This is a genomic window from Paenibacillus cineris, from assembly GCF_018333335.1.
Classification (GTDB): domain Bacteria; phylum Bacillota; class Bacilli; order Paenibacillales; family Paenibacillaceae; genus Paenibacillus_AQ; species Paenibacillus_AQ favisporus.
The window spans coordinates 517,888-569,954 of sequence record NZ_BORU01000003.1; the positions used below are offsets into that span (position 1 = coordinate 517,888).

The 52,067-nt window shown below is 55.2% G+C and carries 49 protein-coding genes, 2 rRNA genes and 1 riboswitch (1 of these 52 running past the window's edge); of the genes, 12 read left to right on the top strand and 39 right to left on the bottom strand.

Annotated features, from left to right (window positions below):
- The 3 genes from KI379_RS26580 to KI379_RS26590 all read right to left on the bottom strand — a co-directional run.
- Nucleotides 1–971, bottom strand: the 5' portion of a protein-coding gene (locus tag KI379_RS26580) for an inorganic phosphate transporter (protein WP_076176784.1). Its footprint begins 19 nt before the window's first position; only the first 971 of its 990 coding nucleotides appear in the window; it begins with the start codon at nucleotides 969–971; the stop codon falls past the left edge of the window.
- Between the two features lie 16 nt (nucleotides 972–987).
- A complete protein-coding gene (locus tag KI379_RS26585; protein WP_076176785.1) occupies nucleotides 988–1,602 on the bottom strand; it encodes a DUF47 domain-containing protein in 615 nt (204 codons plus the stop codon).
- Nucleotides 1,603–1,831: 229 nt separating this feature from the next.
- Complete coding sequence (locus tag KI379_RS26590; protein WP_212985484.1) at nucleotides 1,832–2,944, bottom strand: DUF3048 domain-containing protein; 1,113 nt, start codon at nucleotides 2,942–2,944, stop codon at nucleotides 1,832–1,834.
- Nucleotides 2,945–3,425: 481 nt separating this feature from the next.
- On the opposite strand from KI379_RS26590, the gene KI379_RS26595 reads away from it, so the two are divergent.
- A complete protein-coding gene (locus tag KI379_RS26595; protein ID WP_076176787.1) occupies nucleotides 3,426–3,971 on the top strand; it encodes a DoxX family protein in 546 nt (181 codons plus the stop codon).
- Nucleotides 3,972–4,210: 239 nt separating this feature from the next.
- Here KI379_RS26595 and KI379_RS26600 read toward each other — a convergent pair whose 3' ends face one another.
- The 3 genes from KI379_RS26600 to KI379_RS26610 all read right to left on the bottom strand — a co-directional run bounded on the left by KI379_RS26600 (nucleotide 4,211) and on the right by KI379_RS26610 (nucleotide 6,602).
- The gene (locus KI379_RS26600) at nucleotides 4,211–4,993 is read right to left on the bottom strand and encodes a DODA-type extradiol aromatic ring-opening family dioxygenase (RefSeq protein WP_212985485.1); all 783 of its coding nucleotides are present in this window, start codon (nucleotides 4,991–4,993) and stop codon (nucleotides 4,211–4,213) included.
- A gap of 180 nt (nucleotides 4,994–5,173) precedes the next feature.
- Nucleotides 5,174–6,004, bottom strand: coding sequence for an alpha/beta hydrolase (locus KI379_RS26605; protein WP_076176789.1), 831 nt, complete (start codon nucleotides 6,002–6,004; stop codon nucleotides 5,174–5,176).
- 121 nt (nucleotides 6,005–6,125) lie between these two features.
- Complete coding sequence (locus tag KI379_RS26610) at nucleotides 6,126–6,602, bottom strand: hypothetical protein (RefSeq protein ID WP_212985486.1); 477 nt, start codon at nucleotides 6,600–6,602, stop codon at nucleotides 6,126–6,128.
- Nucleotides 6,603–6,861: 259 nt separating this feature from the next.
- Between KI379_RS26610 and KI379_RS34270 the strand changes: the two genes are divergently transcribed.
- Together KI379_RS34270 and KI379_RS26615 are read left to right on the top strand one after the other, a co-directional pair.
- Nucleotides 6,862–6,984 carry a hypothetical protein gene (locus KI379_RS34270; protein ID WP_280518786.1) on the top strand — a complete coding sequence of 41 codons (123 nt, stop codon included), beginning with the start codon at nucleotides 6,862–6,864 and terminating at the stop codon, nucleotides 6,982–6,984.
- An 80-nt stretch (nucleotides 6,985–7,064) separates the two neighbouring features.
- Nucleotides 7,065–7,730 carry a DUF1129 family protein gene (locus KI379_RS26615; protein WP_076176791.1) on the top strand — a complete coding sequence of 222 codons (666 nt, stop codon included), beginning with the start codon at nucleotides 7,065–7,067 and terminating at the stop codon, nucleotides 7,728–7,730.
- Nucleotides 7,731–7,898: 168 nt separating this feature from the next.
- Here the strand turns inward: KI379_RS26615 and KI379_RS26620 are convergent, their stop codons facing one another.
- On the bottom strand, nucleotides 7,899–9,110 hold the full coding sequence (locus tag KI379_RS26620; RefSeq protein ID WP_212985487.1) for a chromate transporter: 1,212 nt from the start codon (nucleotides 9,108–9,110) through the stop codon (nucleotides 7,899–7,901).
- A gap of 280 nt (nucleotides 9,111–9,390) precedes the next feature.
- On the opposite strand from KI379_RS26620, the gene KI379_RS26625 reads away from it, so the two are divergent.
- Nucleotides 9,391–10,332 carry a hypothetical protein gene (locus KI379_RS26625; protein WP_212985488.1) on the top strand — a complete coding sequence of 314 codons (942 nt, stop codon included), beginning with the start codon at nucleotides 9,391–9,393 and terminating at the stop codon, nucleotides 10,330–10,332.
- Between the two features lie 246 nt (nucleotides 10,333–10,578).
- Here the strand turns inward: KI379_RS26625 and ilvA are convergent, their stop codons facing one another.
- The 9 genes from ilvA to KI379_RS26670 form a co-directional block, all read right to left on the bottom strand.
- Nucleotides 10,579–11,811: a threonine ammonia-lyase IlvA gene (gene ilvA / locus KI379_RS26630; RefSeq protein ID WP_234489521.1), complete on the bottom strand. Its 1,233-nt coding sequence runs from the start codon at nucleotides 11,809–11,811 to the stop codon at nucleotides 10,579–10,581.
- Nucleotides 11,812–12,243: 432 nt separating this feature from the next.
- Nucleotides 12,244–13,731, bottom strand: coding sequence for a PH domain-containing protein (locus KI379_RS26635; protein ID WP_212985489.1), 1,488 nt, complete (start codon nucleotides 13,729–13,731; stop codon nucleotides 12,244–12,246).
- Nucleotides 13,721–14,185 carry a PH domain-containing protein gene (locus KI379_RS26640; protein ID WP_212985490.1) on the bottom strand — a complete coding sequence of 155 codons (465 nt, stop codon included), beginning with the start codon at nucleotides 14,183–14,185 and terminating at the stop codon, nucleotides 13,721–13,723. The genes KI379_RS26635 and KI379_RS26640 overlap by 11 nt, the downstream gene beginning before the upstream one ends.
- Entirely contained in the window at nucleotides 14,182–14,814 is a 633-nt protein-coding gene (locus tag KI379_RS26645) for a TetR/AcrR family transcriptional regulator (protein WP_212985491.1), read from the bottom strand. The genes KI379_RS26640 and KI379_RS26645 overlap by 4 nt, the downstream gene beginning before the upstream one ends.
- A 566-nt stretch (nucleotides 14,815–15,380) precedes the next feature.
- Entirely contained in the window at nucleotides 15,381–15,938 is a 558-nt protein-coding gene (locus KI379_RS26650; protein ID WP_076176797.1) for a flavodoxin family protein, read from the bottom strand.
- 43 nt (nucleotides 15,939–15,981) lie between these two features.
- Complete coding sequence (locus KI379_RS26655; protein ID WP_212985492.1) at nucleotides 15,982–16,530, bottom strand: hypothetical protein; 549 nt, start codon at nucleotides 16,528–16,530, stop codon at nucleotides 15,982–15,984.
- 54 nt (nucleotides 16,531–16,584) lie between these two features.
- Nucleotides 16,585–17,085 carry a GerAB/ArcD/ProY family transporter gene (locus KI379_RS26660; protein WP_212985493.1) on the bottom strand — a complete coding sequence of 167 codons (501 nt, stop codon included), beginning with the start codon at nucleotides 17,083–17,085 and terminating at the stop codon, nucleotides 16,585–16,587.
- Between the two features lie 18 nt (nucleotides 17,086–17,103).
- Complete coding sequence (locus tag KI379_RS26665; protein ID WP_076176799.1) at nucleotides 17,104–18,258, bottom strand: Ger(x)C family spore germination protein; 1,155 nt, start codon at nucleotides 18,256–18,258, stop codon at nucleotides 17,104–17,106.
- A gap of 9 nt (nucleotides 18,259–18,267) precedes the next feature.
- A complete protein-coding gene (locus KI379_RS26670) occupies nucleotides 18,268–19,698 on the bottom strand; it encodes a spore germination protein (RefSeq protein WP_212985494.1) in 1,431 nt (476 codons plus the stop codon).
- 167 nt (nucleotides 19,699–19,865) lie between these two features.
- Between KI379_RS26670 and KI379_RS26675 the strand changes: the two genes are divergently transcribed.
- Nucleotides 19,866–20,291, top strand: a complete 426-nt coding sequence (locus KI379_RS26675) for a VOC family protein (RefSeq protein ID WP_076176801.1) — start codon at nucleotides 19,866–19,868, stop codon at nucleotides 20,289–20,291.
- Nucleotides 20,292–20,373: 82 nt separating this feature from the next.
- On the opposite strand, the gene KI379_RS26680 is transcribed toward KI379_RS26675, so the two are convergent.
- From KI379_RS26680 to KI379_RS26770, 19 genes are all read right to left on the bottom strand, one after another.
- Nucleotides 20,374–20,997 carry an alpha/beta hydrolase gene (locus KI379_RS26680; RefSeq protein WP_212971186.1) on the bottom strand — a complete coding sequence of 208 codons (624 nt, stop codon included), beginning with the start codon at nucleotides 20,995–20,997 and terminating at the stop codon, nucleotides 20,374–20,376.
- Nucleotides 20,997–21,941 carry a ring-cleaving dioxygenase gene (locus tag KI379_RS26685; protein WP_212985495.1) on the bottom strand — a complete coding sequence of 315 codons (945 nt, stop codon included), beginning with the start codon at nucleotides 21,939–21,941 and terminating at the stop codon, nucleotides 20,997–20,999. The genes KI379_RS26680 and KI379_RS26685 overlap by 1 nt, the downstream gene beginning before the upstream one ends.
- 307 nt (nucleotides 21,942–22,248) lie before the next feature.
- A complete protein-coding gene (gene purD / locus KI379_RS26690; RefSeq protein ID WP_212985496.1) occupies nucleotides 22,249–23,532 on the bottom strand; it encodes a phosphoribosylamine--glycine ligase in 1,284 nt (427 codons plus the stop codon).
- A 318-nt stretch (nucleotides 23,533–23,850) separates the two neighbouring features.
- Nucleotides 23,851–25,398, bottom strand: coding sequence for a bifunctional phosphoribosylaminoimidazolecarboxamide formyltransferase/IMP cyclohydrolase (purH, locus tag KI379_RS26695; protein WP_212985497.1), 1,548 nt, complete (start codon nucleotides 25,396–25,398; stop codon nucleotides 23,851–23,853).
- Nucleotides 25,399–25,910: 512 nt separating this feature from the next.
- A complete protein-coding gene (gene purN / locus KI379_RS26700) occupies nucleotides 25,911–26,528 on the bottom strand; it encodes a phosphoribosylglycinamide formyltransferase (protein WP_212985498.1) in 618 nt (205 codons plus the stop codon).
- Nucleotides 26,528–27,568, bottom strand: a complete 1,041-nt coding sequence (purM, locus tag KI379_RS26705; protein ID WP_152399220.1) for a phosphoribosylformylglycinamidine cyclo-ligase — start codon at nucleotides 27,566–27,568, stop codon at nucleotides 26,528–26,530. The genes purN and purM overlap by 1 nt, the downstream gene beginning before the upstream one ends.
- A 143-nt stretch (nucleotides 27,569–27,711) precedes the next feature.
- Nucleotides 27,712–29,193, bottom strand: a complete 1,482-nt coding sequence (purF, locus tag KI379_RS26710) for an amidophosphoribosyltransferase (protein WP_212985499.1) — start codon at nucleotides 29,191–29,193, stop codon at nucleotides 27,712–27,714.
- Nucleotides 29,178–31,421 (bottom strand): phosphoribosylformylglycinamidine synthase subunit PurL, encoded by a 2,244-nt coding sequence (gene purL, locus KI379_RS26715; protein WP_089548981.1) that lies wholly within the window; start codon nucleotides 31,419–31,421, stop codon nucleotides 29,178–29,180. The genes purF and purL overlap by 16 nt, the downstream gene beginning before the upstream one ends.
- Nucleotides 31,399–32,088, bottom strand: coding sequence for a phosphoribosylformylglycinamidine synthase subunit PurQ (gene purQ / locus KI379_RS26720; RefSeq protein ID WP_212985500.1), 690 nt, complete (start codon nucleotides 32,086–32,088; stop codon nucleotides 31,399–31,401). Before purQ ends, purL begins: the two co-directional genes overlap by 23 nt.
- Before the next feature lie 5 nt (nucleotides 32,089–32,093).
- On the bottom strand, nucleotides 32,094–32,339 hold the full coding sequence (gene purS / locus KI379_RS26725; RefSeq protein WP_076176812.1) for a phosphoribosylformylglycinamidine synthase subunit PurS: 246 nt from the start codon (nucleotides 32,337–32,339) through the stop codon (nucleotides 32,094–32,096).
- 114 nt (nucleotides 32,340–32,453) lie between these two features.
- Nucleotides 32,454–33,341 (bottom strand): phosphoribosylaminoimidazolesuccinocarboxamide synthase, encoded by an 888-nt coding sequence (locus tag KI379_RS26730; RefSeq protein ID WP_212985501.1) that lies wholly within the window; start codon nucleotides 33,339–33,341, stop codon nucleotides 32,454–32,456.
- 289 nt (nucleotides 33,342–33,630) lie between these two features.
- A complete protein-coding gene (purB, locus tag KI379_RS26735; protein ID WP_212985502.1) occupies nucleotides 33,631–34,926 on the bottom strand; it encodes an adenylosuccinate lyase in 1,296 nt (431 codons plus the stop codon).
- A gap of 3 nt (nucleotides 34,927–34,929) precedes the next feature.
- A complete protein-coding gene (purK, locus tag KI379_RS26740; RefSeq protein WP_076176815.1) occupies nucleotides 34,930–36,102 on the bottom strand; it encodes a 5-(carboxyamino)imidazole ribonucleotide synthase in 1,173 nt (390 codons plus the stop codon).
- On the bottom strand, nucleotides 36,099–36,584 hold the full coding sequence (purE, locus tag KI379_RS26745; RefSeq protein WP_076176816.1) for a 5-(carboxyamino)imidazole ribonucleotide mutase: 486 nt from the start codon (nucleotides 36,582–36,584) through the stop codon (nucleotides 36,099–36,101). Before purE ends, purK begins: the two co-directional genes overlap by 4 nt.
- 164 nt (nucleotides 36,585–36,748) lie before the next feature.
- A riboswitch (purine riboswitch) is annotated at nucleotides 36,749–36,850 on the bottom strand.
- 219 nt (nucleotides 36,851–37,069) lie between these two features.
- A complete protein-coding gene (locus tag KI379_RS26750; RefSeq protein WP_076176817.1) occupies nucleotides 37,070–37,504 on the bottom strand; it encodes a universal stress protein in 435 nt (144 codons plus the stop codon).
- Between the two features lie 99 nt (nucleotides 37,505–37,603).
- Complete coding sequence (locus tag KI379_RS26755; RefSeq protein WP_076176818.1) at nucleotides 37,604–37,867, bottom strand: DUF1294 domain-containing protein; 264 nt, start codon at nucleotides 37,865–37,867, stop codon at nucleotides 37,604–37,606.
- A 275-nt stretch (nucleotides 37,868–38,142) separates the two neighbouring features.
- Complete coding sequence (locus tag KI379_RS26760) at nucleotides 38,143–40,281, bottom strand: DNA topoisomerase III (protein WP_212985503.1); 2,139 nt, start codon at nucleotides 40,279–40,281, stop codon at nucleotides 38,143–38,145.
- A 169-nt stretch (nucleotides 40,282–40,450) separates the two neighbouring features.
- Complete coding sequence (locus KI379_RS26765) at nucleotides 40,451–40,591, bottom strand: hypothetical protein (protein WP_163880674.1); 141 nt, start codon at nucleotides 40,589–40,591, stop codon at nucleotides 40,451–40,453.
- 79 nt (nucleotides 40,592–40,670) lie between these two features.
- The gene (locus tag KI379_RS26770; RefSeq protein ID WP_076176820.1) at nucleotides 40,671–41,414 is read right to left on the bottom strand and encodes an acyl-[acyl-carrier-protein] thioesterase; all 744 of its coding nucleotides are present in this window, start codon (nucleotides 41,412–41,414) and stop codon (nucleotides 40,671–40,673) included.
- 273 nt (nucleotides 41,415–41,687) lie between these two features.
- Here KI379_RS26770 and KI379_RS26775 point away from each other — a divergent pair, with 273 nt between their 5' ends.
- The 7 genes from KI379_RS26775 (at nucleotide 41,688) to KI379_RS26805 (ending at nucleotide 48,750) form a co-directional block, all read left to right on the top strand.
- Nucleotides 41,688–42,395: a response regulator transcription factor gene (locus KI379_RS26775; RefSeq protein ID WP_105442458.1), complete on the top strand. Its 708-nt coding sequence runs from the start codon at nucleotides 41,688–41,690 to the stop codon at nucleotides 42,393–42,395.
- A gap of 6 nt (nucleotides 42,396–42,401) precedes the next feature.
- Nucleotides 42,402–43,631, top strand: a complete 1,230-nt coding sequence (locus KI379_RS26780; protein WP_212985504.1) for a sensor histidine kinase — start codon at nucleotides 42,402–42,404, stop codon at nucleotides 43,629–43,631.
- A gap of 256 nt (nucleotides 43,632–43,887) precedes the next feature.
- Nucleotides 43,888–45,162 carry an ArnT family glycosyltransferase gene (locus KI379_RS26785; RefSeq protein WP_212985505.1) on the top strand — a complete coding sequence of 425 codons (1,275 nt, stop codon included), beginning with the start codon at nucleotides 43,888–43,890 and terminating at the stop codon, nucleotides 45,160–45,162.
- Nucleotides 45,137–45,889, top strand: coding sequence for a glycosyltransferase family 2 protein (locus KI379_RS26790; protein WP_089548986.1), 753 nt, complete (start codon nucleotides 45,137–45,139; stop codon nucleotides 45,887–45,889). Before KI379_RS26785 ends, KI379_RS26790 begins: the two co-directional genes overlap by 26 nt.
- Complete coding sequence (locus KI379_RS34175) at nucleotides 45,879–46,547, top strand: DUF2304 family protein (protein WP_244879450.1); 669 nt, start codon at nucleotides 45,879–45,881, stop codon at nucleotides 46,545–46,547. Before KI379_RS26790 ends, KI379_RS34175 begins: the two co-directional genes overlap by 11 nt.
- A gap of 1 nt (nucleotide 46,548) precedes the next feature.
- Entirely contained in the window at nucleotides 46,549–46,893 is a 345-nt protein-coding gene (locus KI379_RS26800) for an EamA family transporter (protein WP_076176825.1), read from the top strand.
- A 51-nt stretch (nucleotides 46,894–46,944) separates the two neighbouring features.
- Nucleotides 46,945–48,750 carry a copper amine oxidase N-terminal domain-containing protein gene (locus KI379_RS26805; protein WP_212985506.1) on the top strand — a complete coding sequence of 602 codons (1,806 nt, stop codon included), beginning with the start codon at nucleotides 46,945–46,947 and terminating at the stop codon, nucleotides 48,748–48,750.
- A gap of 71 nt (nucleotides 48,751–48,821) precedes the next feature.
- On the opposite strand, the gene KI379_RS26810 is transcribed toward KI379_RS26805, so the two are convergent.
- The 4 genes from KI379_RS26810 to KI379_RS26825 all read right to left on the bottom strand — a co-directional run.
- Entirely contained in the window at nucleotides 48,822–50,018 is a 1,197-nt protein-coding gene (locus KI379_RS26810; RefSeq protein ID WP_244879451.1) for an MFS transporter, read from the bottom strand.
- Between the two features lie 298 nt (nucleotides 50,019–50,316).
- Nucleotides 50,317–51,414 (bottom strand): DUF3626 domain-containing protein, encoded by a 1,098-nt coding sequence (locus KI379_RS26815; RefSeq protein WP_244879452.1) that lies wholly within the window; start codon nucleotides 51,412–51,414, stop codon nucleotides 50,317–50,319.
- Between the two features lie 360 nt (nucleotides 51,415–51,774).
- Nucleotides 51,775–51,891 (bottom strand): 5S ribosomal RNA (gene rrf / locus KI379_RS26820).
- A gap of 59 nt (nucleotides 51,892–51,950) precedes the next feature.
- Nucleotides 51,951–52,067, bottom strand: a 23S ribosomal RNA gene (locus tag KI379_RS26825); the annotation flags it as partial.

Genomic DNA, 52,067 nt, shown 5'->3' on the forward strand with positions numbered 1-52,067 from the left:
ATAATGCCCGCCAGCACCGCTGAAATCGGAATGGTAATGAACCAGGTGATGACGATTCTTCCGGCCAGCGACCATTTCACTTCGGAAAAGCGCTTCGCGCTGCCCACGCCTAAGATCGCAGACGTAATTGCGTGCGTCGTACTGACTGGCAGGTGCAGGAGCGTTGCCGTGAAGATGACGGAAGCGGACGAGAAGTCTGCCGCAAAGCCGTTGATCGGCTCGATTTTGAAAATTTTCGTGCCCATCGTCTTGATAATTTTCCAGCCGCCGATGGACGTGCCGAGCGCCATGGAGGTCGCCGCAGCGATTTTAACCCAGAGCGGAACTTCGAGCGTCTCCAGCCGGCCCGATGTTACCAGCGCCAGGGTGATGATCCCCATCGCCTTCTGCGCATCGTTGGTGCCGTGCGTGAACGACTGCAGCGCCGCCGTAATGATCTGCATAAACCGGAAGCCTTTATTGACCGTATGCGGACTGCGTTTGGCAAAGATCCACTTCAGAATCGTCATGACGATATAGCCGATCACAAATGCGATTAGAGGGGATAACAGCAAGCCTTCCACAATTTCCGTAAAGCCGCTCCACTTGATATGGCTTGAGCCTGCTCCGACGTAAACCGCTCCGGCCAGCGCACCGATGAGTGCGTGTGACGAGGAGGACGGAATGCCGAGCCACCAGGTGACCAGGTTCCAAATGATCGCCGCCAGCAGCGTGGCTATGACGACTTCGAGCCCGTTATTCAGCGTCGAGGGGTCGGTGACACTGCCGCCGATTTTCTTCGCGACGCCCGTAAACATAATCGCGCCGACAAAGTTCATGACCGCCGCCAGAAGGATCGCCGTCCGCGGCTTCAGCGCCCGTGTCGATACGGACGTGGCAATCGCGTTCGCGGTATCGTGGAAACCGTTGATGAAGTCAAACGCCAGCGCCAGAATGATGACTATGGTAAGTACAAATAATGATGTCTCCATGTGTCTCCAAAACCCCTTACGAGTTGCTCATAATGATCGATTCCAGCATGTTGGCCACGTCTTCGCAAGCGTCGGTGGTCGTCTCAAGGCGTTCGTAAATTTCCTTGCGCTTGATCAGCTCGATCGGATCGGTCACTTTCGCAAACAGCTCTTTAATACAAATGCGAAGCAGCTCGTCGCCCTGGTTCTCCAGGTCGTTCAGGCGGATCGTATATTCACGCATGGCCAGCAGCTTCTTCTGGGACAGCAGGTGGATCGCTTTCTGAATTTCATAAGCCGACTGACGGAGAATTTCCGCGAATTGCACGATATACTCATCCGGATCCGGGAGATGGTACATGTCGAAACGGGAAGCGCAGGCCTCCAGCCCGTCCATCACATCATCCATGGTGGTTGTCAGGTCCATGATGTCGTCACGTTCGATGGGCGTAATGAATGTCTTGTTGAGTTCTGTAATAATCGTGTGCGTGTAATCGTCACATTGCGACTCGAATCTCTTCATTTCGTTGGCAAAAACAAGCACATCTTGCAGATTGTCCACATGCTGGGCGAAATAATCGGCAGCCTGCACAATCGTATCGGCCATATTCTCCAGGGTTTGGAAAAATATGTCCTTTTTCTTCAATCTCATACGATAACCCCTTTACATAAGTTTGCATAAACACCGCAAAAACATGAGAATGACAACCCTTGTTATCTTATCAATCCGTCCTACGGTTTGTAAAGATAAGCGGCTTTCAATTTTAATGCAATGTAAACTCGCTGCCGAATTTATATATTAAACTTACCCATTCCCTGCCAAAATATCCGGTGGAATGACAATTCCCGCAAGGATTCGCCATCCTTTCCCTATTTTTCCGTCATTTGAGAAGCTGAAGATGGCTGTCGAAAGATGGCGCATTCGGCACGATGTTAAAATACGTGGTTCCCGGGTAGAGCGGCACCTCTTGTCCGTCTTTTACAAAGCGGATGACATCCCCTTTGGCGCGCACCCACTTGCCCTCCAGCACCTTGCCCCGCTGCAGCAGCACGGCCTTCCCGCCGGAAGATACATCGATGTCCAGTCGGCCCACATCGTCCAGCACCTTCTGGTCGGCTCCCAGCACGATGACGTTCGCCGCGGTCAGCTGCTCGTTGTTGTTCAGGTCGATATGCGGCTTGCCGTTAATGAAGCGCTGATAGAGCTTGGTGGCGGTATCATATTTATAGGAAACTTTATAGCTCTGGAGCAAAAAGGTGACGTCGACGCCCGCAGCGTCCTCGCCCTCGGGAACGCTTTCGTCCGCCGGATCATGAAAAGGATACGACTTCAGCTCCACATGCTCCGCGTATCCGCGCTTGTCCGCTCCCTCGCGCAGCTTATCCGCGCTCGAATACAGATTGTGCGGCGCCTTGCGGCTCTTGTCGCGCCAGAAATACGGCCCGGCGTTGCTGATCTCGTCCAGGTCCTCCTTGTGCTGGCGCTGGATGATCGCGTAGGCGTCGTTGCTGCCCCCGGCGTGCACCAGCACGCCGCCGTAGCTCTCGCCCAGATCGATCAGATACGGGCGGATGCTGCGGATCGGCCCGATCGTCTCCTCGGCGCCCCGGCTCTGGAAGATGCCGATCAGCCGCGTGATCCCGCCCTCAGCCAGCACTTCATAGACGATGTCGGCCTGGCTCAGGCCCGACTGCGGCCGTGCCGCCGGCGCGTTGTTGATCATCACCGCCAGCGGCCGCTTGTCTGCCGGCTGCTCCACCGGCAGCCCCGTCAGCGGCGCCGTATAGGTGGCCGGCTCCTGCTCCGCCGCTTCCGGCGGGGCGGTCTCCTCCGGCGCCGGCTCGTCCTGCGCCGGCTCCTGCTCCCCGGCGGCGGGCGGCTGCGGCGCCTCCGCCGCTTTCTCGGTGCAGGCGGCCAAGAGCGCGCCGCTCAGCGTCAGGCACAGCAGCGTGCCTGCCAGCCTCCTCCAGCCTGTACTCCACGTATCGTTCATTCGCTTGGATTCATCCCTTCATCGTAAACTCCCGGTCATCCCCTGCTGTCTTCGTGCGGCTCGTCCACACATGCTTTCCTTCCATTTAATCACAAAAGGGCGGCATCTGTCTGTGTTTTCAGGCAGATTGGCGGGCCGACGGACTCGCATTAGCAGGCGTTTGATCCTGATTCCAAGCAGATTGACGGACCACATTGCAGCGGACTACAGGCATAACTTGAGAGACACGCGAGGGATTGTACTCCGAGACGGTTACACTGAAGGTTATTAATTCTTTCGACTGCTAAAACATCCCGTTTTTCGTATAAATCCAGCTTAGCGTCCGAAGCTTAAACATAACTGAAATCTTTTTTCGTATTTTGTTGGATGTGTGATGTATATCACAGTTATTGTGAAATATTTCACTTATAATAAAGACATCAAAGATGATCATCTTCCAAAAGCAACATAACCTAAAGAAAATAAAGGAGTGGAACAAATCATGTTCAACCATTGGCTTAGAAATCACAAAGTAGCAAGCTGGCTGCTGACCGTCGTCCGGATCTACCTGGGGTACAGCTGGATCAAAGGCGGTATCGAGAAACTGACCGGAGGCTTTGATGCCGGCGGATTCCTGCAGGGGGCGATTGCCAAGAGTACCGGTGATCACCCGGCCGTTCAAGGCTGGTGGGCCGCCTTCCTGGAACACGCGGCCCTGCCGGGCGTCAAATTCTTCAACGTCCTGATCCCGCTCGGCGAAACGCTGGTCGGCTTGGGGCTGATCCTCGGCACCTTCACCACCTTCGCCGCCCTGATGGGTATGGTGATGAACGCAGCGTTCCTCTTCTCGGGAACCGTAAGCACCAACGCGCAAATGCTGCTGCTTGAAATGTTCATCGTCGTCGCTGCCGCCAACGCCGGCCGGATCGGTCTGGACCGCTGGGTACTGCCTTACCTCCGCGGCTTGTTCCACCGGCATCATGACGGCATGGATCCCACGCCGGCACCCGCACCAGGCATGAATGGCAAGAGCAAGGGCGCCGCTTAACTTCAGGAGCAAGCGGACGGCCCGCAACCAGCACCGTCCACTCGGCTGAAGCGCGAATCCCGCGAAGGCCGGATGGATGGATGCGGACCGCCGCTTTCCCCATATACTGTTTTTGAACGTTCCCCCGTTCAAACAAGAAACGAGCCGGCAAGGATGCCGGCTCGTTTATATTTTACAGGACTTTCGGTGCTCGCCGGTCCACTTCAATATGCAATCTTGCTGCCAGCCTTCCGATCGGTTCAAGACCCGCCGAACATCCAGCAGTTCAGGCTGAGGCTTCCATATTGGTACGTCTGGATCAGCCGTTTGGCCTTCGCCTCGTCGCTTGCTGCGCCCATCGCGTAAAACAGCGGGGCAAAATGCTCGGTCCCGTAGGACGGAACGGCTTCGCGCGCATGCGGTGCTTTTTTGTCGTAGTTAAACAGCTCTTTCAGGTTCCAGGTCTCCAGATTCCGTGCAATCCATTCGTCGAATTCGACCGCCCAGGCTTCCGGTTCATCCGTCTGGCTGATCAGCCGCAAGTTATGAACGAGGCCGCCGCTGCCGATGATCAGAACGTTGTCCTGACGCAGCTCCTTCAGCATCGCGCCAATGGCGTACTGCTCCTCAGGTGACCGCCGTGAATCCACGGACAGCTCGATGACCGGGATGTCCGCGTTCGGGTACATTTTGCTCAGGATGACCCAGGCGCCATGGTCCAGGCCGCGTCCCAGAACGGGCTCGTAATGCAGGTTGCCTGCTTCGAACAGGCAGGCGATTCTTTGGGTGACGGCTGCCGACCCCTTAGCCGGGTAGCGGAGCTCGTACATCGCTTCAGGAAATCCGTAAAAGTCATGCATCGTATCGTGAGATTCGTCCACTGTCATCGATTGCTCAGGACTGTCCCAATGTGCCGAGAAGACGACGATGGCTTCCGGGGCAGGCAGCTCCCGTCCCAGTGACTCCAAAAACCGCGAGTACTCGTGATCCTCCAAAGCGAGCATGGGTGAACCGTGGGCTACAAATAGTGCTGGTAATGTCATCGATGTCAACCTCCACACGCCAGTATACGTTGCTGTTTCTATTGTACCGTGTATGCAGAGAGATTTCCAATTTCCGCCCGAACATACGGTCCGCCCGCCTGCCTTGGATCGCCGCCTCGCCTCGTTATCCACGCCTACCCTGCCTGGTGTCTGCCTGGGATAACTGAACCTCGTAACGTTCTAGATCATCCAATGCTGCCATTCCTGTTGAACGGCTTCCTGGTCGTTCAGCCACTCCTTCGTGCAGTGGATCACCTGTCTGCGGTGAGGTCCCGAGGAATACGTATGGTCCGCCTGGAAAATGATCTCCTTGTCGCAGCGCCCCTCGTTGCGCATCCAGAACACCTTTTGATACAGGAATGCATAGTCCACCGGGATGGTGTCGTCCGACGTTCCATGGATGATGAGCACGTCGCCGCCGAACTTCACCGCTTCCTGCAGCGGCTGATACTGGCCGAGCGAGTCGAAGAATCCCGGGGTGAAGTCATAACCCAGGTAATCCGAGTACCCGGATTTCACCGCGGTATCGTACACGTCTCTGCCGGTGATTTTCAAAATATCGCTGAGCGGATATCCGACAGACGACCACAGCACCAGGCTCTTGACGCGGCGGTCGCGGACAGCCGTCAGGATGGCCACCACGCCTCCCAGGCTGTGCCCAATCAAGGTGACGCGCGTCGGATCGACATCCACGCAGCTCATGCCGTAATCGAGCACCGTCCGGGTCTGGGCGATCATCGACTCCAGCCCTTCCATCCCGTAGCTCCCGCTGCTCTCGCCGCATCCGGCATAGTCAAAGCGCAGCACCATGTATCCTTCCCGTGCCAGCTCGCGCGCGGTCTTCACGAACAGCCGGTCCACGCCGATCCGGCTCCCGACGAACCCGTGGCAGATGATCACCAGCGGGACGCGGTCCTTGCTCCGGCCTTCCTTGCCTTCCTGTTTCACCGGATAATGCAGGCTCGCCGCCAGCTCCTCCTGTTCGTGCCGGATCGTAATATTCCGCTCCATTCTAACTCCCCCGTCCCCGTAAAATTTATATATTGATAATTCCGATAAGTTTAATGTGATATCGGAATTTATCTTATCACCGCGGGGTGGAGAGTGTCAATTGAAAAAGCGGCTTATGCCTCTATTCGTAACTTCGGCGGAACATCGAATGGGTTTCCTCCCGGCCTTCCCAATCGGTCAGCAGGCTGTTCTCCGGACTTACTTCCAGCACGTTCTGCGGATGCCAGCTGCCGCGCTCCTCTTTGGACTCGGGTTCATTCAGCCAGCCGTAACCTTCGATCGGCTCCTCGGCCATTTCGCTCGTGAATTCGCCCGCCGTCCGAGGCCCGATTCCGTTATCTTCGGCTGCCGGACCTACGCGCCGCATGCCGCTGCCGACATCGACCGGGCCAACGCCGCGAAGCTCTTGATCGCTGATGCGATTTGCTTGCCCTGCCTGCTCCCCGGATACAGACGGCTGCCCGCCTTCTTCTCCCTTTGTCCGCGCCTGTTCGGCCGCTGCTTCGGACCCGTTCAGTGACCCCAGCGCGGCCATTTCCACGATCCATCCTCTGCTCTTACTGTCCCACACATATTTCTGCTTAAAGTTGTCGCTCACGACAAGGTCACCCCCTGGTCAGATTAAATTTTTGATGCATATTGACCTATTGTCACGCGCAGCCGTGCGGATTATTCGGGGGTCGTTAAATGTTCACAAAATTGAGGGAGACGGGAGACTACTGCTGGGCTGTGGAGCGTCGCTGTGGAGCGTTGCTATGGACCATCGCTGCGCCTCATATCCCCCTTGCCTGCATGGAAAACAGACGCGCGGCAGAAACTAGGTCTACTTATCATTTTTGCGAGAGGATGGATCATCCATGTGGGACCATGTCATGACGTTTGCCCAGGAAAAGCCGCTGTCGATCATCCTGATCGTCTGCGTCATTATCGCCATTATTTATGTGGCGGTGCACTATGAAATGCTCTTTTTCAAGGAATAGAGGGGCGGTATCCCTTGAAGGCTGCCTTGCAAACGGCCGGGGCTGTTCCTATACTTGTGGTATATGGAGGAGCGTACAGAATGACGATCAAGCAAATGATTCAAGAAAATAACAGGCTGCGCGAACGCATGACCCCGGCGAACCGGGATTACGTGGAGGATGTCATCATCGCGGTGCGCAGCACCCGGGCCGACCGGCAGCAGGCCGAGAAGAAGCTGCTCGAAGTGGCTTCGGACGTGCTGAAGGCCCAGGAAGCCGGCCGCACGGCATCCCAGCTGTATGGCGAAGATCCGGCGGCCTGTGCCCGCAGCATCGCGGATGCGCTGCCGAAGCGTAAAGCCATCGAGGGAGCCGCTTATTACATCATGATTCCTTGGGCGGCGTTCACATTTCTGTTTTTGGTTGAGGCGGTGTTTGGACTGGTCGCCGAATGGAGCGGCTATGCAGGGGAACCGATCAATCGGATCAGCCTGCTGGCGCTGATCGTGTTGGCCGCAGGCTCGATTCTGCTGACCGAGCTCGTCACCAAGACCCTGAATAAACCGGGCAGCGATGAGGGCTCCAGCAAGCCCAAGATCGATTTAAAGGCGATCGGAGTGTACTTGATTATCCTGATCATCGTCATGATCATCGGGTTCTCGATGCGGACCATGCTGCCGGTCTTCACTGTCAACCCATGGGTAAGCCTGGTGATCGGATTGGTTGGGCTGGCCGGGCTGCGTTTTATCTTTCTAAGAAGAGGCTGATTCGGCAAACGAGGTTGGCTGGACAAAGCGCCTTGGCCCCATGTTTGCGGATAGCCCGAACATAGTGAAAATCCCCTTTAAGCAGGCAGGTGCTGAATGGCAGCGCTGCGCTTGCTCGAAGGGGATTTTTCGTTTTTGGCTATATATACGGCTGCCTCTAAGATCCACTCATATCCATCCGATAATCATTCCGGCTAACGCACCGGCAAGAACGACAACCCAAGGCGGGAGCTTCCAGAAGACAAGCAGGATAAATAACAATAGAGCCAAGGCAAAATCAACCGGTGCCGTAACAGCCGTCGTCCAGATCGGAACATAGAATGCCGCTAACAAGATGCCGACCACGGCAGCGTTAATGCCAATTAGCGCACCTTGCACCCTAGGGCTGTTACGGAGGCCGTTCCAGAACGGCAGCGCTCCGGCAACCAGCAAAAAAGCAGGCAGGAAAATCGCCACTGTCGCTACAATTGCACCTGTGATTCCGCCGGCCATCGCCCCGAGGTACCCTGCAAAAGTAAACAGCGGTCCGGGAACGGCCTGCGCCGCCCCATAGCCGGCAAGGAAGTCTTCCGGATTCACCCACCCCGTCGGCACAACCTCGCGCTCCAGCAAAGGCAGTACGACATGTCCGCCGCCAAACACCAATGACCCCGAGCGGTAGAAGCTGTCGAACAGGGCCAGCCATTGGATGTCAAACGTTTGTCTTAGGAGCGGCAGCGCAGCGAGCAGGCCGAAAAACAGAACAAGACAGCCGATCGCGAAAGGTTTGCCCACCGGCATCCGCAGACTTTGGCTGCCAGGATCCGGACCCTTTTTGTACAGCCACAGTCCTAGTATTCCAGCTGCGGCAATGATGAGCACTTGAGTATAGGCTGTCGGCCATAGTAACACAAGGGCAGCAGCGCCAACGGCGATCGTGACCCGGGATCGATCCGGGGTCAGCTTTTGGCCCATGCCCAGCACAGCCTGAGCGACAATAGCGACAGCCACGATTTTAAGCCCATGTATCCAGCCTGCATTCGCGATATCGAAACCTTGAAGCAATAAGGCGAACAGAACCAACACGATCACGGAAGGCAGCGTAAAGCCTAACCAGGCCATCACACCGCCCCACAGGCCCGCCCGGAGGATGCCAATCCCGATTCCGACCTGGCTGCTTGCCGGACCCGGCAAGAACTGGCAGAGGGCCACAAGGTCCGCATAGGCTTTTTCGTCAATCCACTTCCTGCGCCGGACGTATTCGTCATGGAAGTAACCCAGGTGGGCAATCGGACCGCCAAAGGAGGTCAGGCCTAATTTAGTGGAGACGCGAAGCACCTCCCAGAGTGAGCCTGATTTTGCATTAGTAGCTTCTAAGGTTTGTTGTGGTTCAGGGTTCAAGCCAATCGCTCCCTAACGTTATTTATACGGTGCTTGCTGCCGGCAAATCAAATCCATCATAAACGTTATATGTTGTATGTAGATTAATGGAGTATCAAAAAATTCAAAACACGTGAGTAAAAATACGAATCCCTGATATTTAGTTCTACGGAATACTGTGAAATTCCCCTGTCACCAAAATCAATCGCTAAAAGTTTACAAGTCGGAAACAAGTTGAGATCAAAGCGAAACAACCTTCGGGTAATATGTTCATATACCAAACAGGAGGTTGAACACACCTATGAAAAAAACAGTTACCGCGGCCACAGCCGCTGCCCTTATGATTGCCCTCACCCTGCAAACTGGAGCCGGAGCGGTTCATGCCGCCACTGCGCAGCCTGCCGCTACCAAATCGGCAGTTTCTGCCGCCGTCTCGGCCAAAACGAAGCACGCCAACGCCATTTACAACCACATGATGGAGCTGCTGAAGAAACCGGCGAAGCAGGCGGAAGCACTTGCATACATGGAGAAAAACATGTATCAAGTAACGCCGTATCAAGCGATGCTAATGGCTCTCAAGATGGAGAATGCCGAAAACGCCAATCTGGAAGCATGGAACCAGAAATTTTACAAAGACAATGTACAGCGCAGCCTCATGAAGCTGATGAAGCAAGGCGACGACCTGACTTCCCTGATCAATAAGACGAGCGACAAAAACCTGAAAACCCTCTTCAAAGGCGCCCGCGACAGCGGCTATCGTCTCGAAACGGCTGAAGGCATGTTCTACCTGGTGCTGGACTACCCGCGTTTCCAGAAGGTTCGCCCTTACGTAACCAACGATATCAAGAGCTATATCGATATCATGACGGCGGAGACGAAAAACCGCTTTGCCAACGACGCGGCGCTGTCGATCAGCTGGCAGGAAGTTATCAAGCGTGCCCAGACCCAGGAAGCATTCGTAAAGTCGTATCCGAAATCCAACCGTGTGACCCAGGTCAAAGCGCAGTACCAGCTGTACCTGTCCATCAGCATGAACGGCCTCAACAACACGCCGATGTTCGACTATGACAGCAAGAAAATCGATCCGAAGGCCAAAGCCGCGCTGGAAGCTGCCGTCAGCAAAGGAAACCCGGCCACGAGCGGCTACCTGAAACGCATCAAGGGATTCCTTGACGTCGTGAACAAAAACAAAGACACCCTGACGCCGGAAGTCCGGAACTACATCAATTCCGCGCTGAAATAATGCCGTTCGTTCATCAGACGAAACTTTTATCGGCTGAATCATCAACCGGATAAAAAATCGTCTATCGACGTACATTCTCCGAAACTGATCCTTTGTCATAATTAAAAATAGAAAAGGGAGACCGCTGCGATGGTTGCAGGGTCTCCCTTTTTGTAGTTTGGGCGGGCGAAAGCGGATTGCTTCCACGTTGGCATGGTGCACCAAGGGGCGAGAATATCAGCATCCGCTGCCGGGGATCGGCCGCTATTAAATCAGCATGTTATACAGGCTGGAATCCTTGTTCAGCTCCGTATATTTGAGACCTTTCCGGTTCATGCGCTCGATGAGCGGCTCATAATCCTCGCGGCTGTTCAGCTCGATGCCGACGAGCGCCGGTCCGTTCTCTTTGTTGTGCTTTTTCGTATACTCAAAGTTGGTGATGTCATCTCCCGGCCCGAGCACGTCTTCCAGAAATTCGCGGAGCGCGCCGGAGCGCTGCGGGAAATTGATCATAAAATAGTGCTTAATGCCTTCGTACATAAGCGAGCGCTCCTTGATTTCCTGCATCCGGTCGATGTCGTTGTTGCCGCCGCTGATGATGCAGACGACCGTCTTGCCGCGGATTTCATCCCGGTACAGGTCCAGCGCCGCGACCGGCAGCGAGCCTGCGGGCTCAACGACGATTGCATTTTCGTTGTAGAGCTCCAGGATGGCCGTGCAGGCTTTGCCTTCCGGCACTTTGACGACGTCGTCCAGCAGGCGGGAGCAGATGTCGTACGGGGTGTCGCCCACCCTTTTCACGGCTGCTCCGTCGACGAACTTGTCGATCTCATCCAAGGTGACAACGCCCTGCTGAGCCAGCGCCTCGCTCATCGATGCTGCGCCTTCCGGCTCGACGCCGATCACTTTGGTCGCGGGACTGACCGTCTTGATGTACGTCGCCACGCCTGCCGCCAGTCCGCCGCCGCCGATGGTGACAAACACATGATCTGCAGCCGAATCCAGGCTTTCCATCACTTCCATCGCAATCGTGCCGTTCCCTGCAATGATCTTAGGCTCGTCAAACGGATGGATAAACGTCATGCCCTCGCGGTCGCAGGCCTTGATCGCCTCTGCGTAGGCGTCGTCGAACGTGTCTCCGGTCAGAATGACTTCCACGTTGCTGCCGCCAAAGCGCTTGACCTGCTTCACCTTCTGGTTCGGGGTCGTACTTGGCATGTAGATTTTCCCGTGAATATTCAGCGCATGGCAGGAAAAGGCCACACCCTGCGCATGGTTGCCTGCACTCGCGCACACGATTCCCTTCGCCATCTCCTCCGGCGACAGGCTGCGGATCATATTGTAGGCCCCGCGGATCTTGAAGGAACGCACGACCTGCAGATCCTCCCTTTTCAAAAACACGTTGCATTCGTATCTCGCCGACAGGACCGGGTCCCGCTGCAGCGGCGTCCGTACGATAACCTCCCGCAGCACGTGGTGTGCCCGGACGATATCTTCCATGCTGACGGTGCGGGGCTTGTCTGCCGCGCTTTCTCTCTCAGCGTTCACGACAGTGACTCCTTCGGCGCCAGCTGAAGGCTGGGCCTGCGTTTCCTTACCGGTATCTTTCATCTCTTGTTCTCTCCTCACTCCGCTAACCCTCTTTTTAAACGGACGTTTTTATATTACTCAGTAACTTAACGCTTTTGCGGCTTTTTTTCAAGAGGCTCTCTTCCGGCGGGCGCCTATTTTTGAAGATTATAGAATTTATAAAATTCAGCGAAGCTGAACCATTCTATAATCGCAAGAAAAACTTCAGCTAACCGCGGTCTGTCTTCTTTGAAAGTACGTCGATAGACGTTTTTCTTATGGCGTTTTTCCCTAATTGCGCCAACCTTCGGTTTGATCGTAAAAAAAAGCCTCCCACCCGCTTCGCAGTGGAAAGGCTAACAGCTACTGTTTTCCGGAAAGCCAATCGGTGAGCATGTCGACATCGGAGGCCGAGGCATGCCGCAGCGAAACTTTGTCTCCGGATTTACCGGACGCTACCGCCACTTTCAGCGTGGCCAGCTCTTTTCCCGCCTGGAATGGAGTCTGCGAGGTTTTGTGCCACTGTACCTTGGAGATCGGGATCAGCACGGTTTTCTCGGAAAAGCTCCCATAGCGGATGTGAAGCTGGTTCTCCTCCCGGCTCCAGGCCGCCCTCCGGTATTCCATTGATGACGCTGCCCAGGCAAAGAGGGGAAGAACCCATGCAAGCCACCGCCACACGCCGGGCGCGAGCAACCAGGCGGCTGCCGCCAGAATGATACAGATGAGAACAGGCAGCACGGTGTAAGAACGGTAAGATTTACGGCCGACCGGGTTCCAGGTCTGCGGCAGGCGGAAGCCGGGCAGAAACGCTGCCATCCGCAGAGGAAGCTCGTCATAACGGACAAGCGGAAACAAATCGACGGCCTTTTTCTCCTCATCCGAGCTGCCTGCGATGACCATTCGAACCGAGGCCCGGCGAAGCAGCTTGTGCAGCGGGTTCTGGGTGATGCGGATCGCCTGAATCCGGTGCGGCTTGATGACGGTTCTTTTTCTTTCCAAAATGCCCCGCTCGATGGTTAACGTACGGCCCTCGGCCTCAACCCGAAAGCCGTACTCCAGTAAGAAGGCGCCTGCAAACGCGAGCAGCCAGGAAAGGATCGCAAGGATGAAGATGAGTCCCGGGATTCCGAAGACCATCAGCCGCGGGGACAGCTGATCCCATACCGGCGTATCCCTCACCCATTCATCCCACAGCTTCAAGCCTCCCCCTACGATCACCATCCAGAGGATCGAGAATTTGCCGCTCGTTGTGCTTAGAATCAGCGTTTGGCCCAGTGACAGCCGCATACTGTTCAGGGGAGTAGCGTTCGGCTGTTCAGCGTGAACGAGGGAATCGCCGGACGGTTCGGACGCCGCTTTCTCCGGGTTTGCCATGCCGATCTCTCGCTGAATCCGGGCGGCTTCCGCGGCAGAAATCGAACTGAGCACGGCCTCCGGCTCTTCTTCACCCCCGGACGTCTCCATTTCCAGGCGAACGAGCCCGAACATTCGATCATACAGGCTGACTGTGATATTCAGAGACTGAATGCGTTCCTTGGTGATCCATAGTTTTCGGCGGACCCACAGCCCGTGTTCCATATAAAGGACGCCGTCCTCCACCCGGTACACAAAACGGCGCCAGCGCAGCCAAGCGAACACGATCAGCATGACCGCAGCCGCCGCAATCACGCAAGCGGTCAGCACGATGCGGTCGATCTCTTTTCCAAATACGCGATGGATCAGAAAAATACAGAATGGAATTAAAGGCAGCAAGCCCGCCAATTCCTTCCCGGAATGAATCAGAAAGTACAGAATGGATACGGGATGCAGCCGCCGGTTGGCCGGCAAGGGTCCTGGATTAGAGTTCACCGTCCGTCCCTCCTGCCCAATCCGAAATCTGCTTGCGAATATTCTCAGCTTCTTGCTCTGACAATGCAGGAATGCGATGGCTGCCGGCTGCGGTGGAGAATGTGACGGTGGACAGTCCATAGATCTTCTGGATCGGCCCTTGCTTGGAATCCACATGCTGAATACGCACCATCGGGATTAACGTTTTCCTGCGCACCCAGACGCCGTGATTCAGCTCTACGTTCTTTTCCGTAATCTCATATCGCCAGAACCGGTACAGCAAACCGGGCAGCACCGCCAGCTCAAGCACGATGAACAGCAGAACCGCGGCCGCACTCCATCCCGCAATCCATACGGGCCAGCTGTAAGCCATTGTCAGCCATAGAAGCGCGATAATCAGTACGACACTGATCGCGCTGGCTATCCACCCTTCCATTCTTCGCGCTTTCACCGCCCTCGGATCGATCCGTTTCATGACTGCTCTCCTCCTTCCGCAGACGAATCCGCTGGATGAGAGGGGCGGTGGACGGCCGATAGAAACAGGTCGGCAAGTTCCGCCGCGTATCCCGAAAGGTCCAGGCCGGGATTGACGAGCAGCTGGCTTGCGACGCCGTCAATGGCGCTGCGGATTGCCGCTGCAGTCACACGGGCGGAGCGTTCGGTAAACGGCTTGAACTCCCCGGCCTCCTGCCCCCATCGCAATATTTCGATAAGTGGCTCCAGGATCAAGTCATCGGCGGCTCCTCCGAACCGAAGCTTTCCGTCCGCCGTGCGCGCATTCGTGACAACTTCCGTTAAAGCTACGATATAATCACGGTGCCCGCCCATAAATTCCAGGTTCGATTCGATATAGGCCTTCAACATATCGCTAGGTGTCGTTTGTCCCTCGACTCGTGGAGACATGAAGCGTGCTCCGGCATCAAAGACCTCATGGACGATTTGCTCCATTAACTCATCCTTGCTGGCGAAGTGGTAGGTGAACACGCCTTTGCTTACACTGGCGCGCTTGACGATTTGTCCCACCGAGGCCTGGGCGTAACCAAGCTCGGCAATCGTATGGATCGCGACCTCCACGATTTGCTGCCTTCTCTTCGATTGTTCCATTGACTCCCCCGCCCCCTATTGGAGTTCAGCTGCTTCGTAGATTCTAACAAATCGTACGACTGTACTAATTAGTTTAGTACGGGTGTACTAAGCTGTCAATGTCAAAACGGTTGAGGCAGTATGGAACCGCCAGAAAATTGGTGACTGGGGCAACTGAGGGCCTATACAGCTTGAAGACCTCACTATCATGATGCATGAAATGTGTGTATTTGCTTTGATGGGTAAGCATAAAAAAAGCCCACCTTAAATGGGCCTTTTCTAAGTCTTTTATTCTCAGGTTAAACGTTACGTTAGCTCAGATGATGCGAATGAACATTTCGTTTGGTGAAGTACTAACCTTCGGGATTTTCCTGGTAGCGTTACTCACTTACATCGATAAACGAAAATAACCCACTCTTAAGGTCGGCACCTAAGTGGGTTATTTTCAAGGTCAAGCTTGATCCTGGAGGGAAATCCCACTCAAGATGTTTGTGCTAGGGAGTAGCCTGGGCCGGCTGCTCCTTATTTATTGTTATCTTAGCATACGGCAAGATATACCACAAGCTATGCAAATTGAAAAATATGACTTATTCTTGCACCTGCCGGATCAGACGGTCCCGGAGCTCATCCGCCAGCTTGATCGACGGAGTATCATGGATAACTGTCCCAGGCCGATTCCCCTCGCCCAGGATATAGCCCCCAAACTTTGTTCCGAAAAAGCCGAAAATATGCTGAAACTGCTGGATCAGCGGCAGTCCTTTCAGCTGTGGATCGTCGCCGCCGACCGCAATCACATAAGCGGTTTTGGACTTCATCGATTCCCGGAAATGCGGACGCTGATCGTCCCTGAGCGTTTGGGACCAGCGATCGATAAAGTTTTTCATATGGCCCGACATGCCGTACCAATACACCGGCGTGGCAAAAATCACAGTATCCGCGGCCAGCACGCGGTCAATCAGCGCGTTGTAATCGTCGCCTACATCCTGAAACCCCTGCTCGGTATGTCGAAGATCCTCAATCGGTTGAACGGTATACTCTTTCAGCACAATCCGGTCCACGCCGGCAAATCCCCGGACGACCCGCTCGGTCAGAAGCTCCGTATTCCCGTCTGGACGCGTACCCCCATAAATGACAGTGATGCTCATCGTATTTTTCACTCCTTGACGTTTAAAATGGAGCTGTCCGCATTCAGGTCTGCTCACTCCACCATTTTTTTGACCGTAATCTTAACATGGCCACGATCCCATAATACAACGGAATCAGCTCGATAAATATCCACACCAGCACCGTAATAAAGGAGAAATAATGCTTCTGGTAGGCAGACAAGTGGTAGGCGTAATAAAACGCAATCCCCGCCGAAACGAGCGTCAGCGAAGGGACGATGATTCCCTCTCCTCTACCTTTCGTAAAATAGGACATGCACTTGGTCCCGGCATATATCAAAAAGGAGCAATGGATCAGCATCGAAGCCGTCCATACCCCGATCATAAATGGGGCGGAGTTTTCCAACAGGCCATCGTCTATTTTACCTCGGATAATTTCGAGGAATGGATATTGGATCTGCTTGGCATAATGCGGACTGAAATTAAGCAGCGTAAACATCCAGCCTGACAACAAGACGAAGGAATTTCCAACCGATGCAACCGCCAGCTTGGCGAACGTCCCTTTGCCGAATGTAAATTCCGGAGCAAGAAACAGAAAGACCACCCACTCGCTCACGACCGAAAACGTAGCCATTGTGTTGCTGAAAAAAGTAGGCAGGTCAAAATAATGAAAAAAAGCCGGAAGCATCTACACACTGGCGTTTTCAGCATAAAAATAGGTGATCAGCAGCGTGGTTGCAAAGATCAGCAAAAAAAGGCCATCCGACATGTAGACAAGCGTTCTTGCCCCCAACCGGACGACGTAGAGGATCACGAGGCTGATAATGAGCTGGATGAACCAGGGCGGGGTTCCTTTCAAGTAATTGGTACCGAAAAACAAGACGAAGCTTTGGATATCGTAGGAGGCGTAGTACACCGTCCATGCAAGCAGCATAACAACGAAGGCTCCATGTATCCCTTTACCCATGATTCGGTTTCCGAAGGTGACCCAGGAGGAAGCCGGCTGAAGCTTGCCGACATAGACCACATAGAACAAAATGATGAAGCCCAGGAGGGACCCGAACACGATGCCCGCAATTCCTTGATAGCTTGACGTGGATACCAGCTCTGGAATAAGGAAGATGGACGCCTGGGAGTTAAAATAGACAAAGGCAAATCGGGCCAACCTCCAGTTGTTGTTTGAAGTCATTTCGCCTCGCTCCCCTTCTCAATATTCTTTCCCGTAATCGTCCAGGCTCAGCTTGGTAACTACGCGTACCTCGGCATCCTTCTTATAGTGTTCCGGCCATTTGCCTTTCACCTGCTGCCAGTACTGCGGGGCGTTCCACTCCAGAAGAAACCCGAGCTGAAGCACATCAGCTCCGATTTGTTGAGAGTAGGCAATGCTCTTCCGGAAGTCTTCGGAGACGGTTTCTCTCATTTGATTCATGATGGTCCCACTGACGTCCTTCACGAAGCGGTGAGAAGCGTCCTTTTTGGCTATGATGCTGGCCCTGCCTTTGAGATGAACCGTGAAAACCGGGCCGTTTGGGGTCATTTTGACCGAAGTTTTGCCGTTCGTATAAGTGAATTTAAGATCCGCTTTGCTCTTGCCGTGATCCCATTGAACGGAATAAATCGGAAATTTGAGATGCCCATAGGCCCATGCGATGGTTTTGGCTTCTTCATAGGGGAGCGTGCCTTTCAATCGGCCTTGCTGAAACAAAGCTGCCCCCTTAATTCCCGTCCACGTTTCGCTTTTATGAGCATCGGCGGCGGAATGGATCTTGTCGTTCTGCAATAAGGTGGCGGCGTATCCCAAGCCGGCAGCGTCCGCGACGAGACAGTCCTTGATGGTCGTATTCAGCATATAACCTTGGGTGGCGAAGCTTAGCAGCACCGTGGTGGGCAGCTGTTCAAAAATCGGCGTCAGGTGTGCGGCATCATCCAGCTTACCGGAAGCAACTAACAAGTATGCCCCGATCGGGACATCGGGTTCCCTCTTGATCCATTCCAGAAGATCGCCGATGCCCTGCTCGCCGTATTGCTCGCTGATCATCACGACTTTGATTTCGGAAAGGCTGAGCTGGCGCGACAAATCTTTGTGGATATATTCCAGCGCCTTGCCGATGCTCGTGGATTGCTTGGTGATCAAGGAGTAGGGCTTATCCTTGCCGCCTCCCCCGCCGCTTAACTGGTCCGAATCCAGGCGGTTGGTCAGAGGGGTGCTGATCGAGACCTTCACCGTTCCGGGTTCTTCGCCGACATCGACAAACACCCCGTTTACGAAAATACGCTGATCCAGCTCGACTTTGGACCAGCATCCAGTGATGCTGCACAACAAGATTACCATCAGCCCAATTTTCATAAGTGTCGTTTTCATAGGAATCGATTATCTCCTCCGATGCCGGATTCCCGAAAAGGCGCTGCTGCGTTTGTTCATCAGAGGTGATGACAGCCGCAACAGCGTATCTTTCCAATCGGACAGGACGAGCGGTGCGACCGGCTGCAAATATGGGGCCCCGAAGGACCTTAAGTGCACCAAATGCGCGTACAGAACAAAAGTACCTGCGAATATGCCGATCAGCCCCATCGAACCGCCCAAAATGAGAAACGGGAAACGGAGCATCCGAAAGATAAGCCCCAGCTCCAGATGGGGAATGATATAAGAGGCCACCCCTGTGATCGAAACGACGATGACCATGGGAGCGGAGACGATGCCTGCCTGAACGGCGGCTTGGCCGATGACGATCCCCCCGATGATCGAGACCGTCTGGCCGACAGGCTTCGGAATTCTCATGCCCGCCTCCCGCAGCGCTTCAAAGGTCAGCTCCATCAGCAGCGCTTCCGTTAATGCCGAGAACGGGATGCGTTCACGGGCGGATGCGATCGTAATCAGCAGATGAGCCGGAAGGACTTGAGGGTGGAACGTCGTAATCGCTACGTATAATGAAGGCAATAAGATCGACAGCAGTGAAAAAGCGAATCGGACCGTGCGAATCCAGCTGGCTGCAAAGGGACTCTGAAAATAATCCTCCGAGGCCTGCAATAACGAAAACAAGGTGACCGGAGCGATCACAGCATTAGGTGCCCCATCCATCAAAATGCAGACGCGCCCCTCGAGCAAAGAGGCTGCAACGGCATCAGGCCGCTCCGTATATTGAAATATCGGAAACGGCGTGGAGCTTTCCTTGAAATGCTCCACTACATAACCAATACCGAAAATCCCATCGATGGATAGGCTTTGCAGCTTGCTGTCGATTTCGGCTAACACTTCGTTTTTGGGCAGGCCCTCGATATAAACCACATAAACCAACGTGTTGGTATAGTCGCCGATTGTATATTCCTTCATCTTCAGCTTCGGATGCCGGATCTTATGGCGCAGCAGGGACAGGTTGCTCTGAATATCCTCGATAAAAGCCTCTTGCGGACCCGTAACGACCAATTCGTTTTGCGATTCCGCAATCGATCTTTTCTGGTACTGTACGGTGTCAAAATAGTAAAAATCGTCCGTTTGATCCACATGCAGGACGGCCTTCCCTTGTACGACCAGGACGGATGCCTCTTCTGGGCCGGAAATGGAATGATAGACGATCGGAAACGCGTTTCCTTGCTGCAGGTTACGGCGAAAAGCATCCCAACTCCCCGTCCGGCTTTCGGCCAGCAAAAAACGGGCGATGTTCTTTTGAAGCATCGCTTGGTCTACAATGGAAGGTATATAAAATAACGTACAAGTTCTACCGTCAATGAGAAATGGCTGGCAAACCAGATCCGGGGAATCCTTCAGCTGCTGTTTGAGGATATCCAGTGCGGTTCCCTTCATAGTTCTCACCTCTTGTGTACGATGATCGGTTCTCATATCATGCCGGAAATGAAGTCAAATTATTCCTTAATGATGACAATCAAGCTGTCACCAATACATTGCTATAATCAAAAGTACCAGCCGAAGACATTGCACACACTTTAATCCAAGAAGGAGGATGTAACACGATGAAGCCGAGTATATCCGTTTTGACCCTGGGGGTAGACGACTTGGAAAGGGCGCTGGCCTTTTACCGGGATGGCCTGGGGCTGCCTACGGAAGGCATTATTGGAACAGAGTTTGAGCACGGCGCGGTCGCGTTCTTTGACCTTCAGGCCGGGGTGAAGCTGGCTGTCTGGAAAAGGGACGACCTCGTCCACGACGCCAACATCGAGCGCACGGCCCCCAGCAGTGCGGAGTTTACGATCGGCCACAACGTTACCAGCAAGGAAGAGGTCGATCAAGTGATGGAACAGGCGCGTCAGGCGGGAGCTACCATCACCTCCCCTGCGCACGATACGTTCTGGGGAGGGTACTCCGGTTATTTTCAGGATCCCGACGGGCACCTGTGGGAAATCGTCTGGAATCCCGCTTGGGAGTTTCCGGCGGAGTAAAGAGAACGAAATTCCAACGCAACAAAAAAAGGCTGCCGGGATGAGTCCCAAGCAGCCTTTTCCTTATGTTCGATTTAAACCATTATGCTTTACTGTTAAAATGACGCTCAAACCAGGCGGTCGCCGCATCAATCTCCAGCTTGCTCAGCTGGTGTCCGTAATCTGCCCAATGCAGCTCGGAATCCGCACCGGCGTCAGACAGCAGGGAATGGAGCTCCTCGGTCTCACTGATGGAGCAGATTGGGTCATTCGTCCCTGCCCCGATAAATACCGGAACGCCGGTTAGATCAGGAAGCTCCTTCCCGCGCAGCGGAACCATCGGATGCAGCAGAACCGCGCCCTGCAGGGCGTCGCTGTAATGGAACAGCAGGCTCGCGGCAATGTTGGCGCCGTTGGAGAAGCCGACAGCCACCATCCGGTTCCGGTCGATGGAATACTGCGCTGCCGCCTCATCCAAAAAGGCCTTCAGCTCATGCGTCCGCGCAATCAAATCTTCCTCATCGAACACCCCTTCGGCCAGTCTCCGGAAGAAACGCGGCATGCCATGCTCCAGAACGTTTCCCCGCACGCCAAGCACGGATGCCCCTGGTGCTATCATGTCTGCGATCGGGAGCAAATCCCGCTCATTCCCACCCGTTCCGTGAAGAAGAACCAATACGGGTGCCTCCGGCCGACTTCCTTGAACAAAAATATGCTTCATACTCATCATTGTACGCCTCCCAACGCACAGACCTGAATGTCCGGCAAAATATTTTTTATCACTTCACGCTGCGGCTCATACCACTCGGGCAGCATGAGATGTGTCCCCATTTCCGCTTCCGGCTCATCCCGTGCAAACCCTGGCGGATCTGTGGCGATCTCAAACAAAATCCCGCCCGGCTCACGGAAATACACCGCATTAAAATACTGACGGTCGACGATCTGCGTCGGACGAAGACCGGCTTCCTCCACCAGACTTCTCCACGTCTCATGCTCGGCAAAATCCTTGGCACGCCAGGCGATATGATGCACCGTACCGGCACCGGCGGTCCCCCGCTCTTCCTGACCGATATTCACGTCGATGATGTTGCCGATATCGCCGGTGCTGCGGTAACGGACCTGGCCTTGGTCTTCGCCGATTTTGGCCAGTCCGAGGATTTCTTCCAGAACCAGCATCGTCTGCTTAGGGTTATTGCTTCCCAAAACGGCGCCGCCAAATCCCTTAATGGCATGGTCCACTGGAACTCCGCTGAAGGACCAGCGGCTTGGCGCCCCCTCGGCCCGCTCCACCAATTCAATCTGCAGACCGGAAGGATCTTTGAATTGAATGTACGTTTCTCCGAATCTTTCCGTCGTGCCGTACGCCAAGTCCAGAGAGCTCAGACGCTGCATCCAGAAATCCAGACTTCCCGGAGGAACGGCATACACCGTCGTTTTCACCTGTCCGCCGCCAACGGTACCTGTTCGGCTATTGTCCCTCGGAAAAAACGTAATAATCGTCCCCGGACTGCCGTGCTCGTTGCCAAAGTACAGATGGTACACGTTTGGTGCATCGAAGTTGATCGTCTTTTTCACCAGTCGAAGCCCGAGCACCCCGGCGTAAAAATCAACGTTGTCCTGGGCGTTGTTCACGAATGCGGTAATGTGGTGGATCCCTGTCGTCTGCAGCATGGTTTGAAACCTCCTCTGTGCTCTCTGATTTTAAACCTCTCATTGCGTTTACGACCTGCCAAACCTGATCTGAATTTATTTTAATATTAAGATTTATAAATATATAATATATGATTTCGAGATTTTTGGCAAGGGGGTATACGAAGAGTGATATGCTGAACAACAAAAGGCGCCCCTTCGGTCGTGTGCCGACCTCGGAACGCCTTCTATCTCAGACCCGGCAAAATGTACCGGGCAATATCCCTAGGGACATCCATAGGGACATCCATAGGGACATCCATAGGGATGCATTTCTAGCGAAACATTTTTATTTCCCGCTCTTCACCAACGCCTTGGCGGCGATGTCCGTGCGGTTCTGCTTGCCCTCGAAGGTAATCTTCTCGGCCTGCGCGTATGCCTTCGCGCGGGCTTCGGCGATGTCGGCACCCAGGCCGACGACGCCCAGCACGCGGCCGCCGCTGGTGACGAACTCGCCCTGCCCGTTCTTTGCGGTTCCCGCATGGAACACGAGGGCGTCTGCCGCGTTGACTTGATCCAGCCCCTGGATCGGCAGCCCCTTCGGATATGAAGCGGGATAGCCGCCCGATGCGAGCACGACGCACACGGCGGCCTCTTCGCTCCATTCGATGTCGATATCGGCCAGTGTACCGTTCACGACCGCGAGGAAAATGTCGAGCAGATCCGTCTTCAGCCGCGGCAGCACGACCTGGGTCTCCGGGTCGCCGAAGCGGGCGTTGAACTCGATCGTGGTCGGCGTACCGTCCGGCTGAATCATCAGCCCGGCGAAGAGCACGCCGCGGAACGGCCGGCCTTCGGCGACCATCGCTTTGGCGGTCGGCTTGATGATATTTTCGACAGCGGCTTCAACAATCGCCGGATCCACATGCGGCAGCGGCGAATAGGTGCCCATGCCGCCCGTGTTCGGACCCTTGTCCCCGTCAAACACCGGCTTGTGGTCCTGCGCAGCCGCCATCGGCCGCACCGTCTCGCCGTCGACAAAGGACAAAATCGACATTTCCTGCCCCTGCAGGAACTGCTCGATGACGACCTGAGCGCCGGATTCGCCGAATACTTTGGCGACCATGATGTCGTGGAGCGCTTTTTCCGCTTCCTCCATCGTAAACGCCACGGTGACGCCTTTTCCTGCGGCAAGTCCGTCCGCCTTAATGACGATCGGTGCCTGCTGCGACTGCAGATATGCGGATGCTTCTTCGTAATTGTCGAATTTGCGGTAAGCCGCCGTAGGAATGTTGTATTTATGCAGCAGGTCTTTCATGAACGTTTTGCTGCCCTCGATTTCAGCCGCCTTGCGGTTAGGCCCGAATACCGGAATATTTTTCGCCTCAAAAGCATCCACGATGCCGTCTGCCAGCGGATCGTCCGGTCCGACGACGACCAATCCCACTTCTTTCGTCAAAGCAAAGTCCGTCAGCTTGTCGAATTCATTGACCTGAACCGGCACGCATTCGGCGATCTGCCCGATCCCCGCATTTCCCGGGGCACAGTAGATCCGTCCCGCCTTCGGGCTCTTATGCAGCGCCCATACGATGGCATGCTCGCGGCCCCCGCCGCCAATCACCAAAATATCCATGTCCGCCTCCCGTTTCTTCGTTTATGCACGTTAATTTTTCCTCAGAACTTAAACATCCCGTCGTAATACCGCCGCCAAGATTACGGTGTCGACACCGTTTATAGCAGACAGCCGCGTTCAGCGGAGATTTTGATGACGGAAGCAGCTGCTGGGGGTGACTTTTCCGACAACAGAGCGGCTGCAGTCACCCTTCCTTATCTCTCTCCCAAACCTCTTAAACGCGGCTATCTCAGCCCTTTTCACTTTTAATGCATGACGCCGGTGACTTTACTCATAACGGTAATGACTTTCCCCCAGCCAGAACGGCGAGTTCCCGTCTTAGTGTTTAAAATGTCTCACGCCCGTAAATACCATCGCAATGCCGTATTCGTTGGCAACTTTAATGGACTCCTCGTCCTTAATGGAGCCGCCAGGCTGAATGACCGCCGTGATCCCGGCTTTGGCCGCCAGCTCCAGCGTATCGCCCATCGGGAAAAACGCATCGGATGCGAGTACCGATCCCTTGGCTTTGTCGCCCGCCTGCTCGATGGCGATTTTGGCGGAGCCGACGCGGTTCATCTGACCCGCACCCACGCCAACGGTCATGTTGTCCGCGGCCAGTACGATCGCGTTGGACTTCACGTGCTTGACGACCTTCCAGCCGAACAGCAGCTGCTTCAGCTCCTCTTCGCTAGGCGCACGATCGGTTACGACTTTCAGATCGGCTTCGTCCAGCGAATGCACGTCGCTTTCCTGCACGATCATGCCGCCGTCGACCGACGTGACGACAAATTGGCTGGTCCGTTCCTTGGCAGAACCGAATTCGCCCATTTTCAGCAGACGGATGTTCTTCTTCTTCGTCAAAATTTCGAGTGCCTCATCGGTGAAGCCCGGTGCCAGCACGATTTCCAGGAAAATTTCGCTGAGCAGCGCCGCGGTATCGCTGTCGATAATGCGGTTAGCTGCGACGATGCCGCCAAAAATGGAGGTCGGATCCGCGCTGTAGGCTTTTTTATAGGCTTCCAAAATGCTTTCGCCAGTGCCTACACCGCAAGGGTTCATATGCTTGACCGCCACGACAGCCGGTTCGTCGAATTCCTTGACGATCTGCAGCGCCGCGTTGGCGTCGTTGATGTTGTTGTACGACAATTCTTTGCCGTGCAGCTGCTCGGCGGTCGTGATGGTGCCGGATGGAGCGAGCGGTTTGCGGTAGAACGCCGCTTTCTGGTGCGGATTCTCGCCGTAACGAAGGTCTTGGATCTTCTCGTAAGTGACCGTCAAACGCTCAGGAAGAGGATCGCCTGTGACGTTCGACAAATAATCGGAAATGAGGGCATCGTATGCGCCGGTGTGGCGGAAAACTTTGGCTGCAAGCCGTTTGCGCGTCTCCAGCGTCGTATCTCCGTTCTCGCGGATTTCCGCAAGTACGGTGCCGTAGTCGGCCGAATCGACAACTACGCTGACAAACGCATGATTTTTGGCTGCCGAACGAAGCATGGTCGGACCGCCGATGTCGATATTTTCGATCGCATCCTCATACGTTACGTCCGGTTTGGCAATCGTCTCCTGGAACGGATACAGGTTTACGACCACCAGATCGATGTAGTCCAGGCCCAGCTCTTTCATCTGCTGCTGATGCTCTTCGCTGTCACGGACAGCCAGAAGGCCGCTGTGTACCGCCGGATGCAGCGTTTTGACGCGTCCATCCAAAATTTCCGGAAACCCGGTTACTTCGGAAATGCCGATGACCGGCACGCCTTCCTGTGCCAGTAGGCTTTTGGTGCCCCCTGTCGAAATGATCTCCACGCCCAATGCAGACAGCTCGCGGCAAAAATCCACGATGCCCTTCTTATCCGATACGCTGACCAGCGCTCTTTTAATACTCACGATATGCTCCTCCTTTATGTGTAAAAACGATAACTTTCGCTCGAAGCTCATTTATTTCCCGAGAAATATCGAAAAGATTCCCCGGCATCCGCCGGAAGCGGGCCGAGCCGACAAAACCGTCAAATCCCTCCACAAAGCGCACTTTTTGCTCGATAACGGCCGACGTCTTTGCGGAAACACCGAAATTTATCATTTCTTATATAAGTTGAACGATTGAAATGGATGATAGGGGCAAGTACGTAAAACGCTCCTACGATCGCTCTTGTTTTCGTATTTCTTGATTGATGGATCCAACCTAATGGAGAAATCCGAAAGCCAAATGCGAACGCTTCGCTTCTTCAGAATCCTTTTACTCCCTTGCCCTGCATCCTATTCTTTTAATTCAACTTATATTATACGAAAAAGCCGCTGACAGCCGCCGCCTTTCGTGTCGGAACCGCAGCAGCTGTCCTTTATCCCCTTACCCTATCTCTATATCTTTGTGTTGTTACCTCTCCAACCACATCAAGGCATCATCCCTTAAGCAGCGTAACTTTCCGGCCCTCCAGCTTCACTCTACCCTGGGCAAAAAGAGCAACGACCTGCGGGTACAGCTCCTGTTCTACAGCATGCACCGCCTGCGCAAAAGACTCCTCCGTCTCATGCTCGGCCACCTCGATCGCCCGCTGGGCGATAATCGGTCCGGTATCCATGCCGCCGTCCACAAAATGCACGGTTACGCCGCTCAGCTTGACGCCATAGTCCAGCGCTTGCCCGATCGCGTTTGTCCCGGGAAATGCCGGGAGCAGCGACGGATGAATGTTGATCAGGCGTCCCGCATATTTGTCGACGATCACGGAGGTCAGAAGACGCATGTAACCCGCCAGCACGACCAGATCGATCTCCAGCTCCTCGAGCTTGGCGACGATTTCCGCTTCATATTCCTCGCGCGATCCGTACTGTTTGGGAACGAACAGATGCGTGGGAATGCCGAGGCGCTCCGCCCGGCCGACGACAGGGGCCGCCGGTTTGTCGCAGACGAGCAGATCCACCGTCGCGCCGCCGAGCCTTCCCTCAGCGGCCGCTTCGGCCAGTGCCTGAAAATTGCTTCCCGTACCGGAAGCAAACACAGCAATCCGGTAGCCGCTCATTAGACATCGGCTCCCGTAAAGGTCACAACCGACTCACCCGGCGTTACCGACCCGATGATGTACGCTTCCTCGCCGCTCGCCTTGAGCAGCTCCAGCGCCTGCTGCGCATCGCCTTCGCTGACGACAAGGACAAGCCCGATACCCATGTTGAATGTGGTGAACATATCGCGGTTGGCAATACTGCCCTTGCTCTGCATCAGCTCAAAGATCGGCAGGATCGGCCAGGAACCGTAACGGATGTCCACGTTGACGTTCGCAGGCAGCATGCGCGGAATGTTCTCGATGAAGCCGCCGCCGGTGATGTGCGCCATGCCTTTCACGTTGACCTTTTCCAGCAGAGCCAGCAGAGGCTTCACATAGATTTTGGTCGGTGTCAGCAGGACGTCGCCCAGCTTGCCGCCCAGTTCAGGGATTTCATCGTGCAGGCTGTAGCCGGACTGCTCAAGCAGGAGCTTGCGCACCAGGGAGAAGCCGTTGCTGTGCACGCCGCTCGACGCGATGCCGATGACCGTATCTCCAGGGGCGATGGACGAGCCGTTGATGATTTTGCTTTTATCGACAACGCCGACTGTAAAGCCCGCGATATCGTATTCGCCTTCAGCATACATACCGGGCATTTCGGCGGTTTCGCCGCCGATCAGCGCGCAGCCGGACTGATGGCAGCCCTCGGCGATGCCGGCCACGATCGCTTCGATCTTCTCCGGCACGACCTTGTCGCATGCCAAGTAGTCAAGGAAAAACAGCGGCTCTGCCCCCTGCACTACGATGTCGTTGACACACATGGCCACCGCGTCGATCCCGATCGTGTCATGGCGGTCCATGGCGAAGGCGATTTTCAGCTTGGTGCCGACCCCGTCCGTTCCGGAAACGAGCACAGGCTCCTCATATTTGTCCTTGTTCAGGCCGAACAGCGCCCCAAAGCCGCCAAGATCTGTCATCACTTCCGGACGGAACGTCCGTTTCACGTGCTTCTTCATCCGTTCTACCGCTTCATTTCCGGCCGCGATATCCACACCGGCATTTTTATAAGCCTCAGACACTCCAACGACACTCCTTTGTCAAATGCTCCGCCACTTTTTAAGCGGGTAAAGTATTCATATCCTGAATCGATCCACTGATACAGCCCAAACCTTCAGCCCGGCAATGCCATCGCGATCCGTAATCGCCCTGCATTCCAAGCCCATCAGCAGCTGCAGCCAAACTTCTCTTCACCGTTAAAATCCAGATGCGTCGGATAATCGTTGTCGAAACAAGCCAGGCACAGCCCACCCTTGTAATCATCCGCATTGTTGCCTGCAATCGCAGTGATCAGACCCTCCGGGCTAAGGAACGCCAGCGAATCGGCGTTAATTTCCCGGCAGATTTCTTCCACCGACTTGCTTGAGGCAATCAGCTCGCGCCGGTCCGGCGTGTCGATGCCGTAAAAGCACGGATTTTTAAAAGGCGGTGACGTAATCCGCACATGCACTTCCACCGCACCGGCTTCGCGAAGCAGGTTCACGATCCGGCGGGAAGTCGTGCCGCGGACGATCGAATCGTCGATCATGACGACCCGCTGGCCTTCAACCACACGCCGCACAGCGCTGAGCTTCATCTTAACGCCCTGCTCGCGCAGCTCCTGGCTCGGCTGGATAAAGGTGCGGCCCGTGTATTTGTTTTTGATGAGCCCCATCTCGTACGGGATCCCCGTCTGCTCCGCGTAACCAATCGCCGCGGAAATACTGGAATCCGGCACCCCGGTCACGATGTCGGCGTCGACAAACGATTCGATCGCCATCCGGCTGCCCATCCGCTTGCGGGCGGCGTGCTGGTTCGAGCCGTTCATGTCGCTGTCGGGACGGGCAAAATAGATGTACTCCATCGCACACAGCGATTTACGGTGCTTCTTCTCCTCGAACCGGTCTTCATGCAGGCCGTCTTTGTCGAGAATAAGCAGCTCGCCCGGCTCGATGTCGCGGATCAGCTCCGCGCCGATCGTCTCGAGCGCGCAGGTCTCGGAGGCGAAAATATACGCCTCACCGAGCTTGCCCATCGTCAGCGGCCGCAGCCCGTGCGGATCCGACGCGACCAGCAGCCGGTCGTTCGTCATGATCAGGAACGCGTAGCCGCCGACGATGCGGTTGAACGCGTCTTTGGCCGCAGAGACGAGATCCTTCGACGAACGCGCGATCAGATGCGCGATGACCTCCGTGTCGCTCGTCGTCTGGAATATCGACCCGCCTTCCTCCAGCTCGCGCCGGATTTGCGGAGCGTTCACGATATTGCCGTTGGTCGCCACGGCCAGGTCGCCGTCACGGTACTTGAACACCAGCGGCTGCGCGTTCGTCAGCTTGCTGTCGCCGCTCGTCGAATAGCGCACGTGCCCGATGGAGATGTCCCCGGTCAGGGAAGCCATCATATCTTTGTCGAATACCTCTTTGACGAGACCCATGCCGCGGTGGTAGTGAAATTCCTCGCGGTCGCTGACACACATCCCCGCGCTTTCTTCCCCGCGGTGCTGCAGGGCATGCAGCCCGTAGTAGGACAAAGAAGCGGCGTCCGGGTGTCCATAGACCCCGAACACGCCGCATTCTTCTTTTAATTTGTCGAACAGCCCGTCTTTGCCCGAGCCTTCGTTATAGTAGTCTCCCGTCCACAGCGTTTGCGGTGTTACTTCATGAGACATGGAATCGCATCCTCCCAGACCTGCTTCAAGCCTCCTACACTTTCGTTCACGGCCGAAGCACCGTTGATGTCAACCACCAGACTGTCGCCTTCCACGATGCCGATTTCGGCAACCGGCACGCCTTGACCTTCAATATAAGCTTTCAGCTGCTCTGCCTTGTCCCGGGATGCCGAGAGCAGGATGCGGGATTGGGATTCGCTGAACAGGGCTACGTCCGGACGCAGGCCGGTTTCGACATGCACCTGGGCACCCAGCGAACCGCTGATGCAGGACTCGGCCAGAGCCACTGCAAGACCGCCCTCGGACAAGTCGTGCGCCGACTGTACGAGTCCTTGTTGGATCGCACCAAGCACGGAAGACAGCAGTTTTTTCTCCGTGTCCAGGTCGAGCGCCGGAGGACGTCCTTCCGTTGCCCCATGCACGACGTATTGGAACTCGCTGCCGCCCAGCTCCGCTTTCGTGTCACCGAGCAGGAAGATGACGTCGCCTTCTTGTTTGAAGCCTTGTGTCGTAATATGATCCGTATCATGCACCAGACCGACCATGCCGACGACCGGCGTCGGGTAGATCGCTCCGCTGGCGTTCTCATTGTACAGGCTGACGTTACCGCCGATGACCGGCGTATCCAGCACGCGGCAGGCTTCGGCCATGCCGTCTACCGCACGCTCCATCTGCCAGAAAATATCCGGCTTCTCCGGACTGCCAAAGTTCAGGTTGTCCGTGATCGCCAGCGGCTCGGCGCCGGAGCAGACGATGTTGCGCGCGGCTTCGCTGACCGCGATGCGGCCGCCGACTTCCGGATCGAGATACACGTACCGCCCGTTGCAGTCGGTCGTCATCGCGAGGCCTTTGCGCGTGCCTTGGATCGTAACCACTGCCGCGTCGGAACCCGGACGGACCGCCGTGCTCGTGCGGACCATGTAATCGTACTGGTTGTATACCCAGGCTTTGCTGGCAACCGTCGGGGAAGCCAAAACCTGCTTCAGGGCGCCGCCCAGGTCTTTCACTTCTTCATAGCGCAGCGTATCAACGCCGGCGTTTGCTTCATAATAAGCAGGCACGCTCGACGGCTTGTTGTACACCGGGCACTCGTCAACGAGTGCCTTGACCGGCATGTCGCCAACGACCTCGCCATGGTGGAACAGCTTCAGGCGTCCATCGTCGGTCACTTTACCGACCTTGGCGCAGATGACGCCCCAGCGCTCGAAAATTTCCATCGCCTGCGCTTCGTCCTTCGGCTCGACGACGAACAGCATGCGCTCCTGGGATTCGGAGAGCATCATTTCGTACGGCGTCATGCCTTCTTCACGCTGCGGCACCTGGTCGAGGTACAGCTCCAGGCCGTTGCCCGCCTTGCTCGCCATCTCCGCGCTGGAGCAGGTCAAGCCGGCTGCGCCCATGTCCTGAATGCCGAGCACGATCCCCGAATCGATCAGTTCCAGGGTCGACTCCATCACCAGCTTCTCCATGAACGGGTCGCCGACCTGAACGGCCGTCTTCTTCGCTTCCGACTCTTCGCTGAGCTCAACCGAAGCAAACGTCGCACCGTGAATGCCGTCGCGGCCGGTAGGAGGACCTACGTAAAAGACCGGGTTGCCCACGCCTTTAGCCACACCGCGCTGAATTTTGTCGTGGTCGATCAGACCGACGCACATCGCGTTAACCAGCGGATTGCCGTCGTAGCTGTTGTCGAACATCACTTCACCGGCCACCGTCGGAATACCGATGCAGTTGCCGTATCCGGCGATGCCGGCCACAACATGCTCAAACAGATACTTCACGCGGTCGCTTTCGAGCTTGCCGAAACGCAGCGAGTTGAGCAGCGCTACCGGTCTTGCACCCATCGAGAAAATGTCGCGGATGATGCCGCCCACGCCCGTCGCGGCGCCTTGGTAAGGCTCTACCGCGGAAGGGTGGTTATGGCTTTCGATTTTGAACACGACCGCCTGGTTGTCGCCGATGTCGACGATCCCCGCGCCTTCGCCCGGTCCCATCAGGACCCGCGGGCCGCTGGTCGGGAAGCGGCGCAGCAGCGGCTTCGAATTTTTGTAGGCACAGTGCTCAGACCACATGACGCTGAACACGCCGATTTCGGTATAGTTCGGCTGACGTCCCATAAAGGAGCAGATCAGCTCGTATTCACTGTCCGATACCCCAAACTGCTGATAGATTTTCTGTTCCGCAATCTGTGCTGCGGTCGGTTCTTTAGCGGACACTTGCTGCGCCATGGGTATCCCTCCAAGCCTTCAAAATGGATGTAAACATACGCTTGCCGTCCTCGGAGCCGAGCAGGGAGTTCACTGCGCGTTCCGGGTGCGGCATCATGCCGACGACGTTGCCGCGCTCATTGCAGATGCCGGCGATATCCAGAACGGAGCCGTTCGGATTGCTGCTGTAGGTGAAGACGATTTGGTTATTATCCTGAAGACGCGCGAGCGTCTCTTCATCACAATAGTAATTCCCTTCGCCGTGGGCGATCGGAATGACGATTTCTTCATTTTCGCTAAAGTCGGTCGTGAACGGCGTGCGGTTGTTCGCCACCTTCAGCACTGTGTCATGACAGCGGAACTTCATGGACGTGTTGCGCAGCAGTGCGCCCGGCAGCAGACCCGCTTCCGTCAGGATTTGGAATCCGTTGCATATGCCCAGAATGTATTTGCCTTGCTCTGCAGCCTTGGCCACTTCACTCATGACTGGAGCAAACCGCGAGATTGCCCCGCAGCGAAGGTAGTCGCCGTAAGAGAAACCGCCAGGAACCAGAATGCAGTCGTAAGCGGACAGGTCTGTTGCGGTATGCCAGACGTAATCGACAGGCTCCCCGAGTGTTTCCTCTACCGCTTTGTAGCAGTCGATATCACAGTTGGAGCCGGGAAAGACGAGAACTGCAAATTTCATGGATGTTAGCCCTCCAATTCGTATCGGTAATCCTCGACCACCGTATTCGCCAGAAGCTTCTCACACATGGCTTTGACGCGTTGTTCCGCCTCAGCACGGTCATTCGTGTCCAGCTGAAGCTCCATGTATTTCCCGATGCGGAGGCTCGACACTTCCTCGAATCCCATCGAATGAAGCGCTCCCTGCACCGCAACCCCCTGCGGATCGAGTACGCCCTGCTTAATAGTGACATAGACCGTAGCTTTCATCATGTTCTTCTAGTTCCTCCTCTAGGAATGAGTGAATGAGTGAATGAATCTTTTTCAGGCCTGCATTAGCTAAAAAATCGTCTAAAACCTAAGTTCGTTACTATAGCGGGTTCTATCTTAAACGCGCTTCGTCAGGCGTTCGTAAATATCCACATATCTGCGGGTCGTTTCGTCTACTACCGGCTGCGGCAGCGGGGCCGGCTGGCTGTTCTTGTCCCATGGTGTTGAGGCAAGGTAGGATCGCACCGGCTCCTTATCCATGCTGTCGATCTCGATGTCCAGCGCGTAGTTTTCCTTCGCCCAGAAGCGCGAGGAGTCCGGCGTAAAAATCTCGTCGATCAGGATTACCTTGCCGTCCAGTACGCCGAATTCGAACTTGCAGTCCGCCAAAATGATGCCGCGCTCATCGCAGTACCGCCGCGCGAAGTCATACAGCTTCAGGCTTTTCTCCTGGAGCTCCTGCGCCAGCTCTGCGCCGATCAATGCCTTCATGCGCTCCATGGAGATGTCCTCGTCATGGCCGACATCGTTTTTGGCCGCCGGCGTGAAGATCGGCTCCGGAAACGCCTCGTTCTTGCGGATGCCCTCCGGCAGCTTGATGCCGTTCACTTCACCGCCCGCCTGGTACTGCCTCCAGCCGCCGCCGGTAATGTAACCGCGCACGACGCATTCCATGTCGATACGCTCGGCTTTGCGGACCACCATGATCCGGTCCTTCAAGAGCTCCTTGTTCTTCGCCACGGCGCCCAGGCGCTCGACGTCCGTATGGACAACATGGTTGTCCATGAAGTCCTTCGTCATTTCGAACCAGAACGCGCTCAGCTTGTTCAGCACGTTGCCCTTCTCGGGCACCGGCGGCTCCAGCACATAGTCAAAAGCGGAAATGCGGTCGGTGACCACGATCAGCACATGCTCTCCCAAATCGTAAAGCTCGCGTACCTTGCCTTTGTACAGCAGCGGTGCGTCTACCAGTTCGACCGCAGTCGATACAGCCGGTGATGTCATGCGAATCCTCCCCATTTTCTCGGCTCAACACTCGAAAATCCCCTCGTCGCCAGCGGTGCAGCCGCTGCAGTTACGGATCGTTCCGCCGATCGCTGTTGTCTCCAAATTTCTTGATCGGTCGCTCCTAAATAGCGTTGAAATTCGGAGACAAAGGCGAACGCTGTCGCTTCTCTGGATCGATTCCGTCCCTTTCGCTGCAATCGCTGAAGATGTGTGCCATGATGTTGAGTCCATCATTCTCCAAGCCTCTAATACGGGTTACTCACGATTAACTTCAAACCGAACGCTCTTATATCAAGCCAAGCTTTTTGAAAATTGTATCCACGTGCTTCAGATGCCACGACGGATTAAATGCATCTTCGATCTCTTCCGGGCTGAGCGCCTCCGTAATTTCCGGTGTCGCTTCCACGATGTCGCGGAACTGGCGCTGCTCTTCCCACGCCTGCATTGCCCGCGGCTGCACGGTATCGTACGCCTGCTCGCGGCTGAAGCCTTTGTCGATCAGCTTCGTCATGACGCGGCCGGAGAACGGCACGCCGTAGGTACGCGCCATGTTGCGCTTCATGTTTTCCGGGAACACAGTCAGGTTCTTCACGATGTTGCCGAAGCGGTTCAGCATGTAGTTCAGCAGCATGGTCGCATCCGGCAGGATGATCCGCTCCACGGAGGAGTGCGAAATATCGCGCTCGTGCCAGAGTGCCACGTCTTCATAGGCGGTCACCATGTGGCCGCGGATGACGCGCGAGAGGCCCGAGATGTTCTCGCAGCCGATCGGGTTGCGCTTGTGCGGCATCGCCGAGGAGCCCTTCTGGCCTTTGGCGAAGGCTTCTTCAACCTCGCGCACTTCGCTCTTCTGCAGCGCGCGGATTTCCGTCGCGAACTTGTCGAGCGACGTCGCGATCAATGCCAGCGTTGCCATGTATTCGGCATGGCGGTCACGCTGCAGCGTCTGCGTGGTGATCGGAGCCGGGCTCGTGCCGAGCTTCTTGCAGACGAACTCTTCCACGAACGGGTCGATGTTGGCATAGGTACCCACCGCGCCGGAAATTTTTCCGAACTGGACGCCGTTCGCCGCGTGGCGGAAACGCTCCAGGTTGCGCTTCATTTCTTCGTACCAGAGGGCCATCTTCAGGCCGAAGGTCGTCGGCTCGGCATGAACACCGTGCGTACGTCCCATCATCGGCGTGTCTTTGTAAGCTATAGCCTTGTCTTTCAGGATCTCGATGAAGTTCAAAATATCCTTCTCCAAAATTTCGTTTGCTTGACGAAGAAGATATCCGAGCGCTGTATCCACCACGTCAGTGGAAGTGAGTCCGTAATGCACCCATTTGCGCTCCTGTCCAAGACTCTCCGATACCGCGCGGGTAAAGGCGATGACATCATGACGCGTTTCCTGCTCGATTTCGTAAATCCGGTCGATGTCGAATTTGGCATTTTCGCGAAGCAGCTTCGTGTCTTCCTTCGGAATGACGCCCAGCTCGGCCCAAGCCTCGCATGCGCACAGCTCGACTTCCAGCCATGCCTTGAATTTATTTTCTTCGGTCCAGATGGCCCGCATTTCCGGTCTGCTGTAACGTTCGATCATAAATTATCCTTGCCTCCAGATGTTAGTTTGTTCAACCCAGTCGAGTCCGTCCTGCACGTCCTTGCACAGCAGGTTGATATGTCCCATTTTACGGTCTTTCTTCACGTCGCTCTTGCCATATAAATGAAGCTTCGGCACCACGCCGTATTCGGTGACGGCGATGCTCGGTCTGCCGCTGGCGCGGATCACCTGCTCCAGATGCTGGCCGAGCACGTTGACCATGACGACCGGGGTCAGCAGGGTCGTATCGCCGAGCGGCATGTTGCACACGGCGCGTACATGCTGCTCGAACTGCGAGGTGGCGCAGGCCTCCATCGTGTAGTGGCCGGAGTTGTGCGGACGCGGCGCCAGCTCGTTCACGTACAGCTGCCCGTCCTTCGTCACGAACATTTCCACGGCCAGCAGGCCGACCGCTCCCAAGTGCTCCACGAGCTGCTCCGCCAGTTTGCGGGCTTCCCGCTGAACCTGCTCCTCGACTCTCGCCGGGACGATCGACAGGTGCAAAATGTTGTTCACATGAATATTTTCTGCCACCGGGAAGCTTTTTACTTCCCCTTTTGGACTGCGGGCGGCAATAACTGAAATTTCGCATTGAAAATCAACGAATTTCTCCAGTACCAGCTCGCGGCCGGTGGCTGCCAGTTCCTCGTAAGCCGTCTCGAGCTGATCCTCCGAGCGGAGAACGATCTGGCCTTTGCCGTCGTATCCGCCGGTGGCGGTCTTCAGTACGCCGGGAAGTCCGAGCTCGGCAGCGGCCTCTCTGAGGCTTTCCAGGCTCGTAATTTCGCGATACGGCGCCACGGGCACGCCCGCAGCTTCGATCGCCCGCTTCTCCCGGAGGCGGTGCTGCGTCGTGTAGAGCAGCGCGCTTCCTTGCGGCACGCTGGATTCCTTCTCCAGCAGCGCGGCGACTTCTGCGTCGACGTTTTCGAATTCGTACGTAATGACATCCGATGCCGCCGCCAGCCGGCGGGCTGCATCAACGTCGTCGTAAGCCGCTTCAATCTGTCCTGCGACCTGACCACAGGGCGAATCCTGCGTCGGATCGAGCGTGATGAAGCGGTACCCCATAGCGGTTCCGGCCAGCGCCATCATTCGTCCCAGCTGGCCACCGCCCAGAATGCCGATGGTGGAACCAGGGAGCCATGTCTGCTGCGATGCCTGATTGCTGCTCATAGCGAATCACTGCTTTCCAGCACTTCGTCGCGGATGGCATCTCTTCGAGCTTGCACCCGCGCTTGAACCTCGCTGTCATAGGCCCCGATGATTTGCGCGGCCAGGAGGCCCGCATTCGTGGCGCCCGCCTTGCCGATCGCCACCGTCGCGACCGGAATGCCGCCCGGCATCTGAACGATCGACAGAAGCGAATCCAGGCCGTTCAGCGCCTTGGACTGCACAGGCACGCCGATGACCGGCAGCGTCGTCTTGGACGCTACCATGCCCGGCAAATGCGCGGCACCGCCGGCTCCGGCGATGATGACCTTGAGGCCGCGCTCCGCCGCCTGCTCCGCAAAGGCGAACATCAGGTCCGGCGTCCGGTGCGCGGACACGACCTTTTTCTCATACGGAATTTGCAGTTCGTCCAGAACGAGACATGCATGCTGCATCGTTTCCCAATCCGATTTGCTGCCCATAATGACAGCGACCGCTGCTGACATGTTTCAACCCACTTTCCAAAAGTTTTTTATTCATTCGGGAGAGACCCAAAAAGGCCCGGTGCCCGAGAAATACGTTGACTTTCAGGATACCGGACCGGGTAAGGAATACCGCTGCCGCAAACGCAGCAAGGAGGGAAGCCTTTCCGTCCATCGGAACCGGCGACTCCTCAGCAGTATTCCCTCGTAGTCCGGACATTTACGGTATCCGGGTAGAAACTTCCGGGCCATATCCCCGGCATTATACGAGATCAATTCATTCGATTATTTGTTCATTCCCTTAACCATCCAGCGATGGTTCTCTGCCTCTTCCAAATCCCTTAAGGCTTTACACCTAACAGTTTAACAATCCCCTACACAACATGTCAACTAAAACACGAACAATTAAAACAGTGTAAAATCGAATGTTCGGATTTTGCCGCTGATCATTCCTAAAACAAAACCAGTGCACCCCATATTCGGGGCACACTGGCTTACAATTCCATCATTTATTTAACGACAAGCACCGGAATGGTCGCATGCTGCACAACGTTGTGGCTGACGCTGCCGAGCACGAACTCCCGGATTCCGCCCAAGCCGCGGCTGCCGATCACGATCAGATCATTGCCTTTTTCCTTGGCATATTCCAGAATGACTTCCGCAGGTCCACCCTGGATCATCTCCGCATTGTAGGCGACGCCTTCGCCGTCGAGGCGTTTCTTCACTTCCGCGACCGTCTGCTCAGCGAGTTCATAGAAGTCCTGGTTGACGGATGCCGGAATCGGAGCCATGCCTTCGCCAATGAATACGCGCGGGAAGTCAAAGACGTGTACGACGTCGATAACCGCGTCAGGCGCCGCTTTCGCCAGTTCGATTGCACGTTCAAGAGCCTTATTGGAAGCTTTGGAACCATCATAAGCTAAAAGAATTTTGGAAAATAACATGTGGACCCACCTGCGCTTTCTCTGTATGAAGTGTGAATTGAGATGTTATTAAACCGAATTAGCAAGAAATGAACCATGTTGTACCATCAAGCGATAAAATCAACTCATGAAAAATGCGTACAGAACTGCGTTGACGAACAGCAGCAGCGGTATCCCGACCCGAAAGCTCAGATGCCTGGTCTTATGGCGTTTGCGGTACATGGCGATCAATACGCCCAGCGCCCCGCCGATGGCGGCAAGCAGAAAGAGCGTTCTTTCCGGCACACGGTCACGCCTGTTTCTTGCCCTTCTTTTATCCTCGGACATGATCAGGTAACCTACCGCGTTGATAAAAATAAACCAGATCAAGAGCGCCGTCCTCACTTACACTACCACCCCCGTTCTACTGCTTGCTTCTATTATAAAACTTTACTAGCCAAGAGACAAACCGCCAGGCATCCGTCTGCCAGTATTCCCAGCAAAAACGCCTACCTGGCGGAGTTTTCCTAAATAATGATGGAGCAAGTTTCCTCTCGAGTATGAGAGATTCCTCTGTCTGCTAGCCAGATTCTAGCTGTACCGGTAATAGGCGAAATAGGTTTAATGCATGCATACTTAGGCCGATCAGCCAGAGCATACAGCCCGGGTCTTTCAGGCTATTAACCGTTCTTTTTCTCCATCGCCGCTTTCAGCAGTTCGCCGAGGTTCGAGCCAATCGGCTCCTGTTTCTTGGCATACTGCTGCACCAGCTTGCGCTCCTCGCGCTTGTTGACGTGCTTGCTGTCCTTGTTGACTGTCTCCGTGATCCCGCAGGACAGGCACTGCACATACAGGCCGGCTTTGCCTTCCTTCATCTCCATCTTCTTGTGGCACTGCGGGCAGCGGCGGTTGGACAGGCGCTTCTCGTCCGAACGACGGTAGCCGCAGTCCTCGCTCGGGCAGACGAGCATCTTGCCGCGCTTGCCCTTCTTCTCCAGCAGCCGGGTACCGCAGTCCGGACAGTGGCTGTTCGAGACGTTGTGCGGCTTGTAGTCCGCCTTGCTGTTCTTTACGCCTGCCACCAGATCCTTGGACATGCCGCGGATTCCCTTCAGGAACGGCTCCGGCTGCCCCTGGCCGCGGGCGATCTTCTCCAGCTCGGCTTCCCACTTGGCCGTCAGCTGCGGCGTCCGCAGCTCCGGCGCAACGAGTCCGATCAGCTGCTTGCCTTTGCCCGTCGGATGCAGCGCGTTCCCCTGGCGCTCGATCGTATCGGAGTTCACCAGCTTCTCGATAATGTCCGCGCGCGTCGCCGGGGTGCCGAGTCCGTGCTTCTCCATCTGGGACAGAAGCGTAGCTTCGGTATACCGCTTCGGCGGCAAAGTCCGGCCGCCCTGCATGATGACCCGCTGCACCTTGACGGCTTCGCCCTCGTTCAGCACGGGAAGCTGGGCTCCGCTCTCTTCGGCGTCGGCATCAGCCGACGAATCCTCGTCCGATTCGTCGGAGACATCTCCGCCGTATACCTCGCGCCAGCCGCTCTCCTTGATCGTCGTCCCTTTCACATGAAGGGACTCGCCTTCCACGTCGATCGTCACCGCGACCGCGTCGTACCGTGCCGGCGGGTAGAACAGGCTGATGAAGCGCCGGACGATCAGGTCGTACAGCTTGCGTTCTTCAGTGTTCAGCTGATTCAAAAGCACTGTCTCTTCCGTCGGGATGATCGCGTGGTGATCGCTGACTTTCGAATCGTCCACGACGCGTTTGGTGATATTCAAATTTTTCCGCAGCAGCGGACGCGCCAGGGAAGCATATGGTCCGATGGCCACGCTCTCCAGGCGTTCCTTCAGCGTGCCGGTCATATCCGACGTCAGATAGCGGCTGTCGGTCCGGGGATAGGTGACAAGCTTGTGCTGCTCATACAAACGTTGAAGCACGCCCGACGTCTGCTTCGCGGAGAAGCCGAACCGGCGGTTCGCATCCCGCTGCAGCTCCGTCAGATCGTAAGCGAGCGGATGAGGCTCGACCTTCTCCGTCTTCTTCACCTTGACGATCCGGCCGGACGAGCCGTCCAGCTTGCGCTTCAAGGCTTCGGCCGCGCTCTTGTCAAAGATGCGGGCGTCACCATTGTTCCCCCGCCACACCGCGGCAAATCCGCCGAAGTCGGCCTTGATCGTGTCGTACTCCTCCGACCGGAAATTTACGATTTCATTTTCCCGGTCCATGATCATGCCCAGCGTCGGGGTCTGCACCCGTCCTGCGGAGAGCTGCGCCCCGAATTTGACGGTGAGCGCCCGCGTCACGTTCAGGCCGATCATCCAGTCTGCTTCAGCCCGGCAGCGCGCGGATTCGTACAGCCGATCGAACTGGTTCCCCGGCTTCAGCGAAGCAAAACCTTCCTTGATCGCCTTGTCTGTCTGTGAAGATATCCAGAGCCGCTTGAACGGCTTGTTCCATTTTCCCATCTTCATGATCCACCGGGCGAGGAGCTCCCCTTCCCGCGCGGCGTCCGTCGCCACGATCAACTCGCCGACGTCCTGGCGGCGGAGCTGCTGCTGCACAACCTTGAACTGCTGGGCGGATTCACGCAGCACCTTCAGCTTCATTGATTCCGGCAGAATCGGCAAATCCTCCAGGTTCCAGGTTGCGTATTTATTGTCGTAATCCTCGGGCTCCGCGAGTCCGACCAAATGGCCCAGCGCCCAGGTGACGATATATTTCGGACCTTCGATATATCCTTTATGCTTGTCGCGGCTTCCCATGACGCGCGCAATTTCGCGGGCCACGGAAGGCTTTTCGGCTAATACCAATGATTTCATGACGTACCACCCTTTCTTTCCGTCCTATTATAACATTGAATCCGGCAGCGGATGCAAAAGGAAGGTACCCCTGTTTTATCTTATCGCCTGTGCAAAATAAAATCCCCCAGCGGAACCTCGGCAGGAGCCGAGGATGCCACTGAAGGACCTGGGGTGGTGCGGTGAATGCCTAATCCTGTTCCTGCTTCGGAATTTGGTTCAGGCTCGGCGGAAATTTAGCAGCTTTATCCGGATGCAGCGTAGTGTATTCCTGTTTCCGGCTCGCTCTGTTTGGCAGGTTACTGTCTTTAACCGGTTTACGATGCGGCATGCTTATCCCCCCTTATCCTTTAACAATCCCCCGATCGGGACGGAATTATCCATGGGGCCCTTGGGATGCCTTCGTTCGTTCAGTTCGTTTCATTCAATAGAAGATACGCATCAAAATAATGCGACCCGTCCTCGGCTTGTCCGCTCACGTACACCCGGCCACCGGACAGCTCTGACCGTTTCACCACCATGTCATCCCCCAATCGGGCCTCGTGATGGTAGGTGATCCGAAAACCCGCACAAGAATAACCCGTAAGCTCCTCCTTGGTCAGCGTATCCATGCACAGATCGGCATAACGGGAATTGTTCAGATGCAGATTAGCGTCGATCCCGCTGTAGCGTACCACGGAGCGGTACGATTCATGCAGCGGCATATCCTCAGGTATAGTTACTTTATCCGGTGCTTCACCGGCCGAGTCCTCTTCATTAATGTAGACGTCAAAAGGAAACTTGGATGGCCGCAGCATTCTGCGTTTCTGGATATCCACGAGCGCCCAAATGCTGCACGCTTCGCCGAGAATCTCCCCGCCGCTGCCATAAATCACAAAGTCCCGCTGCCACAGGGCCCCTCTCGGGCCTTTGTTCCAGGTCTCGACGTTGATTTGCTCCAGCGCCTTCGGCATCCGGCTGATGCGCAGATCCATTGTAATCAGCATCCAGCCCATGCCCGCTTCGATCATCTGGTCCCTCGTTGCCCCAAGCTGCTCCAGATCGGCGTCGGCCGTTCTCTGCGCCAAAGACAGCAGTACCGACAACCGCGCTTCGGATTTAAAATCGATATCATTGGAATGAATTAAGTAGGTTTCAGTCCACTTGTTGCCCATGCTATGCGCTCTCTCCTCTTTTTACGTTAAAATGATACTCGTACGTTGTTAGCCAGCCTCTCCATTTGGTGAAAAAGCTCTATCTTTCACGGCTGCGCCCTTTCCCTGTATGTATAAGAAGCAGCGGAACGTTCATTCTAAGGCCACAACATCGGCGGAATTAAGTTAATGTTAAGAAATTCGTGACCATAATGTTAAGGGTTTCGGTTTATAATGCTATACATCAAGCATACTCCTAGTTTCCACAATATTCAAAGAGGTGTGAATGCCGTAATGTCCAGAGAAGCGATCCTGCTCGTCGATGACGAGAAAGAAATTATCGAACTGATTGAAATTTATTTAAAAAATGAAGGATACACCTTATATAAAGCATCCAATGGACTGGAGGCACTCGAAGCGCTGCAGAGCCATCCGATCGACCTCATCATCCTTGATGTGATGATGCCCCAAATGGACGGGATTCAAGCCTGCATGAAAATCCGGGAAAAGAACAACACCCCCATCATCATGCTGTCCGCGAAAAGCCAGGATATCGATAAAATTTCCGGCCTGAGCATCGGCGCCGACGATTACGTCACCAAGCCGTTCAATCCGCTGGAGCTGGTCGCCCGCGTCAAATCGCAGCTGCGCCGGTACAAGCTGTTAAATTACCGCGATACCACAGCCGAGGACGAAATCGTAATCGACGATTTGGTCATCAATACCGCCACCCATACGGTGACCGTCGGGGAGCAGGAAGTGAAGCTGACGCCCCGCGAGTTCGACATTTTGAAGCTGCTGGCCGTCAATCAGGGCATCGTGCTCAGCATGGACAAAATTTACGAAGAGGTCTGGAACGAGCCGTTCATGGAATCAAAAAACACGGTGATGGTCCATATCCGGAAGCTCCGCGAAAAGATCGAAAAGGATACTCAGCATCCGGCCTACATCAAGACCGTCTGGGGCATCGGCTACAAAATGAAATCGGCGAAGGAGGTGTAGAGCACCATGACCACCAAGGTATACATCGGCATCCGCTGGAAGTTCCTTGCCGTGTTTCTCGGCTGCACCGGGCTGACGCTGCTGTTCGTGCTGCTCGGCCGCCTGCTCGCCTCTTATATCATTGTGCGCCCGCCTTATAATGTGCCCCTGATCTGGGTGATCAACCATATCGGCTCACGGCCAACGATCGGGGTGTTCGGTGTCGTCTTTTTCCTGTCCCTCTACGTGGCTTCGACCCGGCCCCTCGTTCGTTATGCCAAAGAGCTGGCCGGAATCCTGGAGGACATGGCCGGCGGCCGGCTCCAAGCTTCCGTCAGTGTGAAAGCTGCCGATGAGCTCGGAACGATCGCGGAAAACATGAACAGCCTGTCCGGGCAAATTCATACGTACCTGGAGGAAATCAGTTACGGGCTGGCGGAGATCGCCAAGGGACATTTCGATTACGAAATTCCGGTTCGGGAAAACCATGAGCTCGGCCGGATTGCCGACAGCATCAACCAGATGAGCGCTCAGCTGAATCGCTCCATTCAAGAGGAGCGTAACGCCGAGAAGACGAAAAACGATCTGATCACCGGCGTATCCCACGACCTGCGGACCCCGCTGACCTCCATTCTCGGATTTTTGGAAATCATCGATAAGGACCGTTATGCCGACGAGGTGGAGCTTCGCTATTACATGAATATCGCTTACGAAAAATCGCTCAGCCTCAAGAAGCTGATCGACGACCTGTTTGAGTATACGCGCATCAATAACGGCATGCCGCTGCACCTGCGCAAGCTGGATGTAACCGGATTGATCCGGCAGCTGGCCGAGGAGTTTGTGCCGAGCTTGGAGCAGGCGAACATGATTCTGCAGATTCACGCGCCGGAGCAGCCGGTCATCATTCAAGCCGACGGCGACCACCTCGTCCGGGCTTACGAAAATCTCATTTCCAATGCCATTAAATATGGAAGCAGCGGCAAATATATCGACGTTTACATCGAAAAGGAAGAAGCCTTTGTCCGCATACGTGTCTGCAATTACGGGGAGCCCATCCCCAAGCGGGATCTACCGTATATCTTCGAACGGTTCTACCGCGTAGAGCAATCGCGTTCCAAAGCAACCGGCGGTACCGGGCTCGGACTGGCCATCACCAAGAGCATCATCGACGTGCACGGCGGCGATATCTCCGTGGAGAGCTCGACGAACCAGACCGTGTTTGAGACCCGGCTTCCCGATCCGGCTGTGCCGGCATAACCACTTTCCTTTCCCCATACAAAAAGCAGATAACCTCATCCCATCTGGGGAGTGCGGCTATCTGCTTTTTTTGGTGCTATTCTGCTCCCCACAGCATTTTTTAACAGAAAAACTTAAGCGTTTGTTAAGCATTTGGGTAGGCTCCCGTTAAGAACTCTCCTGTAATCTTAGATTCAAGTTAGAAGGACAGCAGGCATCGTCCGTGAGGAGAGCTGTTTGTCTCCAATCTCTGTCCAGGAAGGAGCACGAAATCCGTATGTACACCATCACTTCAAAATGGTTTGCCCATAAAAAAACGCTGCTCATCACGATTTTCGTGCTGATCTTCGCGCTGGCTGCCTATGTGCGGCTGGACTTTCTCCTTTCGGTCAACCATAAGGTTTCGCATGACACGCTGAATTACGACATCATGGTCCGGCAGCTGCTTGAAAAAGGTATCTACGCTTACAAGGATACCCAGTCGAACGCCCAGGTCACGCCGGGGTATCCGCTGTTTATGGCGGCCATCTACAAGCTGGTCGATTACCAGCATCATGATCCGTTCCCCTACATCCGTTACATACAGGTCGTGATCAGCCTCGTCACCCTGTGGCTCATATACTCGGTGGCCCGAAAGCTCTCGGGTCGGACCGTTTCGATGATCGTGCTGCTCATCAGCAGCGTGTATCCGCCGTTTATTTGGAGCAATGGTGCGGTTCTGACCGAGACGCTGGCCTGCTTTTTCCTGATGCTGTATATCCGTCTGCAGCTTGAAGCCTTCGAGCGCAGAACACGAACCCTCGCTCTGCTGAGCGGGGCGGCGATGGGCCTGCTGGTGCTGACGCGTCCGGAGTTTTTAATTCTGATCGCGCCGGTGTACGGGCTGTATTGGCTCTGGAAAAAGGAATTCCGCCTCACGCTCAAACTGCTGCTGTTTACCTGCATCGGAACAGGGATCGTTCTCGCTCCTTGGGTGATCCGCAACATCGTGACCCTGCACGAGGTCGTGATCGCCTCCACCCAGGTCAATCCGTTTGCCGCCGGCACCTATCCGGACAAAAATTACAACGACGGCCTGGTCGACCGGCATGGTAAAACGCAGATGGAAGTCGCCAAAGAGCGGCTGAAGATCGGTTTTACGCAGCACACATGGCAGTTCGTCAAATGGTATACCGTCGGCAAGCTCAAGTACATTTATTCGAATATGTACTTCGGCAGCGGCCACAGTCCGTTATACCGCGTGCTTCCGAGCCCGCTGGGCAGCCTGCTGCATGTGGCGCTCGTGTGGTTCTGTCCCGTGGCCCTGGTCGCATCGCTTCGGAAATGGAAGCAGCCATTAACGCTGATGATGCTGATTGTAGCAGTCATGACGGTTACCCGCCTGGCCTTCGTTCCTGAGTTCCGCTATAACTACACCGCCATGCCGCTGATCATCATGCTGGATGCGGCCGCGGGGATCGCCATCCTCCGCTGGGCGTGGCAGAAATGGACCCGCTCTTCAAATTCACGGAAAGGAGCTGTTACTTATGCTGAATCGACCGGAAAGTCATAACAAGCCCCACAGAGTGCTCGTGATTGTGCCCGCCTATAACGAGGCGGAGGGGATCGGGCAGGTCATCCGCCGGCTCCGCGAAGACGCGCCTTACGCAGACGTGCTCGTCATCAACGACGGGTCGAGCGACGCCACCAGCCGGATCGCCCGGGACGCCGGGGCCAGTGTCATCGACCTGACCTGCAACTTGGGCATCGGTGGCGCGGTGCAAACCGGCTACCGCTACGCGGCGGAGCATCACTACGACTACGCCGTGCAGATCGACGGCGACGGTCAGCACAATCCGTGCGATCTGCGCCGCCTCCTGTCCGCCCAGTTTGATACCGGCGCCGATATGGTGATTGGCTCCCGCTTTATTACCAAAGAGGGCTTCCAGTCGACTTTCGCCCGCAAAATGGGCATCGGTCTGCTGTCCGCCCTCGTGACCCGGCTCACCGGGCAGAACGTGACCGATCCGACCTCCGGCTACCGCCTGTGCGGGCGGCGCGCCATCTCCCTGTTCGCCCGCGAGTACCCGACCGACTATCCCGAAGTAGAGGCGCTGATGCTGCTCTACAATCGGGAGCTGTCCTTTACGGAAATTCCCGTCGTGATGAATGAGCGTCAGGGAGGCGTCTCCAGCATCTCGGCCATGAAATCCGTGTATTACATGTCCAAGGTCATCCTGTCGGTCCTGCTCATGAAAACCAAGAAAAAGAGAGCGTGGGAAAACCGCTATGAATCTTAATATTTATCTCATCAGCTTTTGCATGAGCCTTGCCTTTGCCGGCACGATTTTATACTTGATCCGCAAGCGCAGGCTGCGCGAGCAGTACGCCCTGCTCTGGCTTTTGATGAGTGTGATCATGATGGTGCTGTCGCTGTTTCCGTCCCTTTTGGACGAGGTCGCGCAGCGGATCCACATTTATTACGCCCCGTCGCTGCTCTACCTGCTGAGTGTAGTCGCGGTGCTGTTCATCCTGCTGCATTTGACGATGGCGGTGTCCACGCTCACGCACCGGGTCATCGTGCTTACTCAAACGCTGGGCTTGCAGGAACAGCGCATTCAAAAGCTTGAAGCCCATGCGGAGGGAGGCTCAGAGGGCTCTATGGGGCTTGCTGCCGGTACTGCCTTTGGGTCGCACCCGGGACAGACATCCGACCCGCATTTTGGGCAGTCATCCGCGCCTCATGCTGAACAATCATCTAGACCGCATCCTGAGCAGCCATCTAGACCGCATTCTCAACAGCCGCCAGAAGCGCATACCCTGCAGCAATCCGGGATGCCGTCTGGGGAATTCTCCGGACTCCATTCCGTGGAGCCCTGTCAGCGAATTTCTGCGGCGGCTTCTTCCGAAGATCAAATTATTGTGCCTTCTTCTTCGAGCACGGAGGTGAACCGCTAGTATGGCTTACTTGATGCTGCTTCTCAACATGCTGCTTCTGGTCGCCGGTCAAATCACCTGGAAAATCGGCCTGCAGCAGCAAGGTGGCATCCACCTTGGCAACCTATTGCAGGTATTATTTTCACCGCTGATTCTGCTTGGTATCGTTCTTTATGCAATAGCCACGGGATTGTGGTTCGTTGTGCTGTCCCGGCTGCCGCTCAGCCTTGCCTACCCGCTGCAAAGCCTGGCTTACGCCGCCGGTATTTTCGCCGCGTGGTATTTCTTCGGGGAAAGCGTTCCGCTGAACCGCTGGATCGGGGCCGCGGTCATCGTACTGGGAGCGGTCATCATTGCCGCCAAATAAAGCCCCCTGTTTGATTTTCAAATTTCAGAAAAGGAGTTCCATATCATTCCCATGAAAATACAAAAAACCGCCCTTCTGACTTCCGTTCTGCTTGCCGCCTACGGTGTGGTTCCGGCATCTGCCGCATCCGATCTGGAGCAAGAGCCTACGATCCCGCAGAAAGTTACTACGGCTCAAGCACCCGCAGCTCCTTCCGGAACGACGGTCATCTATTTAAACAGCAGCCGAATCCTGAATAGCGGCACCGAGTCCGCATTAAACCGTTCCACTGTCGTCAAAAAAGGAGTCACCTTTGTCAGCCTTCGCTCGCTTGCCGTCTCTTTAGGCTGTAAAGTGACTTACCAAGCCTCTACGAAAGAGACCACCGTATCCCGAGAAGGTACCGAAGCCAGGTACCGTGTACATACCAAGGCATATCAAGTCAACGGGGAGACGAAAACGATGAAAGGCGAATCGTACGAGGACCGCGGCGTGTTGATGGTTCCCCTTACTTCGCTGACGGCCGCTTTTCATCTCCCTTATGTGCTCCAGGGAAACCAAATTACGCTATACCCTGGCGGTTCCGGATCTTCGGGGACGGACAAGCCGGAAGGTCCGCAAACGAACGAACCGCCGCAGGCCTATTTTACGACGGACAAAGATCAATACCGGATCGGCGAGCCGGTGACCCTGAGCGATCAAAGCACCGACGACGAAGACGCGATCACGAATCGCGAATGGACAAATAACGAACCGGCCTTTTTCGAGCCGGGTACGGTGGAAATCAAGCTTAAAGTCACCGACAAGCACGGCCTGACATCCGAATACAGCAAAAAAATCGAAATCACTTCCGAGGTGATGTACAGCCAAGAAGAATATGCCAAGCGCTTCACTCCGGCAGGCGGCACATTCCAGGTCAGCGGCAAATCGATCCTGTCCTACAAAGCGCTGCCCTACACCTACACGACCGAGCCGTATTTGCTGTTCCGGGCCAGCGGTCCGGAGACGGTCAACTCGGAAGGGATCCTGTACCAGGACATCCTGTCGGGACCGGCCCGGTTTCTGGTCCATCACAAAAACAACCTGGCCACAAAGGCACGCTTCTACCTGGTCGCCACCAATCCGAACGATACCGCGGCATCGATCCAGATCGAGAACGCGGGCGTGGCGGGGCCCACTCCGTATCCTGAGCTATCCGGCAGACTGGCTGGCGTCCGGTATTTGGAGTCCACCTTGACCGGCAGTGAGCAGCGAAGCGTGCAGATCGCCCCCGGCGAGAGCGTGGCCCTCTTTCCCAAGCTGAATGCTACCGCGGCTGCTCCCGGCGATGTCATCACGATGAATGCCGATGTCACCAGCGATGCACCCGTCGAATATACCATGCTGATGGTTCAGGCCGATCATGACCCGATTGCGGTCATGCCGTCTCTGCCTGATTTAAATCCGATCGAGTCCATCGTCCGCGGCACCTTTGCCGATTCGACGCGCGTGTTCGAATACGACGGCACGGTCGGAACGGAAGCGGAGCGCCTGCCGCTCACCGACAACACCACCGATCCTTTTCAGCGGGGGATGGACGGGATGCAGGACAGCGTTGCTATCAACTCCGGCAATTACGGTGTCCTGTATAAAATCATCCTGAACCATGTTGCGCCGGACACGCTCATCGCCTTCAACCCGCGCGGCGGAAGGTACTTCGGCTCGGCGAGGGTGAACGACCGGGTTGTCGAGATCAAGCACGGCGACGGCTCCCAGGACAGCGCCACCGTGCTGTACCGGACGCAGGCCCGGGAGGAGAAGGTGGAACTCTGGTTATCCCCGGCCGCCGGCAGCAACCTGCCATTTTCCCTGCTGTTTCTCCCTATTTCGGAAAAATAAAAAAGACCCGCAAAGCGTTTCAGCGCTTTGCGGGTCTTTTAGGCGGATCAAACTGCAGCTCTAACCGCACATTACACATTTTTCTGGACACTTCCCGTATTCGGCGGTCCGCCTGAAGCTGCACTCACCCCGGCTTTTGTATCCGTCCGAATCCACCAAAAAGCGAGCACTCCCGCAGCTAACGCTGCATATGCCGCCAAGCGGAACCCGCCTGCGAGCCCCCATGCCGAACTGATCCAGCCTGCGATAAACGGACCCATGAACATGCCGATCGCATAGACTGCCTGATAAAAACCCATTGCCGTTGCCCTTTTGGATGGCTCGATGTGGGCCACCGATTTGCCCAAAAGTAGCGGAAAGACCAGTCCTTGTGCCAGTCCATTAAATATTTGCGTTACGCACAGCCAGCCAAAACTCGATGCCGCCGGGATACAAAACGTAAAAACGGCCGTTCCCACATACCCCACGGTTAGCACGGCCCTTGCCCCGAAACGGTTAACGAGGGTCCGTCCGGCAAACAGCGTAGCCGCCGCATGCGGCAGCATGAAAGACAGCGTCAGCCAGGCAAGGTCGTTCTTGCTTGCACCCAGGTCCAGCGCCTGATTCGGCGTATACCCAAACATCGTGATGAACAGAACGCAGTGCGCCAGGATCGACAGAAAAGAAACACGAAACAGCGTCCGGTCACGCATAACCGGTGCCAAATCCTGAAGCGACATGGGGGTGCGCCCGGGATCCGGCTCTTTTTCCCGCAAAAATAAAGCAAGTACAAGGGCTACCACCGCAACGATGCCTCCAAGCCAAAACGGCAGCTGCCAGCTCCAACGCTCCACCAAATATCCGCTGACGAGCATGCTCGTCAATTGGGCGGCCACGGTGGTGAACTGCATCATGCTCATCGCCCGGGTTACTTCATGTTTCGGGAAAAAGCCTGAGAACGCGACGGTGAACACCACCCAGGTCGACGCGGCGATCCCTGCCATGGCTCTTGCAGCCAGCGCCCATCCCAACTGTCCGAACGCAGCAAACATCAGCCCACTTACCGCACTGGCGGCCAACCCCAGCCAAATAAATGGACGGCGCTTTTCCATAAAATCCGATAAAATGCCGAGCGGCAGCCTGAACAAAATTTGCATCAAACCGTAGGAACCGAGAACGATACCCAGATAGGTATAGGATGCCCCCAAATGCTCGATATAAGGCGACAAAATCGGAACATAAATATAAGACGAGAACCAGTACAGGAAAACAACAGAGATAAACAGCACGACCTGTCTCCTGGAGAAGGAGTCGTCCTTTGTTTGAGGTCGCTGTATCTCGTCCAAAGTTTTCGATGCACCTCGGGCAACGGATTCATACGAATCCAGAGGTTCGGTGGAACCCATTTTTTCATGTCGCTTGGATTCCTGCTTTTGAATGCTCAACCCGTCACCGTCCTTTCGTTCTTAGGAGTTGGGAGTTTTTTCGAGTATAAAAAGTCTGGAAGACAAAGAAAGTCATCAAATGGATAGAAAGCAATATAAGTCTGATCCTTTTATATGTTCACCGATTCTATATTGCGTGACATTACGTAACAAAATAATGTGGTGAACCAAATCGGACAAGGACATGCCATAATTGCTTAATGTGCTGTAACGTTTCATCGTATGATCCCCAGTCCTGCCACTCCTCGGGGTGATTGTGCAGCGATGCCGCTGCCAAGCCTAATACTGCCGCGTCAATCCGCCCCCTATTGTTCCCGAACCTTTGGTCGATCCTGAGTGCAAGCGGCTGCATCGCAGGTCCCCGAAAATCGCCCGGTACCGATCCAACCTCTATCTGAAAACCCGCATGCCAACCAAGCCGCAAATCATATTTATAGCAGGTCTCTTCCAATAGGTTCCCCGTTGGCGTGCCTTTGAACGAGGGATCAGCAATCAGGGCCTCCGCGTCATTCGCCAAATCCACCACAGCATGAACCTGTGCTTCAATGTAGTCATCGAGTGACCTTCCTAAGGCTTCGGGTAAAAATTCGCTGGATCTGGTGTTTAGCGATTGAAGCAGCTCAACTAATAGCCTTACGTTAATGTGATCCGACCCGAGCACCTCCTGTGTGCTGACAGCCGCCTCAAACAAAGGAGCCAACAATGGAGAAAAAACGTCGATCGTCCCCTTTCGCTCCGGACCCGTAAAGCTATCCCCAAACGTAAAGGTGCAGCGCTCTGAAACATGCGGTCGAAGGACCAGGTGGCACGAGCCAAACCGCGGTGACGCACCGTCCGCATAATTCATCAGGTTAAGCCCACCATACTTCGGCCGTTCTTCGTTGGTTACTCCGGCCGCCTGGTAATCCTTTCCAAATAAATGTTCCTCCCAGCGGTCACGATCACCACCAGCAAATGCCGTTCGGCTCCCGTTGGAGATCGAAGTCTCAAACTGTCCCCGGTACACCCCATCCTGAAGCAGTCCCTCAACCACCGAACGGCCGGTCGCGAGCAGACGATCGGGATGAAAATTGAGCGTAACCCGAGCAAAACGGCGAATATGATCAATAAGCAAGTCAACATCAATCGCGCTAAGTCCTTCTGCAGCCAAAATCCGGTCAATTACGCTGCGGGAAAGGCACTGCACATCCAAAGCATCCGTACGTACATACTGTACAGCTCGAGCTTGTGCTTCGGTCAAACTTACTCCTCCTTTATCGATCCCGGGGCAATCATACGAAGAGCCCTTGGCATGAACTTACAAACTTATGTACATGTGAATAACATTTAGACAAAAGTCAACTTAACATCACCACATGAATCATTTATGCCATAAAGCACACTTCAATTGTGAGTACTGGGGATGAAACTGTGAATTATGGGAATATAATTTATGATTATAATCCAAATTGGGCGGGGATGGTTCTCTTTTTTGTGCATAACCTTTGGAAAATCGACCAGGGAATATGTATTTGTGGATGAACGGACAAAACGGATGTGTTGTCCACATTGGGGATAAGAAATAAAAAACCACTGTCGATGTTATCAACAGTGGTCCTTCGCTTGGCAACGTCCTACTCTCCCAGGACCCTTCGGTCCAAGTACCATCGGCGCTGGAGGGCTTAACGGTCGTGTTCGGGATGGGTACGCGTGGAACCCCTCCGCTATCGCCACCAAACGTCCAAGTGTTTGATCACTTGAAAACTAGATACGAAACGAATCTGTGTTTTATATTTATTGGATAAGCCCTCGACCGATTAGTATTGGTCAGCTCCATGCATTGCTGCACTTCCACCTCCAACCTATCTACCTCGTCGTCTACAAGGGGTCTTACATACTGGGAAATCTCATCTT

Coding starts and splice junctions, on each gene's coding strand:
- KI379_RS26805 (WP_212985506.1), top strand. CDS start 46,945: ATGAAAATACAAAAAACCGCCCTTCTGACTTCCGTTCTGCTTGCCGCC.
- KI379_RS26650 (WP_076176797.1), bottom strand. CDS start 15,938: ATGAGCATCACTGTCATTTATGGGGGTACGCGTCCAGACGGGAATACG.
- KI379_RS26790 (WP_089548986.1), top strand. CDS start 45,137: ATGCTGAATCGACCGGAAAGTCATAACAAGCCCCACAGAGTGCTCGTG.
- KI379_RS26625 (WP_212985488.1), top strand. CDS start 9,391: ATGAAAAAAACAGTTACCGCGGCCACAGCCGCTGCCCTTATGATTGCC.
- KI379_RS26730 (WP_212985501.1), bottom strand. CDS start 33,341: ATGACATCACCGGCTGTATCGACTGCGGTCGAACTGGTAGACGCACCG.
- purN (WP_212985498.1), bottom strand. CDS start 26,528: ATGAGCGGCTACCGGATTGCTGTGTTTGCTTCCGGTACGGGAAGCAAT.
- KI379_RS26760 (WP_212985503.1), bottom strand. CDS start 40,281: ATGAAATCATTGGTATTAGCCGAAAAGCCTTCCGTGGCCCGCGAAATT.
- purL (WP_089548981.1), bottom strand. CDS start 31,421: ATGGCGCAGCAAGTGTCCGCTAAAGAACCGACCGCAGCACAGATTGCG.
- purE (WP_076176816.1), bottom strand. CDS start 36,584: ATGTCAGCAGCGGTCGCTGTCATTATGGGCAGCAAATCGGATTGGGAA.
- KI379_RS26670 (WP_212985494.1), bottom strand. CDS start 19,698: ATGAAGGGAACCGCACTGGATATCCTCAAACAGCAGCTGAAGGATTCC.
- KI379_RS26655 (WP_212985492.1), bottom strand. CDS start 16,530: ATGGCTACGTTTTCGGTCGTGAGCGAGTGGGTGGTCTTTCTGTTTCTT.
- KI379_RS26595 (WP_076176787.1), top strand. CDS start 3,426: ATGTTCAACCATTGGCTTAGAAATCACAAAGTAGCAAGCTGGCTGCTG.
- KI379_RS26770 (WP_076176820.1), bottom strand. CDS start 41,414: ATGGGCAACAAGTGGACTGAAACCTACTTAATTCATTCCAATGATATC.
- KI379_RS26675 (WP_076176801.1), top strand. CDS start 19,866: ATGAAGCCGAGTATATCCGTTTTGACCCTGGGGGTAGACGACTTGGAA.
- KI379_RS26800 (WP_076176825.1), top strand. CDS start 46,549: ATGGCTTACTTGATGCTGCTTCTCAACATGCTGCTTCTGGTCGCCGGT.
- KI379_RS34175 (WP_244879450.1), top strand. CDS start 45,879: ATGAATCTTAATATTTATCTCATCAGCTTTTGCATGAGCCTTGCCTTT.
- KI379_RS26590 (WP_212985484.1), bottom strand. CDS start 2,944: ATGAACGATACGTGGAGTACAGGCTGGAGGAGGCTGGCAGGCACGCTG.
- KI379_RS26585 (WP_076176785.1), bottom strand. CDS start 1,602: ATGAGATTGAAGAAAAAGGACATATTTTTCCAAACCCTGGAGAATATG.
- purD (WP_212985496.1), bottom strand. CDS start 23,532: ATGGATATTTTGGTGATTGGCGGCGGGGGCCGCGAGCATGCCATCGTA.
- purQ (WP_212985500.1), bottom strand. CDS start 32,088: ATGAAATTTGCAGTTCTCGTCTTTCCCGGCTCCAACTGTGATATCGAC.
- purB (WP_212985502.1), bottom strand. CDS start 34,926: ATGATCGAACGTTACAGCAGACCGGAAATGCGGGCCATCTGGACCGAA.
- KI379_RS26780 (WP_212985504.1), top strand. CDS start 42,402: ATGACCACCAAGGTATACATCGGCATCCGCTGGAAGTTCCTTGCCGTG.
- KI379_RS26640 (WP_212985490.1), bottom strand. CDS start 14,185: ATGAAACGGATCGATCCGAGGGCGGTGAAAGCGCGAAGAATGGAAGGG.
- purS (WP_076176812.1), bottom strand. CDS start 32,339: ATGATGAAAGCTACGGTCTATGTCACTATTAAGCAGGGCGTACTCGAT.
- KI379_RS26645 (WP_212985491.1), bottom strand. CDS start 14,814: ATGGAACAATCGAAGAGAAGGCAGCAAATCGTGGAGGTCGCGATCCAT.
- KI379_RS26615 (WP_076176791.1), top strand. CDS start 7,065: ATGACGATCAAGCAAATGATTCAAGAAAATAACAGGCTGCGCGAACGC.
- ilvA (WP_234489521.1), bottom strand. CDS start 11,811: ATGGAAGATATCGTCCGGGCACACCACGTGCTGCGGGAGGTTATCGTA.
- purK (WP_076176815.1), bottom strand. CDS start 36,102: ATGAGCAGCAATCAGGCATCGCAGCAGACATGGCTCCCTGGTTCCACC.
- KI379_RS26785 (WP_212985505.1), top strand. CDS start 43,888: ATGTACACCATCACTTCAAAATGGTTTGCCCATAAAAAAACGCTGCTC.
- KI379_RS26750 (WP_076176817.1), bottom strand. CDS start 37,504: ATGTTATTTTCCAAAATTCTTTTAGCTTATGATGGTTCCAAAGCTTCC.
- KI379_RS26605 (WP_076176789.1), bottom strand. CDS start 6,004: ATGGAGCGGAATATTACGATCCGGCACGAACAGGAGGAGCTGGCGGCG.
- KI379_RS26665 (WP_076176799.1), bottom strand. CDS start 18,258: ATGAAAACGACACTTATGAAAATTGGGCTGATGGTAATCTTGTTGTGC.
- KI379_RS34270 (WP_280518786.1), top strand. CDS start 6,862: ATGTGGGACCATGTCATGACGTTTGCCCAGGAAAAGCCGCTGTCGATC.
- KI379_RS26680 (WP_212971186.1), bottom strand. CDS start 20,997: ATGAGTATGAAGCATATTTTTGTTCAAGGAAGTCGGCCGGAGGCACCC.
- purF (WP_212985499.1), bottom strand. CDS start 29,193: ATGTCTCATGAAGTAACACCGCAAACGCTGTGGACGGGAGACTACTAT.
- KI379_RS26660 (WP_212985493.1), bottom strand. CDS start 17,085: ATGACTTCAAACAACAACTGGAGGTTGGCCCGATTTGCCTTTGTCTAT.
- KI379_RS26765 (WP_163880674.1), bottom strand. CDS start 40,591: ATGCCGCATCGTAAACCGGTTAAAGACAGTAACCTGCCAAACAGAGCG.
- KI379_RS26685 (WP_212985495.1), bottom strand. CDS start 21,941: ATGCTGCAGACGACAGGGATCCACCACATTACCGCATTCGTGAACAAC.
- KI379_RS26775 (WP_105442458.1), top strand. CDS start 41,688: ATGTCCAGAGAAGCGATCCTGCTCGTCGATGACGAGAAAGAAATTATC.
- KI379_RS26600 (WP_212985485.1), bottom strand. CDS start 4,993: ATGACATTACCAGCACTATTTGTAGCCCACGGTTCACCCATGCTCGCT.